This window comes from Streptomyces sp. NPDC026522 (assembly GCF_055567555.1).
Genome location: NZ_JBVHQF010000013.1, coordinates 56770 through 111946 on the forward strand (window position 1 = coordinate 56770; position 55177 = coordinate 111946).

A 55177-nucleotide genomic window follows, 5' to 3' on the forward strand; every position below is an offset into this window, starting at 1 on the left:
GATCGGGGCCAGCGAGTTCTCCACCGTCGTCGAGATCCGCGCCTTGGTGAATCCGGCCGCCCGCCCGAGGGTGAACATGCCCACCAGCACCGCCGTGAGCAGGGCGATCAGCGGCGATCCCGCGACGTCCGTGACCCGCTGCAGCCCGCTCTCCGGATCATCGACAACGATGTCAACCAGCGCCTTGACCAGCATCAGCGCCACCGGCAGCAGCACCGTGAACACCGTCGCCCCGAACCGCGGGCGGTGCTCCAGCTCCGCCGAGGGTCGCTGCGGGGTCATGCGCTCGGGCGACGGAATGTCCACCCAGCGGGCCGCGTACCGGGAGAACAGCGGCCCGGCGATGATCACGGTCGGGATCGCCACCACCACGCCGAGCGCGAGCGTCACGCCGAGGTTCGCGTGCAGCGCGTCGATGGCGACGAGCGGGCCGGGGTGCGGGGGGATCAGGCCGTGCATCACGGACAGGCCGGCCAGGGCCGGGATGCCGATCCGCATGAGCGAGTAGTTGCCCCGCTTGGCCACCAGCAGCACCACCGGGATCAGCAGGACGATGCCGACCTCGAAGAAGAGCGGCAGCCCGATCACCGAGGCGATCAGCACCATGGCCCAGGGCATGGCCCGCCCCTTGGCCTTGGCGAGGATGGTGTCGACGATCTCGTCGGCACCACCGGAGTCGGCGAGCAGCCGGCCGAGGATCGCACCGAGCGCGATCAGTACGCCGACCCCGGCGACCGTGGCGCCGAGCCCGGCCGTGAAGCTGGCGATGGTCTTGTCCAGCGGGGCGCCCGCGAACACCCCGAGGGCGAGCGAGCCGACCGTCAGCGCCAGGAAGGCGTGCAGCTTGAGGCGGGTGATGAGCAGGACGATGACGGCGATGCCCGCGAGGACGGCCACGCCCAGCTGGGCGTCCCCGGCCGAGGTGATCGGTGCGGGCGCGGCCGCCGCCAGTATCTCGACGCTGAGACCTGTCACGGTGGGTTCCTTATCTTTCTCGGGAGGGAGCGGCCGGCCGGTCGGCACCGGGCAGCGCGGACAGCGCGGCCAGGGCCCGTTCGGTGATCTCCTCGGGTGATCCGGACACGTCGACGACGACGCCGAGTTCGTCCCGCTGGAGCGGTTCCAGCGTGGCGAACTGCGAGTCCAGCAGCGCGGGCGGCATGAAGTGGCCCGTACGCGCCGCCATGCGCCGCTCGATCAGCGGGCGCTCGCCGGTCAGGTGCACGAACACGGCATCGGGCGCGGCGGCGCGCAGTCGGTCGCGGTAGGCGCGCTTGAGGGCCGAGGAGGCCACCACCGCGCCCTGCCCCGGCGGCCGGGCGCCGATCCACGCGCCGATGGCGTCGAGCCAGGGCCGCCGGTCGGCGTCGTCCAGCGGGATGCCGGCGGACATCTTGGCGACATTGGCCGCCGGGTGGAACGCGTCGCCCTCCACGTACGGGAGGCCGAGCGCGTCCGCGAGCAGCCTGCCCACTGTCGTCTTGCCCGTGCCGGCCACGCCCATCACCACCATCACGCGCTGGGTGCCGCTCATGTCGTGCCTCGCTGTCTTCGTCGACATCGGTTCGTGCGCCCTCACTGAAACCTATTAAGTAGTACTTATTCAAGAGTCTGACGGCAAAAAATCACATCTTTTGTTGGGCAAGGGGCCACCGTACGCTTACGCCATGACCACCGAAGGCCAGGGACTCCACTCCCACGTGCTGGACACCCTCGGCCTCGCGATCACCGCCGGCGAGCACCCGCCAGGCAGCGTCCTTCGCACCGACGAGATCGCGGAGCGCTTCGACGCCTCGCGCACCGTGGTCCGTGAGGTCGTCCGCGTCCTGGAGTCCATGCAGCTGGTCGAGTCCCGCCGCCGCGTCGGCGTCACCGTACGCCCCGCCGAGGAGTGGAACGTCTACGACCCGCGCGTCATCCGCTGGCGCCTCGCCGGCGCCGACCGCCCCCGCCAGCTGCGCTCCCTGACCGTGCTGCGCTCCGCGATCGAGCCGGTCGCGGCCGGCCTCGCCGCCGCCCGCGCCACCCCCGGTCAGTGCGCCGCGCTCACCGAGGCCGCCCTCGGCATGGTCAGCACCTCGCGCGGCCACCAGCTGGAGGCGTACCTGCGCCACGACATCGACTTCCATCGGATCGTGCTCAACGCCTCCGGCAACGAGATGTTCGCCCGGCTGGGCGACGTCGTCGCCGAGGTCCTGACCGGCCGTACGCAGCACGCCGTGATGTTCCCGGACCCCGACCCGGCCGCCGTCACCCTCCACGTCCAGGTCGCCGAGGCCGTACGGGAGGGCGACGCGGCCCGCGCCGAGTCCCTGACGCGGCAGATCGCGGTGGGCGCCCTGGAGGAACTCGACGTCCTCGCCCCGGCGCCCATCTCCCCCACGACCAGCCCCTGAAGCGCGTTCGACCCGGCGTTTTCACGGCCGGTTGCCCACCTGAGCCGTCTCGAAGCCCGTGCGGTTTGCGGCGGCCCGGTGTCCTCGGCGCCGTACCCCGCCCGGCATTACCGCCGTGATCGACTCGCGCTACCGCCCCACGCGACTGCGCCCGCCTCGGCCAGGTCCTCGACGTAGCACTCCCAGCCGCCCGGGGAGGAGATCTGCAGGACGCGCGGGGGCGGGTCGGAGGCGCGCCGCAAGGCGTGCGGGACGCCCCGGGGCAGCAGGGCGAAGGTCCCTTGCGGCGCGGAGTGGGTGCGGTCGTCGAACTCGATGGCGAGGACTCCCTCGAGGACGTAGACGCACTCGTCGGCCCGGCGGTGGACGTGGCGCGGAATGTCCTTCGCCGGCGTCACTTCGAGGAGTGACAGCCGCCCCTCCGTGCCGGCCGTGGCGGCCTTGACGGCGAAGGCGGGTGGCAGCGGTACGCGGCCCGGCCGGACGGCACCGGGTTTCAGCAGGACGAAACGGTCCTCGTCCTGCGTCGCTCCGGCCTTGCGCGGCAACGCGGTGGTCACCCCCGGGTCCGGTGTCCGGGGGCTCGGGGAGCCGGCCATGGTCAGGAGGTGATCCGTGGGGCTGTAGTCGATCTCCCAGTCGATATAGACATCGCAGAATCCGTCCGCGATGTACCTAAGGCCGACGGCCACCCAACGGACCCGATCCATCCTCGCCGAGGGAGAAGGCAACTGCGGCCTCAATCTTGTCCCTTCCGCACGGACAGTAAGCCGGGCCGGACCTCTCGGTCTCCCAGTAGTCCTCCTCCCAGTAATCCTCGCTGTCTGCGACGAACGCACGGCTGCCGCAGCCAGAGCACTCCCGCTCCGCTCCACAGTCGTTCACCAGCACGAAGAACACCCGGCCGCCGCAACCTCCACAGCGGGAAGAAGCGATTCTCACCGGACGGTCATCGACAGCGCCCCGGAGAAACACCGCGAGCTCAGCAGGGACGCCCTCCCCAACCTGGTCATCAGCATGCACAAGCACATCGTCCCAGACGCCTAGAAACACCCTCCGATCGTCTAGGTATGCGGAGCGGCCGCCCGAACAGGCTGTGTTCGTTGAAGGTTCCGTCCCGGAGCATCGCGAAGAGGACGTCGGCTTCCACCGGGCACTGATCACCACGGCCTCCCTGCGGGTCATCCCGTTCCGGACGCGTTCTCGGACCGCGGCCCGCGCGGCCGAAGCACCCGGACCACCCCCTCAGCGGTAGCATGCCCGGCCCCCCGCCGCGGCCACCGTCAGTGGGACGGTCAGGAGCGCCGCCAGCCAGAACAGGGGGCGGTAGTCGTGCGCCTGGGCGGTGGAGGCCGCCAGCCCGGTGGCCACGGCGCTGCCCACGTAGAGGGCAAGGCCGAACATGGCCACGCCCGTTGCGCGGGCCGCCGGGGACAGGGCCGTCGCCCACGACTGGATCGTGGAGTGCATGAAGGACCAGCCGCCCCCGAGGAGCAGCCCGACCAGGACGAGCGCCCCGGTGGACTGGCTGTAGCCGGCGAGCAGGTACGCCGCAGCCATCTGCACGCCGCCGGCCACGATCAGGCCCACCGCCGACCACTGTCCGACGAGCCGCTTGACCACCTGCGCCGCCGCCATGGAACCGACCCCGTACACGGCCGCGACCGCGCCGGCCAGAGGGGTGGGAACTCCACGCGCCTCCAGGGCCGGGGCCAGGTAGGTCAGGAAGCCGAGGAGCACCGCCCCCTCCAGCATCGCCACCGCCATGACGTACCACTGCCACGGCGAGGACAGGACTACGCGGAAGGGCGCCAGCAGCGATCCGGAGGGGGCCCGTTCGGGCTCGGGCAGGCGGCGCAGGGCCACCGCCAGGTAGGCGGCGAGGAGGCCGGGCAGCGCGAACACCAGCCGCCACGTGAGGTAGTGCGCCAGCGCCCCGGCGACGACCGTGGCCACGGCGGTGCCCAGCGCGAACGCGGTCATCAGCTCGCTGAGGGGGCGCTGCCGTGTCGCGGCGGGCACCGTGTCGCCCACGTAAGTCAAGGAGGCGGCGATGGAGGCGGCGAAGAATGCGCCGGCCAGCGCGCGGGCCCCGATCAGCACGGGAGCGTTGGGAGCGAGGGCCGAGGCCAGGGCCGCCAATGCCGCGCCGGTGAGCGACACCCGCATCACCCACACTCGGCCCCATCGGTCGCTGGCCACCCCCCACACCGGCTGCATCAGCCCGTAGGCGAGGTAATAGCCGCTCGCGGCCAGCACCACGGTGGGAAGCGGGGCCCCGAGCCGGGGGCCGATGAGGACCAGCATGGGCGCGATGCAGAAGCGGTCGAAGTTGCTGACGAATCCAGCGGTGCGCAACAGCCGCAGGGAGGACGCGGGCAAGGTCGCCACCGGTGTCGACGCGGTGGTGGTCATGGGGGGACGCTCCCTTCCGAGAGGGTTCGACGAGAACCGGTGACAGGGACGGACCGATCCTGGGCGGATGCGGTCCGCCACCAGTTCAGCACCGGGCCCTTCGGGACGGAGACCGCCGACTATTACCATGACTCACAGCCTGCCGGTTCGGCATCGCGCCTGTTGACGGCAGCATCACCAGAGGGCGCCCGCGTTCGGGCGGACGCCCGCTGTCCGGAGAAGAGGCACCATGACGCGCGGCAGGCTGTCGCCCCTGGACACCTGCACCTCGCCTATTGCGGACCGCGGTTCCTCGCCAGCCGGGGCCGGCCGCCGGCGCGGTGGTCGGTGAGCGCCGTACCCGCGCCCTCGGGCGAGTCCCCCCGCCGGGAACTGGGGGCCTTCCTGCGGTCCCGCCGTGAACGGCTGACGCCGAGAGACGTGGGCCTGCCGGAGGCCCCGGGCCGCCGGACCCCGGGGCTGCGGCGGGCCGAGGTCGCGGAACTCGCCGGGATCAGCGTCTCCTGGTACACGTGGCTGGAGCAGGGCCGGGTGCGTACCTCGGAGCAGGTGCTGCGCGCGGTGTCGCGAGTGCTGCGACTGGACGCCGCTGAAACCGCGCACGTCCTGTCGTTCGTGGAGGAGAGCAGGTCACCTGCCGACGCTCCCACCTGGGTGTCACGCAACCTGCTCAGTCTGGTGCAGGCCATGACACCACACCCGGCCGTGGTCCTCGACCCGCACTGGGACCTGCTGGCGTGGAACGCCGGGTACGCCGCGCTGCTGACCGATCCGGCGCGGCTGCACCCCAAGCAGCGCAACCTCCTCTGGCTGGTGTTCCGCTGGCCGCCGGCGCGCACCCTGCTCGCCGACTGGGAACACGAGGCCCGCACCCTGCTCGGCCAGTTCCGGTCCCGGGCGGCTCGCCGGCCGGACGATCCGCGGTTCGCCGAACTCATCGGCGAGCTGCTGTCGGACGGTGACGCGGCCCGCTGGTACGAGCGCCGGGAGACAGCCGGGTTCCAGCCCTCGGTCCGTCGTTTCCGGCATGCGGCCGTGGGCGAACTTCGCCTGCGGTACGTGAAGCTGGCCGCCGTGGACGAGCCCGGTCACCACTTCCTGGCCTACCTGCCCGACGACCGGGACTCCGAGGATGCCCTGCGCCGTCTGCAGGCGGGCGGATGAGCCACGGGGGTCCGGTCGTTCCGGGGCGCGCGGGTTGGGTGTGAGCAGACCGATGAAGGCTGTAGGACAGGCTCGGATCGGCGTCCCGGAGGGTGTCGGTGGCACCGGGCACCGGTTGTTGGACGATGTGTGGGGCGACTACAGCGCGACACCGCTCCGATGTGACGCGTACCCCTTCGCCCGCTCGCATGAGGGGCGAAGGGGTGTGCTCCTGGCCGACGGCACGGCTCCGAAGCCGCTGTATTTCGACGCGAACTCGGGCAGCGGTGGCTGGGACGTTCGGCGCTGGAGCGTCTACGACGGCCAAGAACACCACCGCCGACCGCGCGCAGCGCCCCCGCGGGCCGAGTGCACCTGCGGCTGGAGGGGTCAGGCCCGCACCGTGGACTGGACGGCCAAGACCCGACCGCCCAAGCAGAAGACCCGGCCGCTCGCGCAGCTGCGCGTCTGGTGGAAGACGAGCGCGATCCTCACCTGCGGGGTGGCCCATCACCTTCCGCCTCGAGTGCGCCCGTCCGGCGGCTGCCTCGATCCAGCCCGGGTCGACGCCGTGGTCGACGTTGCCCTGGCGGCCGTCGACGTCGCCGCGACCGTGTTCGTGATGAGCGACGGCGGCCGCCTCCACCGCAGGCACCTGCTCGCCGAAGCCCGACGCCACCTCGCCCTCGTCCTGCGCGGCCACCGCCGCGACCCCGGCCTGGACGACCAGATCGTGGCCGCCGCCATCTCCACCCACTGCCTGGACATCAGCGAGCCGAAGACCGTGCGCGGTCTGGAGGCCGGCTACCGCCTCTACACCGTCCGGTGGGCGCTGTCCGGCCTCCCCGCCCGCCGCCGCCCACCAACTCCCGCGGCCGACCGGACCGGCAGCCCCGGCCGATCCCAGCGCGCCGACTGCGCCCCGGCCCCCGGACCAGGACATGGGGGAGTGGGAGGTACCCCGCCTCCCGTTGCAGTACGAGCGAGTTGTCCTCGCCGGCGCGGTGGTGCGGGAGAAGCTGCGCACCGCCACCACCGCCACCGCTGTTCGGGGCCGGGCGTGGGGCGTCGTCGCGCACCAGCAGGCGGCGATGCCCGAGCTGCTGCTAGCGCCTGCGGCCGCCGAAGCCGAGCACGACAACCAGGAGCCGGAGGCCGGGCGCGGGGAGGCGATCGACCTGACGGCGCTGCGGGCCTTGAGGGAGTCCCGCACGGACGTGGAAGCCCTCGATCTCACGGCCGATAGGCTGTGCCACCCCCAGGACGCGTTCTCCAAGGCGGCCGACGCCTCCCGCACCCGCGCGGACCGCTGTGCCGAACAGGACGATGCCGATGGAGCGCAGCCGGTGCGCCAGGACGATCAGCGGGCGCACCACCCGCAGGAGCCCGGACCGCACCGCGGCCGGGAGGCCGGCCACTGAGCGCACCCGATGCCGCGCACCCGATGCCGTGGTGCACACCGACAATGCCCGGCTCCACTCCACCGAGTGGAGTCCACCGCCCATGGGGTGGACGACACCGACAGGGGCGATGGGGTGCGTCCACCCGGTGCACGCCGTCCGTGTGCCGCTTATAGGGCCGGGGCGGTGGTGGGTGGCACGGTGAGGGCGCGGATGGCGGTCTCTTGGGAGTAGGCGAGGAGGCCGATGGTGGTGGTGGCCATGATGAGGGCGAAGAGGAGGTGGCCGGGTATGGAGGTGATGGCCAGGCCCGCGGCGTTGAGGGCGAAGTGGCTGCCGATGCGCAGGGCGATCAGAGCGAGGGCGATCTTGCGGGTTTCCTTGCCGTGCCAGAGTGCCTTGGCGAGCCTGATGCGCTTGCGCATGAGGGTCAGGGAGATGGTGATGTTGGCGGCCAGGAGGATGAGCAGGACGGGCCAGGCCGACGGGAAGGCTCTGAGGATGTCGAAGGCGGCGGCGAGTACGCCTTCGAAGGCGAAGAACCAGACCGGGAGCCGGTAGTCGGCCGGGATCAGATCGCTGGTGTCGGCCAGTGTGGCCGGTGGGGTCTTCTTGCTCAGGATGTTCATGTTGCCCCCGTGGTCGGTGTGTTGACCACCAGTCTGGTCGGGACTGCACCTCCGCGGCAGGGCCGCGGATCATAGATGCTGCATGACAGGTGTCATGCCGGATAAGCGGGCGCGACAGCCCACCGGGGGAGTAGAACCTCAGCGGTGGTCGCCGGGCTGGCCCGGATCCGTGACGGTCCGTGGGCTGCGCGCACGGACCGGGGCCCCGTGTGCGGGTGCCGTGCCGGTGGAGGGGGGATACGGCCATCGGCCATGCGTGCGCCGAGCGTACGAGTCCGGGCACGACGAGGTCCGGTCTTCAGAGGGGACTGGCCGGTTGCTCCCCTTCCGTGCGACGGGTCCCCTCCCCGGCGCCGCCTGCGCCCGTAAGCCCGGCGGACCGTCGAGGGGGTGGCAGTCCCGCTCCTGAGCCCGTCGCCCACGATGGTGCTGGCGAACCGGGTGAACGAGCTGACCACCCAGCGCGCCGACGTGACGGTCGGCGCCGCGCACGAGTACGGCGCATTGCTGCCCTGTTCGCTACGGCCGGGCAAGGAGCAGCGCCGTCCCCGGGCCGGCCCCGGTTCCGCGGGACCGGCCCCGTCACGGCTGGGCGGTGAAGATCTTCCCCGGGTTGAGGATGCCCGCCGGGTCCCAGACCCGCTTGATGCCCCGGTGCAGGTCCAGCACGGCCGGACCGAGCTCGGACACCAGCCCGCGCATCTTGAGCAGCCCCACACCGTGCTCGCCGGTGACGGTGCCGCCGAGCGCGACCGCCTCTTCGACGATGGTCTCGAACACCTCCCGCCCCCGCGCCAGCTCACGGTCGTCGCCGCGCGGCACCACGATCATCGGGTGCAGGTTGCCGTCGCCCGCGTGGGCCAGGCCGGCGATCCGTACGCCCTGCGCGCGGCCGGTGGCCTCCAGCCGGGCGAGCATCTCGGGAACGAGGGTGCGCGGGACGCAGATGTCCTCGCTGAGTACCAGGCCCTGGCGCTCCAGCGCCGGGTACACCAGGCGCCGTGCCGCGAACAGGGCGTCGGCCTCGGTCTGGTCCTCCGAGCGCGCGCTCCAGGTGGCGCCTGCGGCCCGGAAGCAGGCCAGCACGGTGTCGGCCTCCTGCACCCCGGCCTCACCGGGCGCGTCGCAGCGGGCCAGCAGCAGCACGTTGCCGGTGTCACCCAGTCCGGTGTTCTTCCACTCGTCCACGGCGCGCAGGCAGTAGCGGTCGACGAGCTCCAGCGCACTGGGGACGACTCCGGAGGCCACCACCCGGGCAACGGCCCCGCCAGCGGCCGGCAGGTCTTCGAAGGAGCCGACCACCGTGTGTTCGGGTGCGCGTTCCCCGCGCAGCCGCACGGTGACCTCGGTCACCAGGCCGAGCGTGCCCTCCGAACCGACCAGCAGTCCGGCCAGTGCGAAGCCCGCGCTGCTCTTCGCCGTCCGACGGCCGAGCCGCACCACCTCGCCGCGGCCGGTGACCGCCTCCAGGCCGAGCACGTAGTCGCGCGTCACGCCGTACTTCACGCAGCACAGCCCGCCCGCGTTGGTGGCGACGTTCCCACCGATGGTCGACCAGGGCGCGCTCGCCGGGTCCGGCGGGTACCACAGGCCTTCGGCGGCGCAGGCGGCGCGCAGGTCGTCGTTGACGACGCCCGGCTGCACCACCGCCAGCCGCTCGTCCGCGTCGATCCGCAGGATCCGGTCCATGCCCTTGAACGAAACCACCACGCAGCCCTCCACGGCGTTGGCCCCGCCGGACAGGCCGGTCCCGGCGCCGCGGGCGACGACGGGCACGCCGCGCTCGTGGCAGTACGCGACGACGGCGGCGACCTCGGCGGTGTCGCGCGGTTCCACCGCCGCCGCGGGCAGGACGTACGGGGCGCCGACGGCCTCGTCGTGTGCGAACGAAGCCAGCCGCACCGGGTCGGTGACCACCCGTCCGGCGGGGAGGAGCTCGGCGAGATCAGAGGTTGTCGTGCTCATAGCCGGGAGGCTCGCACCGGTCCGAACGGGGGGTCAATTGGCCCTTGGTACACGCCTGACAGGGTGTGTACCAAGGGCCAATTGCCTGGTCACAGCCCTGTGGGCAAGTCTGTTGACGCCAGGTCAGGCCGTGGACGCGGCCGATACGAGGGGGTGGGTCAATGGCGGCAGTGGTCACCGGGATCGGGGGGTACCTCCCGCCCAGGACGGTCACGAACGACGACCTTTCGCACACGCTGGACACGACTGACGAGTGGATCCGCACCAGGACCGGTATCCGGGAACGGCGGGTGGTCTCCGAAGGTCTGTCGACGGGCGAACTCGCGGTGCGGGCCGGTGCCCGGGCGCTGAGCTCGGCCGGGCTGAGCGGCGTCGACGCGCTCGTGGTGGCGACCACCTCGCCCGAGCGGCTCTGCCCGGCCGTCGCGCCGGAGGTCGCCTCTCGGCTGGGGCTGGGCACGATCGCCGCGTTCGACCTGACGTCGGCGTGCAGCGGGTTCCTCTACGGGCTCGCCACCGCGGTCGGGCTGATCGAGTCGGGCACCGCCGACACCGTGCTGTTCGTCGGGTCCGAGGCGTTCACCACCTTGGTGAACCCCGCAGACCGGGCCACGGCGCCGATCTTCGGCGACGGGGCGGGCGCGGTGGTGCTGCGCCGCGGGGAGCCCGACGAGCCCGGCGCGCTGGGCCCGTTCGACCTCGGCAGCGACGGCGCCCTCGCGGACCTGCTGGCCATCCCGGCCGGCGGATCCCGCCAGCGGTCCGCCGCCGGCGGCCTCGGTCACGCCTCCGTACCTGCGGAGGACTGGTACCTGCGGATGGAGGGCCGGGCCCTCTACACCCAGGCCGTCGAACGGATGACGCAGTCGGCGCAGACGGCCCTCAAGCGGGCCGACTGGTCCGTCGGGGACGTCGATTGGTTCGTCGGCCACCAGGCCAACATCCGCATCGTGGCGGCCGTGGCGGAGGAACTGGAGGTCCCCGAGGAGCGGGTCGCGGTGAACATCGACAGGGTGGGCAACACCCTCTCGGCGTCCGTGCCGCTCCTGCTCAACGACTACGCCGCCCGCGGCGACCTCAAGGCGGGCCAGCGGGTGCTGCTCTCCGCCTTCGGCGCCGGCCTGTCGTGGGGCTCGACCGTCCTGGTCTGGCCCGACATTCGCGCCGAGCCCGTCGACTGATCCACCCGTCGACTGATCCATCGGCGCAACCGACTTCCGGCCGGACCACCGGCCGGACAGCCCGCCGGCGGCCGACCCGCCGGGGCCGGGCATCCCGTTCACTTCCAGGAGGAAACACCATGAGTTCCGTCCACGACTCCGTCGTCGAGGTCTTCGTCGCCCGCTTCGACCTCGACCCCGAGACGGTCGTTGCCGACGCGACCTTCGACGACCTCGGCCTCGACTCGCTCTCCCAGATCGAGCTGGCCACCGCCCTGAAGAAGCGCCTGGGCGTCGCCATCACCGATGAGGAACTGTCCGAGGTCTCCGTCGTTGCGGACATCGTCGCCCTCGTCGAGCAGAAGGGCGCCGCGGTCTGATGACCGGATTCGCCGCCGCCATCACCGGCATCGGGCTCGTCACGCCCGCCGGCATCGGCGTCAAGGAGAGCTGGGACCGGGTGGTCGACGGCCGGCCGACGGCCGCGCACCACCCCGACCTTGCCGGCCTGCCGGTGACGATGGCGTGCCGGGTGCCCGGCTTCGACCCGGCCGGACAGGGCCTGCGCGCTGCGTGGCAGTGGGACCGCTACTCCCAGTTCGCCGTCGTCGCCGTCCGCGAAGCCCTGGCGCAGGCCGGGCTCATCCCGGGCGAGTGGGCGGACAGCTCGCGGGTGGCCGTCATCCTCGGTTCCGGGGCGGGCGGCACCGCGACGCTGGAGGAGCAGCACCGGGTGCTGATCGAGGAGGGCCCCTCCGAGGTGTCCCCGATGACCCTGCCCATGGGCCTGCTGAACATGGCTGCGGGGCAGGTCGCCATCGACATCGGTGCCAACGGTCCCTGCATGGCCCCGTGCACGGCGTGTGCCGCGGGCGCCAGCGCGATCGGCCTCGGCCGCGAGCTGATCCGTTCGGGACTCGCCGACATCGTGGTGGCGGGTGGCGCCGAAGCCCCCATCACCCCGCTGTACGTCTCCTCCTTCGCCCGGATGCGGGCCTTGTCCAGGCGCCTGGACGACCCGCAGACCGCGTCGCGCCCCTTCGACGTCGACCGTGACGGCTTCGTCCTCGGCGAGGGCGCCGGCGTGGTCGTACTGGAGTCCGAGGAGCACGCGCGGGCGCGCGGCGTGCGGCCCGTGGCCCGGGTGATCGGGTACGGCGCTTCCGCGGATGCGCATCACGTGACGTCCCCGCACCCCGAGGGCAAAGGGGCCGAACTGGCGGTCCGGGCGGCGCTCGCCGACGCCGGGCTGACCGGGAGCGACATCGGCTACATCAACGCCCACGGCACGTCCACGCCGCTGAACGACGTGATCGAGGCGGGCGTCATCCGCCGGGTGGCCGGGACGGACGTCCAGGTCAGCTCCACCAAGGGGGTCACCGGGCACCCGCTGGGCGCTGCCGGCTCCATCGAGGCCGCCTTCGCGGCGCTCACGGTGCACCACGGCGTCATCCCGCCGTCGGCGGGGACCACCCGGATCGACCCGAGGGTGGAGGTGGACGTCGTCCACGGCGCCGCGCGCCACCGCCGGGTGGAGGTGGCCCTGAGCAACTCCTTCGGCTTCGGCGGCCAGAACGCCGCCCTGCTGATCGCATCCGCCTGACGGTACCGACCGCACGGGCCGCGCGGGGGAGGAGGTGGGCCGGCGTACCCACCTCCCACCTCCCCCGCCCGCGCGGACGGGCCGCCCCACCGGCGGACCGCCCCGGGCGGCCCGTCCCCCCGACCCGGCAACGGCCGGCCGACCGCACGATCCGAACCGCTGGAAAGGACCCTCAGATGACCTCGTCGGCCTCCGCCGACCTCACCCGGCTGCTCTTCGACGGCAGGTACGAGCAGACCCACAAGGATCTCCACGACCTCCTGCTGGACCCCGTGTTCGACCCGCGCGAGGGTCTGGACATGACCGGGGCCGGTAAGCTGGCCTACGAGCGGTCGCGCGCCGTGCACGGCGCCCTGGAGAGCCCGCGGGAGATCCTGGCCGACCCGTGGCGGCTCTTCGCCCTGGCCGAGTGGCCTTCGCTGGTGGACGTATCGACGTTCTCGCTGCTGATGGTCCATTACAACCTGGCCTTCGGCACCGTCGTGGAGCACGGCGACCGTGAGGACCTCAAGGACCTGGTCGACGAGCTGGACCGGCTGGACTCCTTCAGCCCGTACATGGCCACCGAGCTCGGCTACGGCAACAACGTGGCCGCGCTGCGCACCGAGGCCGTCTACGACCCCGAGACCGAGACGTTCGTCCTGAACACCCCGGACGCGCTCGCGCAGAAGTACATGTCCTACAGCGGGTTCCAGGACGTCCCCAAGCTGGCCGTGGTGATGGCGCGCCTGAAGGCGGACGGCAAGGACCACGGCGTGTTCCCGTTCCTGGTGCGCATCAGCGACGGAACGAAGCTGTGCGAGGGCGTCCACGCGGCCCCCTGCCCGGAGAAGCCGGTGCAGGGCCTGGACAACGGCCTCACCTGGTTCGACCACGTACGGGTCCCCCGCCGCAACCTGCTCCACGGCGACATGGGCGGCTTCGGCGAGGACGGCGTGTTCCGCCCCGCCTCCGGCAACCAGCGCAAGCGCTTCCTGCGGGCCATGAGCCGCATCCTGCCCGGACGGCTGTGCGTCTCCAGCGCGGCGACCGGCGCCGGCCGCGCGAGCGTCTACATCGCCCTGCGCTACGCGGTGCAGCGGCTCACCAACGCCCCCGGTCGCAACGACCTGCCCGTCATCGAGTACCGCAGCCACCAGCTGGCGCTGTTCACCGCACTGGCACGGACGTACGCGATGACGCTGCTGCTCAACCACGCGAAGCGGGAGTTCACCGCGGCCCCCCAGAACGCCGCGCCGGCCGAGCTGGGCCACCTGGTGTCGATCACCAAGGCGCTGTCCACCTGGGAGATGACCGACGTCATCGCCGTATGCCGGGAACGCTGCGGCGCCCAGGGCATCTTCAGCGTCAACCGGATCGCGGACTACGGCTCCCTGCTCCAGGGCCTGGTCACCGCGGAGGGCGACAACCAGGTGCTGCTGGCCACCACCGCCGGGCAGATCATCGCCGCGGGTGACGCGGACGCAGAGCCGTCCGCCGCGCCCGACCCCCACGGCCGCGACCTGCGCGACGCGGGGTTCTTGATCGCCGCGCTGCGCCACCGGGAACAGGAACTGCTGCGCCGGGCCCGCACGGCCATGGCCGACGACTCCGCGGACCGGACGTACTTCGAGGCGTGGAACGCCACCATCAACACCGGCCTGGAGATGGCCCGCACGCGCGGCGTGCGCACCGCGCTCGAGTGCCTGTCCGAGGCGGCCGCCGCCGCGCGCACCGAGGAGTCCCGCGCCGCACTCGGCCTGCTGACCGCGCTGTACGGGCTGACCGAGGTCGGCCGGGACGCAGGCTGGTACCTGGCGCGCGGTGTGCTCACCGCCGACCAGGTCGAGGAAATCGCCGACCGGACGGACGCGCTGTGCGCAGACCTGCTGCCGCACGTACAGACCCTCACCGACGGGTTCGGCCTGACCCCGGAGCTGCTCCGCGCGCCGATCGCCGCCGACGACTACGTGACGGCCTTCCAGCAGAGCACCGGCGCACACGGGCCCGCTGCCGCCCGGTCCGTCGCGGAAGGAGACCGGTCCTGATGGCACGGCACAGCTACCCCTGCCCGATCCGCTGGTCGGACATGGACGTCTACGGCATCGTCAACAACGTCTCCTACCTGCGCTACCTCGAGGAGGCCCGGGTCGACTTCGTCTTCCGGATGGCACCGACCGACGGCGACGCCTTCTTCCGGGACGGCTCGGTGGTGGTGGAGCACTCCATCCGCTACCGCAAGCAACTGGTCCACCGGCACGCCCCGGTGGAGATCGAGATGTGGGTCTCCGACCTCCAGTCGGCGACCGTGACCGTCGACTACGTGGTCCGGGACGGGGACACCGTCTACGCCACCGCCTCCACGGTGATGGCGCCGTTCGACTACGAGGCCGGACGCCCCCGGCGGCTGACCGAGGCGGAGACCGGCTTCTTCGAGAAGTACCTCGAACAGAGCCCGGCGGCCGGCTGACATGCGGCTGCTGAGGATCGGGCCGCCGGGGCGAGAGCGGCCCTGTGCCGTCGGCCCCGGCGGCACCGTCCGGGACCTTTCCCCGTGGGTGCCGGACTGGACGGGCGCCCACCTGGACCCGGACGCGCTGCGTGACCTGGCGGCGAGGCTGGAGCGGGAGGGCCGGAGGCTGCCGGAGGTCGATCCGGCCGCCGAGCGGATCGGGCCGCCCATCCGCCCCGGCGGAAACCTGCTGTCGATCGGGCTCAACTACCGCGCGCACGCCGCCGAGGCGGGACTGCCCCTGCCCGGAGAGCCGATCGTCGCCAGCAAGGCGCCCTCCACCATGGTCGGCCCACATGACGACCTCTTGCTGCCCCCGGGCGGGGAGAAGACCGACTGGGAGGTCGAACTCGCGGTGGTGATCGGGCGGGTCGCCCGCTACCTGCCGGACCGGGCGGCCGCCGCCTCGCACATCGCCGGCTACGCCACCGCCAACGACGTCTCCGAGCGCAGCTGGCTGCTGGAGCGCGGCGGGCAGTGGGTGAAGGGCAAGTCCTTCGAGACCTTCGGCCCGCTGGGTCCGTACCTGGTGACGCCCGACGAGGCCGGGGACCCGCAGGCGCTGCGGCTGACCTGCAAGGTCAACGGCCTTCTCGTGCAGGACGGTTCCACCGCGGACATGGTCTTCGACGTGGCCCACCTCGTCTGGTACCTGAGCCGCTTCATGGTGCTGCACCCCGGCGACGTGGTGCTGACCGGCACCCCCGGCGGCGTCGCCCTCGGTCGGCCGGACCAGCCGTACCTGCGGGCCGGAGACCTGGTCGAGGCGGAGGTGGCGGGCCTGGGCGCGCACCGGCAGCGCTGCCGCCCCGCCGTGGTACCGGCCGTCGCTCCCAAGCCCGCGCCCGCAGCCGGCCTCCCGACGGCACCGGTCCGGCCGGCAGACCCGGTGGAGGCACGGTGGTGATCACAGGTCTGCTGCCCCCACAGGCGGCCGCCTGGGAGACCTTTCAGGACCACCCGGAGTTCGCGCCCCACCGGGCCGAGGCCGCCTCGCTGCGCAGCTCCGCGCGCGGGCGGCGCCGGGAGTTCGCCAACGGGCGGTACTGCGCGCACCGCGCCCTGGAACGGCTCGGCACGCCCGCCGCCTCGATCCCTGCGGGGGAGCGCGGCGCGCCCGGCTGGCCCCGATCGGTGGTCGGCAGCATCACACACTGCCGCGGCTACACGGCCGCCGCCGTGGCCCGGCGCGGCGAGATCGCCGCGCTCGGCATCGACGCCGAGCCGCACCTGCCGCTGGACGCCGAAGTGCTGGAGTTCGTCGCAGGCCTCGAGGAACGCGCGCTCGTGGCGGAGCTGCTCGTCCGCCGGCCCGAAGTGCGCTGGGACCGGCTGCTGTTCAGCGCGAAGGAGAGCGTCTACAAGGCGTGGTTCCCGGCCACCGGACTCTTCCTGGGCTTCCTTCAGGCCTGCGTCCGCTTCGACCCGTCGGCGGGGACCTTCCGTGCCGACGTGCCCGACGCCGTGCGGGCCGGCGCACGGCTCCCCGGCGGGACGCGGCTGCCCGCCCGGTTCACGGGCCGCTGGCGGGTCTCGGGCGACGTGCTCGTCACCGCCGTCGCCGTGCCAGCCACCGAAGCCGAGACCACCCCCGCCGCCGTCCTGGCCGTGCCGGCCTCCCCGGAAGGAGAACGAGAGTAGATGACCGTCCAGCAGGAATCCCCAGGCCGGGCGCCGCAGCCGCGCACCGACGCCCGTGGGCGGGTGGCGGAGCTGCACGCGACCCGGGAGGCGGCTGTGCGGGGCCCGAGCGACCGGGCGACCGAAGCCCAGCACGCCAAGGGCAAGCTGACCGCCCGAGAGCGCATCGAACTGCTGCTGGACGCAGGGTCGTTCAACGAGGTCGAGCAGCTGCGCCGGCATCGGGCCGTCGGGTTCGGCATCGAGGAGCGCCGGCCCCATACCGACGGTGTGATCACCGGCTGGGGCACGGTCGAGGGCCGGACCGTGTTCGTCTACGCCCACGACTTCCGGATCTTCGGCGGCGCGCTCGGCGAGGCTCACGCGGAGAAGATCCACAAGATCATGGACATGGCCATCGCGGCAGGTGCCCCGCTGGTCTCGCTCAACGACGGGGCCGGCGCCCGCATCCAGGAGGGCGTTTCCGCCCTGGCCGGCTACGGCGGCATCTTCCGCCGCAACGTCCGGGCCTCCGGGGTGATCCCGCAGATCTCGGTGATCCTCGGACCGTGTGCCGGCGGGTCCGCCTACTCTCCCGCGCTGACCGACTTCGTCTTCATGGTGCGCGGCACCTCGCAGATGTTCATCACCGGTCCGGACGTGGTCCGGGCGGTGACCGGCGAGGACGTCACCCAGGAGCGGCTCGGCGGCGCCGACGTGCACGCGGAGCTGTCCGGGGTGTGCCACTTCGCCTACGAGGACGAGTGGACCTGCCTCGGCGAGGTGCGCTACCTCCTCTCCCTGCTGCCGTCGAACAACCAGCAGGACCCGCCTGCCCCGGCTGCCACCGACCCGGACGACCGGTACTGCGACGCCCTGCTGGGCCTGGTGCCGGCCGAGGGCAAGCTGCCCTACGACATGCGCAAGGTCATCGAAGAGATCGTCGACCACGGCGACTTCCTGGAGGTCCACGAGCGCTGGGCCCCCAATATCCTGTGCGGGCTGGCCCGGCTCGGCGGCCAGGTCGTCGGCATCGTCGCCAACCAGCCGGTGTCGCTGGCGGGCGTCCTGGACATCCGTGCCAGCGAGAAGGCCGCCCGCTTCGTGCGGATGTGCGACGCCTTCAACATCCCGTTGCTGTCCCTGGTGGACGTCCCCGGGTTCCTGCCGGGGGTGGACCAGGAGCACGGCGGGGTCATCCGGCACGGCGCGAAGCTGCTGTACGCGTACTGCGAGGCCACCGTCCCGCGCATCTCCCTGGTCCTGCGCAAGGCGTACGGCGGCGCGTACATCGTGATGGACTCCCGCTCCATCGGCGCCGACCTGTCCTACGCCTGGCCGACGAACGAGATCGCGGTGATGGGCGCCGAGGGCGCGGCCAACGTCATCTTCCGCCGGGAGATCGCCGCGGCGGACGACCCGCAGGCGACGCGGGACCGGATGGTCAAGGACTACCGCTCGGAGCTGATGCACCCCTACTACGCGGCCGAGCGCGGCCTGGTCGACGACGTGATCGACCCCGCCGAGACCCGGTCGCAGCTGATCCGCGCCTTCCGGATGCTGCGGACCAAGCACGCGGACCAGCCCGACCGCAAGCACGCCAACACACCGCTGTGAAGCGGCTGCACCGGCCCTCGAGATCCGCGGCCGGTGCCGCCGCGTCCCGGCCACGGAGGCCGGGACCCAGACCTGAGAACCGAACCGGTATCCCTGCGACGCCTCGGAGCGAGCCATGACCATCACCTTCACCCACGAGCCGGCCGACCCGCTGCCCGCTGCCGAGCGGGCCGCGCTCCTTGAGGCACCCGCCTTCGGCGAGGTGTTCTCCGACCACATGATCAGCATCGACTGGGACCGGGAACGGGGCTGGCACGACGCGCGGCTGCACCCCTACGGCCCGCTGGTGCTCGACCCCTCGGCCCAGGTCTTCCACTACGGCCAGGAGGTCTTCGAGGGCATGAAGGCCTACCGCCGTCCGGACGGGACCGTGGCCACCTTCCGCCCTTACGCCAACGCCGCGCGGTTCAACCTCTCCTGTGCACGGATGGCGATGCCGGCCCTGCCGGAGGAGACGTTCGTTGAGGCGCTGGAACTGCTGGTGGCCGCCGACCGCGACTGGGTCCCGGAGCAGCAGGGGCACAGCCTCTACCTGCGCCCCTTCATGATCGCGACGCAGCACACCATCGGCTTCTACGGGCCGTCCGCCGCCTACCGCTTCATGGTGATCGCCTCGCCCGCGGCCTCGTACTTCACAGCGGGAGCGAAGCCGCTCAGCGTCTGGCTGTCACAGGACTACACGCGGGCCGCGCCCGGCGGGACCGGTGAGGCCAAGTGCGGCGGCAACTACGCGGGCACGCTGGTCGCCCAGGCGCAGGCCCGGGAGCAGGGCTGCGACCAGGTGGTGTGGCTGGACTCGACGGAGCGCCGCTGGGTGGACGAGATGGGCACCAGCAACCTGTTCTTCGTCTACGGGTCGCGGTTGGTCACTCCGGAGCTGTCGGGCACCCTGCTGGCGGGCGTCACGCGGGACTCGGTGCTGGCCCTGGCGGCCGAACTCGGCTACGAGGCCGAGGAGGGCCGGATCAGCGTGGAGCAGTGGCGCGCCGACGCGGAGTCGGGGGCGCTGACCGAGGTGTTCTCCTGCGGGACGTCCTCCATGGTCACCTCGGTCGGCTTCGTGCGCAGCGTGGACGGTGACTGGACGATCGGCGGTGGGAAGCCCGGCCCGGTCACCACGCGTCTGCACGCCGAACTGACGGGGATCCAGACCGGGCTCCGGCCGGACCCGTTCGGCTGGGTGCACAAGATCGCCTGATCCGGGGCCGCGGCCGCGGCCCCGGGACGACACAGAGGTACGCAGGGTCCGGAGCCCGTCCGTGGGGCGGCCCGGGCCCGGGGAAAGGGTGCGTGAGAGATGAGCCGTTCGGTCCTGGTCACCGGCGGGAACCGGGGCATCGGCCTCGCGGTGGCGCGTGCGTTCGCCGAGGCGGGCGACAGGGTCGCGGTGACGTACCGCACCGGTGAGCCGCCCGCGGAGCTGAAGGAACTGGGGTGCCTCGCGGTCACCTGCGATGTCACGGACGCCGACGCAGTGGAGCGGGCGTTCGGGGAAGTCCAGGAGGCCCACGGGCCGGTGGAGGTGCTGGTGGCGAACGCCGGCATCACGCGTGACCGGCTGCTGATGCGGATGTCCGAGGAGGACTTCACCGACGTCCTCGACACCAACCTGACCGGTGTCTTCCGGGTGGTGCGGCAGGCCGCGGGGGAGATGCTGCTGGCCCGGAGGGGCCGGATCGTGCTCGTGTCCTCGGTGGTGGGCCTGCTCGGCTCGGCGGGCCAGGCCAACTACGCGGCGTCCAAGGCCGGCCTGGTCGGCTTCGCCCGGTCGGTGGCGCGCGAGCTCGGCTCCCGCGGCGTCACCTGCAACGTGGTGGCGCCGGGCTTCGTCGAGACGGACATGACCCGGGGCCTGAGCGAGCGGCAGCGGGCCGCCATGCTGGACCGGGTACCGCTGGCCCGCGCGGCCCACGCGGACGAGGTGGCCGCGGTCGTGCACTTCCTGGCCTCCGAGGGCGCCGCGTACGTCACCGGAGCCGTCCTGCCGGTCGACGGCGGGCTGGGCATGGGGCACTGAGTCGCCGGGGGCTCGCGCGGGACCGGACCCCCTTCCGGTCCGGTCCCGCGTTCACTGGTGTTCGGAGACGAGCACGGCCCGGGTTCCGGGGTCCAGCGCCTGGAAGACGTGCGCCACGTCCGCCGGGTAGCAGATGTAGTCACCCGGGTGCAGTTCCACCGGTTCGTCGGCGGTGCCGACCATGGCCCGGCCGGAGCTGATGACCACGTGCTCCACCACGCCGCGCAGGTGTGCGGCGGAGGAGCGCCGAGGCCCGGGCTCGGCCGCGATGCTGTACACGTCGCGCCGGGCACCCGGAGGGGACGCGGTGAGGAGGGTCGCACGGTAGGGGCTCTGCGCGGAGTCCACCGTCGGCCCTTCGCCCGCCCGGATCACCTGGACCTGTTGCCGGGGGGCGGCGAGCAGCCGGGAGAACGGGATCTCCAGGGCCACGCACAAGGCCCACAGCGTCTCCAGGCTGGGGTTTCCGGCGCCGGATTCCAGTTGCGAGAGCGTCGACTTGGCGAGTCCGGCCCGGCGGGCCACCTCGGTGAGGGAGAGCCCCGCCCGTACGCGCTCCGCCCGCAGGGAGGCGGCGATCACTTCGAGTGGGGGCTTGAGGGCGGGATCGGCGTCGGACACGGCGTTCGCTCCAGTGGTCGATTGTTCGTCTTGACGAACGTGACAGTGTTGTTCATTATAAAGACCATGCGTTCGATATGGAGAACATTGGGCCGGGGCCCGTTACGCGACATCGCCCTCGTCTGCCTGGCCGTCGGCGTCATTGGCGTCTCGTACGGCGCCGTCTCGGTCACCGCCGGATTCCCCTGGTGGTTCCCCGTCCTGATGGGCGCTCTCGTCCTCGCCGCCTCCTCGGAGTTCCTGTTCGTCGGGATCATCGCGGCCGGTGGCAGCCCGATCGCCGCCCTCCTGGCCGGCCTCCTGGTCAACGCCCGCCACCTGCCGTTCGGCCTGGCGGTCCCCGACGTGCTGGGGCGCGGCTGGCGCCGCCTGGTCGGCACCCACCTGATGAACGACGAGACGGTGGTCTTCGCCATCGCCCAGGACGGCCTCCCGCGCAAGCGCGCCGCGTACTGGGCCTGCGGCCTCGGCATCCTGGTCATCTGGCCGGTCGGCGCCGCCCTCGGGGCGCTGCTCGGAACCGTGGTCCAGGACACCGGGGCCCTGGGGCTGGACGCCATGTTCCCTGCCGTGATCGTGGCGCTGATCCTGCCCGCCCTCAAGGAGCGGGCCCTGCGGCGGACCGCGCTGGCGGGCTGCGCCCTGGCCCTGGCGGCGGTCGCGTTCCTGCCCGCCGGCCTGCCCGTCCTGGTCGCGCTCGGCGCGCTGCCGCTGTTCGTTCTCCTCTCGGCGCGGCAGGGCGGGTCGGCTCCGTCGGCCGGGTCGGACGATCCTGCCGCGGTATCTGATCCGTCAGGTCCATCAGATCCGTCCGAGCCGTCAGCTCCGTCCGAGTCATCCGAGTCTTCCGAGTCGTCCGAAGGAGCGGTCCGTTGAGCGACGCCGTACCCGTGATGCCGACCCTGGCCGCGATGCTGGCCCTGGCGGGCGGCACCTTCCTGCTCCGCCTCTCCGGCCCGGCGCTGCGCGCCAGGGTCACCTTTCCGCAGCGGGCGGAGAAGCTGCTGGAGGTCTCCGCGGTCGTCCTGCTCGCCGCCCTCGCCGCCACGTCGGCACTCGCCGAGGGCGCCGGCTTCGCCGGTGTGGCCCGGCCCGCCGGCGTCGTCGTCGGCGGCGTGCTCGCCTGGCGCAAGGCGCCGTTCCTGGTGGTGGTGCTCGCGGCCGCGGGTACGGCGGCGCTGCTGCGCCTGGCCGGAATCCCGTAGGCCCGCCCTTCAGCCCCCTCCGGTCGCCCCCGGCCGGACCTACCCGCTGCGCCCGCCGGCACCCCCGGCGGGCGCTTCGGCGTCCGGTCCTGCGGGCCGGCCCGCCGCGCGGTACGTCGGCCCCTTGCGGCTGCGTCCGAGGCCCTTTGTCCGGGCCTCCGGGTGTCCACGGACCGGACCGGATTATTTCTGGTTTATTTCGCAACGAGAAAAGCGAGATATCCGGACCGGCGGCGGACGATTTTCAGCCGGATGGTGTCTCAGATATTGGATCACTCATTGCCTGTACCGGAATGCGTCGGTAGCGTGACATGCGCGGTGACCAGGGAGTAACCCCTTTCGTCGCCGAGAACGCGTTGACCGCTTGCGTCCGAGCCACCCATTCCTTCAAGACACCCGAGGGAGTTGTCATGGGCGAGGGGCGTGCACCCTGTGACCTGGGGGACCTTGAGTATGGTCGTCTCGTGGTCGAGCAGGGGGAACCGCTTCTGCAGGAACCGGCCTTCGGTGCCTGCGGGTGCATGTCTGCGGGGAGTCTGTCACCCGGTTTCCGGACCCTTCGGGTTCACCGGCCCGGGCGGTACCCGTCTCCCTCGGTGCCATTCCCGTACGGCGGCCTCTGTGGTGTCCCGAATCACATTCCCGCGTGGCCAGAAAGAAGGTGGCCGATAATCGCCGTGCAGCTGACTGAAAAAATAGGGAGGAACGACGGGGGCCCAGCGGCCGAGTTACGCCTGAGGGCTGCCGGAGATATCCGGCGTCGGGTCGCCGCAATATCCCGTGACTTCGCTTCGGCAGTACCCAGAGGAACCCGACTTCCCTGTTGCCTGAGGGAGGCCGGGCGGCACCACACCCACGTCATCCCCCCGTTCACTCCCTGCGGTGCGCCGACACCCGGCGCCCTCGGACGGCGGGAACCAGCCAACGCCCGCGCCGCCTCCCAAAACCCGCCCCCGAACGGGGCGCAGCGCGCACCCACCCGGACCGCGTGGCTGCGGCCACCCGGCTCCGCCGGCCCCTGCCGGTTCCCGGCAGCGGCAAGCACCCGTCGCCGGGCCGTAGCCCTCTGCGGCACGCATCCGGACTGATACCTGCGGTCCCGCCGGGTCGGTCGGCCCGGGTTTGCGGTGGCGTCCGCCCTCCCCAGACGTCACTGCCGCGCGCCCGGACGCCGAGACGGACGCCCGGAGCGCACCGCCATCACCGTCCATCCTCCACAGTGAGCCCGCCGCATCCCAACTCGAACCGGTTGGGCCCGCAGGCGGCGCCCCTTCGTCCTGCCGGACTTCGGGCCGGACCGCGCCGCCCCCGACAACGCCGCCCACGCCTCCGGCGCCGGCCGCCGCTGGCCACGACGCCGGAACGCGACACCGCACGGAGGGCTGGGTCACCCAGCCTCCGCACTCCGGGCTTCCCAGCGCGCCTTCGATGTTTCCCCAACCCTGGACGGGCCTGGGGGCTGTGCCCGGACCGGGCGGAACTCGGCGCGCCCCTGCACGTGCCGCCACTCGCGCGCGGTGCCCGTCCGGCGGGACGTTCCCCCGCTCCGCCTTCCTCCCTCCCCCCACCGAAGACCAGGGCGACCGGCCACGAGCCCGCCCTCCGCCGGCCGACCCTACGCCGGCAAGTAATGAATGAAGGAGCGTCACATGACCACGCCCAGGCCCCGCACGGCCTGCTTCGAACCGTCGGTACTGCCGACGACCCACCCCACGGTCTAGAACTCAGGAGTCGGTCAACACCATGAACACCGCAGAGACCAGGAGCCCTCACGCCTGGGGCTCCTACCTCGTTACCGACCGGGGGGCCGCACCCCACGACCGCGCCTGGGACGCCGTCCTGGCCCGCGTGCCGCTGCTGTCGGAACGCGAGTTCGACGTCTTCCAGCTCCTGGCGAAGGGGGCTTCCAACCGGACCATTGCAGTCCGTCTCGCCATCACCGAGCGCACCGCCAAGGCCCACGTGGCACAGATCCTCGCAAAGCTGGAAGTGGAGTCACGGCTCCAGGCCGGCATCGTCGGATTCGCCTGGGGGACCCTCAGCCGAGGAGGCGGCGAACCGCCCAGAGCGCTCGCCCCCTCCCGGACTTCCCTCTTCGGCAGCCCGCCTGACCGGAAGCCGACCCCTGACCGGCATCCCCGTCCCAACTCGCACCCTCCGCTGGCCTCGCTGTAGAGGGACGCTGGACGGGGCGGCACCGGCGGAGCGACGGGCGGCGAGCGACGCACCGAGCAGTGACCGGCCCTCGCCCACGACCTCGTCAAGGCTCGACGAGCACACCACTTGACCTGGTGCTGGGAGGGAGCGCAAGTGCTACGGACCGACCAGCAGTGCGGCCAATTCGCCTTGGCTGCTCGACTGGTGCAGATCACTGACTTGGCCGTCACCGACTTCGACGACCCGCCACGCCCCGTCCGAGCGAAGGGCCATGTCGGTCGTGACGAACCGGCATGCCAGGCGCCGCACTGCGGGCGCGACGTGATCGAGGTCGGGTACCAGCCCGCGCCCGAACGGGCTATCCGGATGGGGAGTCAGCAGCCTGGGTACCCCGTCCAGCCACCAGACGCGCACTTCAGCCGCGACGGACTCAAGCCGCGAGAACGTCTCGAAGGCGCGGAGAACGATCCCACCGGTCAAGTACTCCTCCTGCAACTCGACAAAGCGCTGCACGACCCGTGTCAGCTGCACGGCGTCGGCGAGGTCGGGAATGAAGCAGGCCTGTTCCCAATCGTGCTTGCGGGACTTGACGTAGTCCTTCACGATTCCCGCCCCCGGCAGCAGGGGCTCGGCGAGAGCAGCCAGGTCGTCGGAGGTCGGCATCTCACCGGGTTCGGTGGGGCGCCACACGCTCGCAGGCGTGATGTCGGCGAAGGCCGCATGCCAGCCCGGCAGTTCGTGAGCGGTGCGGTATTGCTCCGGTGTGACGATCAGCTCGGCGCCACGTCGGCGCAGGGCCTCAGCCAGCGCGGCGTATCGATCGCTGGGAATCATCCAGCCTCGGTACCAGACGTTTCCCAGCCCAGCCGGAACGTGTGCAACAGCCAGTTGTGCTTCGCCCCGCAACAGCGCGGCGTGGTCGATCAGCCCTACTGCCCCGCCCAAGGCGCGGACCTCCCGTGCTTCCAGCGCGAAGTGTTCGTCCACGCGTCGAGGGTTCAACGCATCACGGCAGTACAGGAAGGGTGTCGGCATGACTGGCACGCTACGGAACCTCCAGCTTCCGGGCCACTGGTTTCGTGCTGCCAGGAGCGGCGCCTCGCCATGTGCAGAGAGCGGAGCCCCCATGGCATTTTGCGTGCTCAGCCTCGCCTGTGTGCCACCCAATTCCCGGGTGACCGAACGGCCTTACGATGGCCGCCATGACCTCCGCACTGATCCTCATCGACCTGATGCCGCGCATCATCGCCCTCCCGCTGGCACCTCACTCCGGTGACGAAGTGCTCGCGCGCTGCCGTGCACTGGCCCGTTCGTTCCGGGCGAGCGGACAGCCGGTGGTGCTGGTCCGGGTGGAGCGCCCGAACGTCGCGGAGCAGCCGCCGGGCAGCGATTTCGCCGATGGCCTGGTACAGCGCGGGGACATCGTGGTCGTCAAGCGCACCATCGGAGCGTTCTACGGCACCGACCTGGACGAACAGCTGCGCAAGCTCGGCGTGGACACCGTGGTGCTCGCCGGGCTGGTCACCACGATGGGCGTCGAATCCACCGCAAGGGCTGCGGCCGACCACGGCTACGAGGTGGAGTTCGTCGCCGACGCGATGTCCGGACTGGCCGCGGACGAGCACGAGTTCACCGTAGCGCGGAGCTTCCCGCGCTTCGGCGAGGTACGGAACACCGCCGACTACAGCTGACGCCGGCCCAGTCCGGTACGCCCCGCAGACTGGGCGGCGCCCGCGTCTGGACCGCTGCGCGGGCGGCCGACCGGATTGATCACGACTGCTGCACCCTCCGCCAGCCCCGCGCCCGCGTCGCAGTCCGCAGGCGGCGGCAGCGGTAGGCGGCTCTGCTCCTCGGCCGGCGTCGCTTCCAAGGCGGCGATGGTGCGTTGACCTGGTGCTGCTGCCAGGTCAGCCACGCCTGCACGGCACGCCACCGCTCCAAACGCTCCCGGGTCCCGCTCACGACGGCCTCGGCGGCCCGTCCCAGCTCACCCGCCGCACCGCGCTGTACCCGCCGGCCGGCCAGAACGGATGCCCTCTGATCTGGCAGGAGGGCTGGATCAGCTCCCGCCGCAGCTCCGCACCACCCCGTTCCGGCCGGACCGCGAGCAGGTTTTAGGTGCGGGACCACTTCTGCTGGAGGTGGATCAGGTCGTCGGGGAAGGGGAGTGGTGCCATCCATTCAGTGAAACATGCGATGAGTACCCCCGTCCGCGCCCCGCGCCCCGCGGCCGTGACCTGGTGGCGTGATGAGGCCGGCCCGTGCCGGCGATGTCAGACCTCCACCCATGGGTACGGGTGGGTGGGAACCCGCTGTGGACGGCGGGCGGAGAACGCCTGAGGCAGGCGCCGCACCGCCCCGTGTGAGGCCATCCCGGTGCGCTCCACCGGACCACCGATCTCGCGTTGCGGTGGCTGACGCCGCTCGTGGGGACCGTGCGCGTGTGGAGGCGGGCCCGGGTGGTGTTGTGGCCGCCGGTGGAGCCGATGCTGGCGCAAGCTGTGGAGCCGGTGCCGGGTCCTGGCGTGCTGGGCGAGTTACGTTCGGGCAGAAGTTACGTGCAGGTATTGGTGTCTGTCCGTTGTCCGGCGTCCGGGGCGGTGTGGCCGTCGGCGGTGAAAATGCGGTCGAGGTGATGGTGGAGTACGGCGATGGCTGATTCGGAACCGCGCTGACCGACGAGGATGCTCGTCCCCATGGTCGCGGTCATGGCGAGCAGGCTGATGGCCTCGGTGCGTGCGTCGGCGCCGGGATCGGCCAGGCCTGCCGCCTGGGCTCCTTCGATCAGGCCGGTGAGCGCGTTCTCGGCCGCGTCGGGGTTGTCGATGAAGGGCTGGGCGGCGAGCGCCTCGTCGGTCACGGAAAGGATCGAGTAGGAGCTGTACAGGAGGTGGAAGGTCCGGCCCTCCTGGTCGGTCGGCAGGGATGCCAGCAGCAGCGCCTCGATCGTTGCGCGCGGGCCCGGGTCCGGGCCGGCGGCCGCGAGACGGGCGCCCATCCGGGTGGTGAAGCGGTCGGTCAGATGCTGGAGCCCGTAGAAGACCAGTTTCTCCTTGGTCTCGAAGTAGTACTGCACGAGCCGGAGGGATACGCCGGCCTCGGCCGCCACGTCCCGCATGCCGACCGCGTGCAGCCCTCGCCGGCCGGCGACCTGGATGAGGGCCTCGGCGATCTGGGTGCGCCGTTCCTCGTGGTCCACGCGCTTTGGCATCAGTGCTTTCTCCGGCCGTGGGTGGGGTGGGTGGTTCGGGGGGTTCGCAGTCCGGCTCGGTCCGAACATTTTCATGGTACCGCCGTATCAACGGTGTGGTACGTTCGTATCACGAAGAACGGATCTTCCCGGAGGTGCCCCGTGCCCGAGAACACGACCCGAGTGCGACGAGACATCGGCCGCTACGTGAGCGACGAGTTGCGCGACCGCTACTTCGCCACCTGCGACGTCCTCTATGCGAAGGGGGCGCCCGTCCGGTCCGAGACGGACGTCGAGACGCGCTTCGGCACCACTCACGTCTACCGGTACGGCCCCGCCGACCCGGCAGCCGAGTCACGCACGCCCGTGGTCCTGATACACGGTTCGGGCGGCTGCTCCGCCATGTGGTACCCCAACACCGCCGCGCTGAGCGCCGACCGGCCCGTCTACGCCCTCGACACTCCCGGCGACCCCGGCCGCAGCGTCCACCGCGAGCCCATGTGGCAGCCCGAGCGCGCGGCCCAGTGGATGGACGAGGCCCTCGACGCGCTGGGCCTCGACAAGGTCCACCTCGTCGGCTCCTCCTACGGCGGCTGGCTGGTCATCAACCAGGCCCACCGCCGGCCCGAGCGGCTCGCCTCGGTGACCGCCCTCGACCCGGGCGGCCTGGAAAAGGTCGGCCTGCGCTTCTTCGTCTGGATCTTCGCCAGCCTCTTCGCCACCTACGCTCCCAAGGCGTGGCGCCCCCGCCTCGCCGCATGGCTGGAACAGCCGGTGATCATCGTTCCCGAGCTGCGTACGTGGATCCAGGCCGGCGTCCGCGCCTTCCGGATCCGCCGCCCCGCCCCGCTGCCGCTGTCCGACGCCGAGCTGGGCTCCATCCGGACGCCGTTCTACCTGGTCATGGGCAAGCGCAGCCTGCTCGTGCACCCGAAGCGGCAGCTGGAACGCGTACCGCGGCTGATCCCCGGCGCCCGCGCCGAGATCGTCGCCGCGACCGGGCACGGACCGCAGATCGACCACCCCGACCTCGTCAACGCCCGGATGCTGAGCTTCATGGAGGACGTCGACTCCCTCGACCCGGCAGCGAACCGAGACGCCACGAACACGCAGTCGTGAGGAAGAATCCCTCCCGGACCGTCCAACAGTGCACAACAGAAGTTCGACTGGTACCGGGCGTTGCTGTTCACCCTGACCGGGGCGGGCGACGAGTGGCTGCTGGTGCAGACCCGGCGCGGGACGCTGCTCCAGGACCGGTTCCCTGACCTGGTCGTCGCCGCCGACCGGCGGCCGGACGGCCTGGTGCTTGATGGGGAACTGGTCGTCTGGGACACGGCAGCGGGCCGGTTGTCGTTCGAGGGGCTGCAACGCCGTACCGCTGCCCGCGGGGCACCGCGCGCGAGCTCGCTGCGTCCCTGCCTGCGTTCTTCATCGCCTTCGACGTCCTCCAGGAGGACGGGGTCGAGTTGCTGCGCCATCCGACTCTGATCCGGCTCACCTCCGATGACGAGGCGCACGTGCGCGAGCAGGCCACCTTCGCACACGGGGGCAGCTCGCCGAGGTGGACGGGCCGGAGATCAGGGCGGCCCCGCGGCGGCGCGTCGGTGACGAAGACCCAGAGACGCACGAGGAAGCCGCACGAGGTCTGGCAGTGCGCCGGGATCCGGGTGCCGTTGCGCTTGCGGCGCTGCTCGCCGAGCGGACCGCGTACGTACAGACGTTCACCGCGGCGGCGGTACTGGGCGATCCTGGGCTGCTGCCCGCGCTGAAGAAGTACGACCCGGCGGATCCAGGTGTCGGCGAGGCCCTCCAGACCTGTGACCCGACCGCCAGGGAAGGCCGCGGTGTTGCCGCTTGCGCGCTGCGGGAAGCGGTTTACACCCTGCTGCCGGCAGCGGACACGCCTCTGTACACGTCGCGCTTGGATGCGCAACTGACGCTGCTGCTCGTCATCCCCGGTCGCGGCGAGGTGATGTGGAACGCGGATCCCCTGCTCAGCCGCGCTGGCGGGGGATCCGCAGCGGGCGGCGGTGCTGGTCGCCGGAGATCTCTGAAAAGGCGCTGCGCAAGTCCACCCCTGCCGACCGCGCAGCGACCCTGCGGGCCGAGTGCACCTGCGGCTGGACGGGGCAAGGCCCGCACCGTGGACTGGACTGCCGCAGGCGACCTGCCGTTCCACGAGAGCGGGTCCAAGGACGCGGACCGCTGCCGAGAAGACCGGGACCGCCACATCGTCCACGTCCGCGATAGCACGATCCCGCTGGCCGCCGAGCTGGGAGCCGTGCCTGGAAAGCGTCACCGCCGCGATCGAAAACTCGGCCAGGACTTACCGACCGCCGCCCTCAAGGCAGCCCGCACCAGGGAGATCCTCGCCCAGCGCACCGCGCACTGGCCCGCACAGCACGCCCGTTCGCAGGATCCCGGCGCCCTGGGCTGCCGCGCTCGGCCTGAACACCGATGAAGCCCGCCAGCTCCTGGCCCGGTTCGGTGGCTGGAGCCCCTACCGCTGACCGAAAGGAGAGACCGCTCGGCCGACCCTCGGCGCAGGTGCCGCCCTGTTCCTCCGTACCCACGGCTTTGACCGGAGCCGCAAGGGCGCGTACTGGTACGTCAAGGACCACCACAGTCTGGCGCCGGGCCGATCGCCGCTCACACCGCCGTCCGGGCCCTGCCGTTAGGCGGTCGGCGGGGGCAGGTCGCGGTTGATGACGCCGGCGGCGCCTTCAATGATGGCGATGCCTTCTTTCAGCGAGCGGTTGTCGTGAGAGAGCACGACGATTCCGTAGTCGTGACCGCCGCCCGTGAAGGCGCCGATGCTGTGGACCCGCCAACCGTTGGTCGCGCGCGGCAGCCACCCGTTCTTCACATGGACCGTCGCTGTGCCGGATGCCCCGGCTGGCACCCCCCACCGCTGGTCGGGGATTACTCGGTTCATCAGGCTGAGTACGTAGGAACGTGCGTTCCGGTCGAGGACGGAGTTGTCCGAGGTGAGCATCCGCAGCAACTGCAGTTGGTCGTCGGCGGTGATCTGGGTGTGCCCCCACAGTCCCTCTGGTCCCGGAACGGTGTGCCGCATTCCCGCCAGGGTGAGGAAGCGCTGGATGTCCTTGTGCCCGACCTCTCGCCACAGAGCGGATGTCGCGTCATTGTCCGACTTGGTGATCATGGCCGTGGTCAGGTCCACCTCGGCCGGTGTGAGGATTCGGTGCTCAGCGGTGGCCTTGTGCAGCAGAGCTCCGAGCACCGTGACCTTCACCACGCTTGCCGAGTCGAAGGTCGCGTCGCCCCGGAACGAGCACGAGGTCTCCGTGGGGCGGTCGTAGACCGCGAGAGCTGACGACCCCTGGTGTCCGCGGAGTGCGTCGGCGATGTCCTGCGACAGTCGGGCCGCCAGTTTCGGCTGCCGTGAAGTGCACGTGACCTGTGAGCCGCCGACGGGGGCACTGGCGGAGTCGGAGGCGGCCGCGGACGGCGCGGGGAGTGCTGCGAGAGCTGCCCCGGCGGCCGTGAGCGCAGCCAGACGTCGCAGTGCGCGGCGCGATATGCGCGGTCCGGGCATGAAAGTTCCGTCCTGTCCTGTTGCTGGGGGCACGACCGGGCCCGGCGCAATCAGCGACGCGAGCCCGAGGCCCCGCAAGATGTGGGCGGCTGTGGCCCGTCGGCGTGCTTGTGGGGCGGATGCCCCGCGTGCCCGGCGAAGACCGGCCCGGCTGAGCGGGCGGCGGCGCAGGGCCCCGGGCCTTGGTCACCGGCAGCAGCCTGACGAACTTCCCGGCCCAGGGAATCACGGCGACGATAACAGGGGCCTCGGAGGGCGGCACGGCACGGGTGGCGATATGACCCTATTGCGCGCTTTTGCGATGTGTGATGTTTGTCAACCCATTCGTCGTCCGAGTCGGTGGGTCTTCGTGTCCTTGCGGTCAGGGCGGCGGTGGCGGATCCGGGCGGCCAGTACGGCGACACCGTCCTCGGCGTGGCGCGCGTGAAGGCGTCCACCACGATGCCGACCTTCTCCATCTCGGAGTGGCTGCCTTCCTTGATCTTGTGAGCCAGACGCCTAGCCCGTCTCAGACGCCGCCTCATTAGCGACTTCCGCGGCGCCAGCCGGGGGCACCCTCTGTTGCGGTGTGGTTCGGCAGCCCCGCGCAGAACGTGAGGATCGGACCCCTGAGTTTCCCCAAGTGGTGAAGAGAAGGGTCCTGATGTCTCTGGCGTCGTGCACTGAGCGATCCGGCCTGCGGCCGCGGCCGGAATTTCACCAGTTCGTCATCTCCAGGCCGCCGTTGATGCCATGTCGCGCTCCTGAGGATCAGTTCACTGGAGCGCCCCCCCTCAAACCGGACCTGAAAGAGGGACCCATGCTAAGACGCGGGCTTATCACGCTCGTTGCCGTCGCCCTGGCCATTTCCGTGGGGTCGGTGGGGTCGGTCGCCACGGCATCGGCAGCCCACAGCCCAGTGACACTCGCCGTGTTCGGCGACTCGCCGTACGGCAGATCGGCCTACCCGCCCGCGGGCCAGAACGCCGACACCTCGCAGTTCCAGAAGACCCCGGCGTTCATCGGCACCATCAACAGTGACCCGACGATCAGCGACGTCATCCACGTGGGCGACATCCACTCGGGCAAAGAGTTCTGCACCGAGGACCACGACGCCTCGATCGCGTCCGTGTGGCAGACCTTCACCAAGCCGCTCGTCTACACGCCGGGCGACAACGAGTGGGCCGACTGCCACAAGGCGTCGAGTCTCACCTCGCCCGGTCAGGGCGGCGGCTTCTACGACTCGGCCTCGGGCGCGACCAACTACATCGGCACGAGCGGCCTGTCGGCCAACGCGGCGGACTGCGTCAGCTACCACTGTGGCAACCCGCTCGACAACCTGGCCAAAGTCCGGCAGGACTTTTTCGCGCAGCCCGGCCGAACCCTCGGCAGCGGGACACTGAAGGTGCTGTCCCAGGCCACCGCCTATGACCCGCGCCACCCGGGCGACGCACAATACGCCGAGAACGTGAGGTGGGCACAGAACGGCATCGTCTTCGTGACCATCAACGTGCCCGGCAGCTCGAACAACGACGCCGACCCCTGGTACAAGGTGCCGACCGCCACTCAGGCACAGACCGACGAGCGGACCAACCGGACCGCGGCCGACGTCCGCTGGCTCGATGCCGCCTTCGCCCACGCTGCGGCCCAGCACGCCAAGGCTGTGGTCATCACGGCACAGGCCGACATGTGGGACCTCGACGGCAAGACCAAGGACCACCTGACGAACTACGAGCCGATCATCAGCGAGGTCGCGGCGAAGGCGACCGAATTCCGCCGTCCGGTGCTGATGCTCAACGGTGACTCGCACCTGTACCGCTCGGACAACCCGCTGTCGCCGACGGCGACGTGCACCGGCGAGACGGACCCGGCCACCGGGGCTGGAGTATGTGCCCACGACCCGGGTGCCAACGCATGGAACGAGCACCCGTACTACAACGTCTCGAACTTCCACCGGATCGTCGTGCACGGCAGCACCATTCCGCTGGAATGGCTGAAACTGACGGCCGACCCGAAAGCCCACTACGCCGTCACCGACACAACCTACGGCCCGTTCAGCTGGCAGCGGATGCCGCAGCCGCAGCTGTAAGACCCGCTGATCGCACACGACCGGCCAGGTGTCCGAGGTGGGCCCCTGGCCCGTCGCATTACCACAGCCGACGATCACCGCCTCAGGCCCGCGGCGCATGCCCTGCGCAGCCGCCGCCGCAGCGTGCCGAGGAGCGTCTCATGCCCGGGACCGCGGGCGGATCGTTGATCCGGTGTGACCGCCCACCATCATCTCGGCGACCGGCCATGGGCGGCTGTCCGGGCCTGCCCCCGCGGTCCGCGCCGGCCGGCCCGGACTACCGGGGCATCATCAACGGCGTCCTCGGCTGCAGACCGGTGGCCGCCGCCGGCGCGACCTCCCCACGCGCTACGGACCCCGGCACCGCTGCGCGGAACGCCTGCGCTGTGGAGTACCAACGGGACCTGGCAGAACGTCCTCACCACCCTCACAGGCAGCGGACATCGTGCCGAAGCAACTGCACGTGACCGAGAAGCGGGACCGGGACCGGCGGCAACCACCGACGCCCCGCCGACGTCGCCCTCCCGGGCGACTCTCCTGGTGACCTGCCCTCTGTTCCGGCTCCTGCTCCGCTTCCTGTTACGCCTCCTGCCGACCGAGCCCCTCGGCGGCGAACAGCTCGCGCACCCGGGCCCAGGAGTCCTCGGCGGCGGCCTTGTCGTAGGGTTCGCGTCCCGGGATGAAGAACGCGTGCAGCGCGCCCGGGTAGACGACCTGCTCGTGCCGCACCCCGGCGGCGCTGAGCACCTCGTCGATCCGCGCCCGCTGCTCCGCGTCGATGACGTGGTCGAGTTCCGCGAACAGCGCGGCCCGCAGCTCCGCTTCCATCCCTTCCCTGGTCAGGCGGCCGAGCAGGTCGCAGTTGCGCTCCCGGTTGCGGCGCTCTCGGGCAGCCCCGCGGCGGTCTCCAGGCCGGACCGGTGGTAGAGGTTCGGGGCGATCGCGACGTAGCCGAGCGCCGCACAGTCGTCGCCTCCGGCCGCGAAGCCCGACAGCCGGTCGGCCAGCGCGTCGTGGGCGGTGAGGAAGAGCACAGCATCGAAGCCCGCCGCGCGCATGGCGTGGCAGACGTCACGCCCGGCGGAGTCCGGCAGACCGACGTCCATGACCACGGCGTCCACCCCCGTCGTGGACGGTGCGCAGCGCGCCCGCGCCGTCGGAGGCCGTGAGCACCTCGAAGTGCTCCTCGCGCAAGCCGCGAGCGAGCATGTCACGAAGCCCCTGGTCGCCCTCGACGACCAGCAGCCGGTGGGCAGTCACGCAAGCCGGTATTGCCCGGCGGGGGCGTCTCCCCGAACCGGTGCTCAGGTTGTGTTCAGGTTCGGGATGCAAGCCTCGCCCCCATGGCTACCACCACTGAACCAGCCGCGGCCAGGCATGGCGCCCGGCAGCTGCTGAACAAGGTTCCCGAGGTCACGATCTGGTTCTGGATCATCAAGATCCTCTGCACCACGGTCGGCGAGAGCTTCGCCGACTGGATCAGCACGACACTCGGTGTCGGTCTGATCAACACCTCCCTGATCTTCACCGCCGTGCTGGCCGGCGTCCTGGGCTGGCAGCTCAGCACCAAGCGCTACGTCCCGTTTGTGTACTGGCTCACGGTCGTGGTGCTCAGCGTGACCGGCACCCTCTACACCGACATCCTCACCGACAGCCAGGGCGTCCCCCTCGCGCTGAGCAGCAGCGCGTTCGCCGGCCTCCTCGCCCTCGTCTTCGGGATCTGGTACGCCCGCGAGCGGACCCTGTCGATCCACAGCATCGTTACCCGCCCCCGGGAGCTCTTCTACTGGCTCGCGGTCCTGGTCACCTTCGCCCTCGGCACAGCGACCGGCGACTGGACCCTGGAGCTGACGGGCTGGGCCCCGGGCGTCTCCGTACTCCTTCCGCTCGCCTTGATCGCGGCCATCGTGCTCGCGTGGCGCCTGGGCGCCAGTTCGGTGCTCTCGTTCTGGCTGGCCTACATCCTCACCCGCCCGTTGGGCGCCAACCTCGGTGACTGGCTCGCCTCGCCCAGCAGCGACGGCGGCTTGGGCCTGGGGACCGCAGTGACCAGTGTGGTCTTTCTCGCCGCGATCCTCGCGACGGTCGGCTATCTCACCCGCAGCCGCGGCGACGTCATCGAGACCCACAGCCAGACCCGGTCCGCACGGGCGGCGGACCCGGTGCGCGAGCGGATCATGCTCGGCTACTACGCCGTCATGGCGCTCGCCACCGCCGCGCTCCTCGTCTGGGCACATCAGCAGCCGCACGCGGCCGTAGCCGGAGAGGGTGACACTCCCGCACCCGCGTCCACCCCCCTCACTCCGAAGCAGGCGACGTCCTCGTTCCCGCCTGGCGAGATCGCGAAGTTCCGCACGATTGCCGCTGACACCTTGGCCAAGCTCAACTCGGGCAACCAGGCGGCCGCGACCACCCGGGTCACGGACCTGGAGAAGGCATGGGACGACGACCAGCCCACCCTCCAGCCCAAGAATCAGCAGGCATGGACCTTCCTCGACGGCGAAATCGACCGCGTGCTGAAGGCGCTGCGTGCCCCGAGCCCGGACAGGGCCACCGAGGGCGACGCGCTCAACACCCTCCTCACCTCACTCAGCTGAGCGACGCGCTCCCGGACACACCGTGAGCGCACGGTGCCCGTCGGTGCCGACCGGCGGGCACTCTGGCTGCGGCTGGCGGTAGCCCGTGGCAGCCGGACGCTTCACGGTGATCTGGGTGGCCCTGGTGCCCGGTGTCCGTGCCGGACAGCCAGGCGTCGGCGAGGGGCGCCATGTGGTTGATGTCGACCTAGTCGGGTGACGAGTGGTCCGGGCGCCGAGGCGGGTAGGGCGCGGGGGCCGGGCTCCTCCGAAGCAAGCTTCCACAAAATGTTGACCGACATCTATCGGAGGGCTTCGCCAGGGCGCACCATCCAGGTATCCGCCGGGCACCTGACGCATCGTCGGCCCGAGCGGATGTGACCCTGCCTGTCCTGTGCCGTCGGGAGGTATCACGACATGGACCAGCCGAGCGACCGCCCCGCCACACCGGCAACCCGGCCCCCCACCCCCGCACCGCCGCCCGGCGCGCCCAGCCGGCGCGGCGTCTTGACCGGCCTGGGCCTGGCCGCGGCCGGTTCCTTCGCCCTCGGCGCCCGCCAGGGCAGGCCGAGCACCGTCGACGTCCGGGGCAGCCGTACGGACGACCGGGCGCCCGTCGCCCGGCCGACCGTGCTCCACAACGCCTCCCTCGCGCTCACCATGGACCCCGCGCTGGGGGAGGGCCCGCTGGGTCTCGTCGAACACGCGGACGTCCTCCTCGGCGACGGCGTCATCAAGGCCGTCGGTACCGACCTCCCCAGACCGCCCGGCGCCAAGGTGATCGAGGCCTCCGGCAAGCTGCTGCTGCCGGGGTTCGTGGACGTCCACACCCACCTGTGGCAGTCCTCGATGCGCGGCGGCTGCGCGAACAGCGACCTTTTCGAATGGCTGGCCGACTGCAACCGGGCGACGTTCCCCCGCATCACCCCGGCGGACATGTACCGGTTCGTCCGCCTGGCCGCCCTCGACACCGTCCAATCCGGCGTGACGACACTCGTGGACTGGGTGGACGCCATCCCGTACGACACCACCGTCCAGTACGTACGGGCCCTGACCGACACCGGAGTGCGCTTCGCCTACGCCATGTTCCAGGCCGAGGGACAGGCCGAACTCCTGACGCGGGCGAAGAGGGAACTCATCGACCCGGCCCCGCTGGCCTCGGCGCAGATCGCCACGCATGCCGCGCGGGCCATCGAAGGCCTCAACCGGGTCCACTGGGAGATCGCCCAGGACCTGGGCGTCATGCTCAACAGCCATGTACTCGAACGCGTCGAACAGCGCGCGGACGACCCTATCGGGGTACTGAACGACATCGGCGCGCTGGGTCCGCGTCTGCTGATGAACCACGCGATCCACCTGAGCGACGACGAGATCCACGTCGTCGCCGCGCACGACGTACGCGCCGCGCACTGCCCCCTGAGCAACATGCGGCTCGCCTCCGGGGTCATGCGGCTGCCGGACCTCGGCCGGCGGGGCGTGAAGGTGGGACTCGGCCAGGACGGCGGCACCAACGACACCTCGGACTTCTTCGCCCTGATGAAGACCGCCATCGGCCTCCAACGGGCACGCTCGCTGCACGCCGACGTCTTCCCGGAGGTCCAAGACGCGCTGCGCTCCGCGACGCTCGGCGGCGCCGAGGCGATCGGCATGGCCGACAGGATCGGCTCGCTGACCCCCGGCAAGAGGGCCGACCTCATCATGATCGACCCCGCCACACTGAACTTCGCACCGCGCTTCGACTGGGTCAGCCAGATCGTCTTCAACGGCCGCCCCCAGAACGTGGACGCCGTCTTCGTCGACGGCCGCCCGCTCAAGCTCGACGGCCGCCTGGTCGGCGTCGACACCGAACGCGTCGTACGAGAGGCTGAAGCAGCCGCAGGCCGCCTGCGGCACGCCGCATGACGTGCGACAACCCGTACATCGCCATCCCGGGCCGTGCCACGCGGGGCCCCGCACCGCCGCCCCGGCGCGAGTCCGACATCGGGATCGCGACCGAATGAGGCCCAGGCCCAGGTACCCGGCGGCGAAGGAGACCAGGTCCGCAGCGAACACCAGCGCGCCTGGCAGGCGGTCGGAAAGAGCCCCGGCGCAGTAGCTCAGCGCGGCGTAGGTAAGGTCGTAGGCGGCGTATGCGGAGATCACCGCGGCCGTCGAGAGGTCCAGGTCATGCGCGCGCAGCGACAGCAGCGCGTCGGGGAAGTTGAGAAGGCCGAAGGCCGTCAGCGCCGCCAGGACGCGCCAGTATGACCGGGGCAGGGCTCGCCACGGAGTGCGGTCCGGTCTGGCCCGAGGCGTGCGTGCCGTCGAGACGCGGGGGTCTTCGACGGCGGCGGCCAAGGCCACGGAGGCGAGCGCGGGCAGGACGGCGCCCCAGAGCAGCGGGCGTAGGCGCTGGTCGAGCGCCTCGTTCAGGGCCAGGCCGATCAGTGGGCCGACCACCGCGCGGGCGGTGTCGGCGGCGCGGTGCAGGCCGAACACCTTGCCGCGCACCGTGGGGGGCACCCCGCTGACCAAGAGGGCGTCGCGGGGCGCGCCGCGCATCTTCTCGCCGGACCCTTGGACGTCGTCTCATTTGGCGGATCGGGTTGGCTGTGGGCCGTGGTGGGGATCGTTGAGCGGCTGGTGCCGGATGAGTTGTGGGTGCTGTTCCAGCGGGTGGTGCCGGAGGCGCCGTCACGGCCTCAGGGGGGTGGCCGGCGTCGGCATGGTGACCGGGAGGTGCTGGCCGCGATTGTGTTCGTCGCCACCTCGGGCTGTACCTGGCAGCAGCTGCCTGCGGCATCGTTCGGGCCGTCGGGGGCGACAGCCCACCGGCGCTTCGCCGAGTGGAGCAAGGCCCGGGTGTGGGCCGAGCTCCACGGCCTGGTCCTCGACGAGCCTGGCGCAAGAGGCGAGCGGGACTGGTCCCGCTGCGCGATCGACTCCGTCGACATGCGGGCCCTGAAAAGGGGGACCTGACGGGTCCGAATCCTGTCGACAGGGCAAGTTCGGATCGAGGATCCATTTGATCACCGAGCGGACCGGGTCTGCCCCTGTCCGTCGGAATCTCAGGGGCGAACCTCCACGACAGCCAGGCCCTCGAGCCCCTCGTCCGCGGCATACCGCCCATCCGCTCGCGCCGCGGACGCCGGAGGCGCAAGCCCGGCAAACTCCACGCCGACGCCGCCACCGCTGGACCATCGAACGGACCATGGCCTGGCTCGCCGGCTGCCGCCGTCTCCACCGCCGCTGCGAACACAAGGCCGAACACTTCCTCGCCTTCACCAGCATCACCTGCACCCTCATCTACTACCGCAGACTCGCCGAATGAGATGACTTCATAGAGGGTGGGCACCACCACGGTCTCACCGTCGACGCACACGTCGGGGTGGCAGAGTTCTGCAGGCGGCAGAGTGGCCGACCATTCGATGTGCTCGATGTGCCCCATGGGGGCTCCGACGCCCTGCCGACGGCATCTCCCGGTTCAGCACGGTGGTCGGAAGGCGCCCGCTCCAGGCGGCGCAGTTGTCATATCCCTGGCCGCGGTGAGGAGCGCGGCTTCGGTGCGCGGCATAGGGGTGCCGTCGGGCAACAGGGGGAGCAGGGGGTCTACGACGGTTCCAGGGTCGGCGGTGGCCGCTGTCGGGTGCTTCACGGTGACACGGTCTGTCGGTTGGGGTGAGAGGGACTGCCGGTCGCGGATGAATGCGATGAAGCTCTCATAGTCGCGTTGGTGGCGGTAGGGCTCGTGGAAGGCGGAAATTGCCGGATAGCCGTCGGAGGCGAGGAACGTGTAGGAGGGCGCCGCCAGCCGGTACTTCCGGGCGGGGTCGAGCCGGCGGCCGTCGATCAGGACGTCTGAGGGCGCAACTCGGTCGCCCGGGGCGCCGAGCGCGTCGAAGCTGTAGCGCACGTTGTGGGAGACGGCGAGCGGCGCGAAGCGCAGTTCTCCTGCGGGGGTGAGGGTCCACTGCTCTTCCAGGGCGTCGTGGATCTGCTGCCCGCTGACCCACGCCGCGACGATCGGGTCGCCGAACCCTACGGCCCGCCATGCCTGGCCGAAGGTCATCACACCGTCGGAGGCGGCGTCGTACACCAGATCGCCGGCGATGATCGCCACGCCGACGCTGGGTGCGACGGCGACGACGGCGAGCTCGGCCGGAACATTCGGGTGGATGTTGGCGTCGTTGGCGGGGTCGGTCGGCCTGCGGCCCGCCCACAGCGTCCAGTCGGCGACCAGGTCGCCCATGGTGCTCTCACCCGTCGCGTTCCGGGTGCGCAGGAAGGAACCCGTCTGCCGCCCGATCCGGCTGCGATCGCGTTCGGATGCCTGCCCTGCCCAGAAGCGGGTGAGGTCGATGAGCCCCCGGTGCGGGGTGATGTCATGGGTGTTGGGGTGGTTGGTGGAGGTGGTGAGCTGGCGGATCACCTCGCCGGTGCTCGGGTCGAGCCGCAGGTTGATCTCGTTGATGACCTGTCCGTAGCACCCCGCCTCGACGAAAGGCCGCGGGACACCGTCCGGGTCGGGGACCATCATGTTGAAGCGCGTGTGCCAGTGGCCGGCGACGATCGCGTCGATGTCCGGGGAGACACGGAGCGCGAGGTCGAACGCCGGGCCGGAGGGGTCGACGCCGCTGTTGAAGTCACCGCCCGCCACGGCACCGTCGTGCACGCTGAGGACGATCGCGTTGACCCCCACCTTCTTGAGCTCCGCGGCGTAGCGGTTGGCGGTGGCGATCTCGTCCAGTGTGGAGATGCCCGGCTGGAAGGACCCGGGGAACGACTCGGTGCCGAGGGCGGTGAGGTGGATGAACCCGATGGGGAGCTTCCCGCCGCCGGGGGTTCGCACCCACTCGATGTTGTACGGCGGCAGGACGTTCAACCCCGAGGCTGTCCACGTGGTGTTCGCGCTGTAATAGGAGAAGGCGGCGCCGCGGAAGACCCGGCCCGAGGAGTCGGGGAAGGAGGTGTCCCGGCCCGCCACAGGGAACGGAACGCCTTGCTCCATGTGCAGTCGGATCATGCCGGGCGACTTGTCGAACTCGTGGTTCCCCGCTGTGGCGAAGGCCAGGCCCATGCGGTTGAGGGCCTCGATCGTCGGCTCGTCGGCGAAGGCACAGGCATCGAACTCCCAGCCTGAGAAGAGATCTCCGGGCGCGAAGAAGATGGAATTAAGGCGCCCGTCGCGGAGCCGCTCGAGGTGGGCGGCCATGTATGCGACGCCACCGACCAGATAGCTCTTACCGCCGTTGCCGTGGATGACGGAGTACCCGGCGGGCGCGCCCTGAAGATACCCGTGCAGGTCCGTGATGCTGAGCAGCTGTACGTCGACGTACCCGGCAGCGGTTCCGCCGTCACGCGCAGCGCCCGTAGCGTACGCGGGAACACCCATGGCCACGGTGGTGGCGGCAGCGCCCATTGCTGTGAGGAATCTACGACGCCCCGTCCCACCCTCGTTTGCACTCCAGTCCCAGGCCCGTGTCTGCGTCTCCCGTCGCTTCTTCACGGGCCCACCCTCCCACCTGCCGGGAGCCGTCCGCGATACCCCTGACGGGTGGCGCCGGTTCCCCACCGCAACGTACCGCCGCCCCACTTGGTCGGAGTCCTCACAGTTGAAGCAGGCTCACACGAACGTAGTCCTGAACGACGTGTCGGTGGGCGAAGGATCGGGACCTCTGCGCGCCACCGGAATCGAGCAACTGTTCAGTCCGGGTGCGTGCGACGCTCCGGAGGGGCCGGCCGTCGTAGAACCCGTTGACGCCGGCCTGCTGCGGATCACGTCAGGGCAGCTGGTGGTCTCGGACCCCGGCTGGATCGGAGAGACCCTGCGGACCGTCGCTGTGCCACCGGGCGCGTTCCCGGTCACGCTGTCGCTTTTGCGCACGACACACGGAGCCGGTGTCGCCGCGGCCAGGGTGACGTTCCTGGACATCCCGCCCCGCGAGTGGGAAATGGCCCTCAGATCCGACGAGGACCTAGGGCTGCTCGGCGAGGGCCAGTTCTACGGGGTTGGCGTGGATACCGGCACAGTGGCTTTCATGGATGCGACTCGGACGGTGAGCGAAGACCAGCTGGACGAGGACCTGTTCGTACCCCTCGACAGCCATTTCACCGTCGAACTGCCCAGCACGGAGCCCGAGCCGAACCTCATCGCCTTCCGTGCCGGCCAGGGCGACGGGTCCTACCCCGTCTGGATCGGCCGCACCGATGACGGACAAGTTGGTTGCGTCGTCGTCGACTTCCAGCTCCATTCCGCTGACGGGGGAGAGTAAGGAGCCGCCGACCACCGGCGCGAGGCCGCACTGCCCGAGACCACGGCGAATCTCCAGAATGCACAAGGCGATTGCGGAGCTCGGCAACTCGATCACCGACTTCGGCCTGGTGGACGCCTTCCCGGAAGACGTCAAGGAAGCTCGCCAGCGGTACTACGTGTCGATGCACATGGGCGATAGGGCCACCGACGTGATGCGCTGGCATGGTGGGCCAGCAAGTCCAGAAGGGCTGGCCCGATCATCCCCCACCGCTCTGACACCAGTCGAAGAGCGACCACGTCACGCCCGCTCCCGCTCCCCACGTTCCCCAGTTGGTTCACGTGAGTGAACGCAAGCCGTGTCCGAGTGACTTGTCGGACGAGCAGGGGTGAGCGCGCGTAGAGGTCGCCGAAGTAGGACGGGGCGATGGTGAACAGCTCGTCCCCACCGAATCCGCCGATGTGGACGTCGGAGCCGGTGGCGGCGAAGATCCCGGACATCGTGGTCTTCCGCGCCCGGTTGCGGATGAGGGTGTACGGCTCGCCCAGCCCGTACGGGACGTCCTGGACGAGCCCGCGGCACGGGTTCCCAGATGCCGTCGTACGGGCCCGGGACGTCCTCGGGACCGAGGACGGTCAGGGGCCGGTCGATCTCCCGGGCCGCGATCGCCGCCCAGTGGGCGTCGTCGTAGTTGGGGTCGACGGTCTGCTCGACGAACGACTGGAAGCGGGCTCCCTGGCCGGCGAGGAGGAAGCAGAGGGAGGTCGAGTCCATGTCGCCCGACAGGTCCGCGGAGAGGCCGCCGGCCGTGGCGATCCGGACGCCTACCGCCTCCTCCAGGGCGGCCCGCACCTTCGGGGCGCGAGTCCACGAGGTGGTGGACTCGACCCGGTCGGCGGTCATGCACAGCCTCTGGTCGGCGGGGAGCCGGTGGACTCCGTGCCAGTAGGAGCCGGGTCGGCCCGTAGTCGAATCCGGGGTGCAGCATCCCCCAGGCGACCATCTCGATGCGCGGGGTGGCGCCGCTGAGCCGGGCCAGTGGTTCGACCGCTTCGGACGCGGCGTAGGAGCCGTCCCGGCGCCGGGCGTAGAACACCTGACGCAGTCCCGACGCGCTCCCCTGGACGTAGGTGGAGCGGCCGTCGGTGTAGAGGATGTGGAAGCTGCCGGGGATCTCGTGCGCGGCGGCCATCAGGCCGGGCGCTTCGTCGTGCCGCGCCAGCAGGAGGGCCAGACGCCCCGGGTCGATGCTCGTCCCTCCGAACAGCGCGAGGCGTCTGGCGCCGGCTTCCGCCGCGGTCACACCCCGGCTGACCTGCCCGAACGACGGCAGTCCGGCAGACTGGGAAAAGCGGGCTCCGCCGCGCCGATGAGTTTGCGGGCACCTGCGGGTCCAAGTCCTGACGGAGAAGACCGACTCATCGGGAGCAAGCCATGGGCCTCATCCACATCGAGCTGTTCACGACCCTCGACCTCGTCGGGCAGGCGCCCGGCGGCCCCGACGAGGACCCGACCGGGTTCCCGTTCGGCGGCTGGCAGGCGCCCCTGCTGGACGAGACGACCGGCGCGCAGATCGCAGCCGCGTACGAGGGCACGGACGCCCTCCTGCTCGGCAGGCGCACGTACGACATCTTTGCCGCCTACTGGCCGCACCAGAAGGGCGGCGAGGACGGCGACATCGCCGCGCTCTTCAACGGCGTCCCGAAGTACGTGGCCTCCCGCGGCAGGCCCGACCTCCCGTGGGCCGGTTCCACGCAGCTCGGCCCGGACATCGCAACCGCGGTGCGCGAGATCCGTGACCGGCACGAGCACGTGAAGGTGGTCGGGAGCCTGGACCTGGTGCAGACCCTGCTCCGCGAGAAGCTCTTCGACCGCATCGACCTCTGGGTGCACCCGATCGTGCTCGGCGTCGGGAAGAAGATGTTCGACGGCGGCGGGGTGCCCACGAACCTGACCCTCCTCGAACCGCCGGCAACCAGCGGAAAGGGCACCGTGTACCTGCGCTACGGGCTCGCCCCCGGCATCCCCGCGACGGGCGACATGAGCGCCCCCGACCGCGGCGTCGGGCCCGCCGACGGCTAGTATTGCAACGGCGCTTGGTATGACTGGTGGCCAGCAGTACGCCGCCGCCCGTCCGGACTGTCCGGTCTGCCTGGACGAACGCCAGTACGTGGGCCGGACCGACTGCAGGTCGTCGCGCAGCTGGCGTTCGGCCCAGGTCAGGCGCACGGCGGCTGGTGCGCTCGAACAGCGCGGCGCCGGCGTGCCGTTCCTGTCTTCTGATGACCTGGCTGACCGAGTCTGACCAGCCGGACGGCAAAACGCCGCTGAGTACTAGTCGGCACGGCCCCGGCTGAGCTCCCCCGGCTCGGCGGTCTCGCCGCGTGCGGGCGGCACTGCCCCGACCACCGTGGTGTACACCGCCGCGGCCGGCAGTCGCCGCTCCAGGGCGAGCAGCATGACGGCCCCCGCCGTCGAGCTCGCCGCCAGCACCAGCCAGGGCAGCCGGCCGTCGACCGCCAGCAGCCCGGTGAACAGTGACGGCGCCAGGGTCTGGGACAGCGCCCAGGACAGCTGGTAGGTGGCCAGGTAGCGGCCGCGCGCCTCGGCGGGAGCAGCGCCCACCGAGAGTGCGCCCGCGCTCGGGCTGTGCACCAGTTCGCCGATCGTGTACAGGACCAGAAGCCCGACCAGGCCGGCCATCACGCCCTGGCGGGGCATACCGCCCAGCAGGGCGTAGCCGAGGAACGCGGTGGCGAAGACCAGGGCGCCGACCGCGGCCACCCGGGTACGCCGGGCAAAGCGCCGGCCGAGCCTGCCGACCGGCACGCCGGCGAAGGCGCACAGCGCGGTGTTGACTGCGAACAGCGGACCGGCCACCGAGGCGGGCAGGTCGAACTGGCTCACGGCGTACACCGGCAGCAGCACGCTGAGCGCCGAATAGCCCAGGGCGATCAGGAAGTTGGCCAGGGTGAGCCCGGCGTACGGGCGATCGCGCAGCACCGCGCGATAGCCGGCCCGCTGCCGGCCGGTCGCGGGACGGACCGGGTGGGGGGTCCTGATCCGCAGCGCGAACAGTGCCGCGACGAAGAAGGTGGCCGCGTTCAGCCAGGCGACCGCCAGGAAGCCGCGGTCACCGCCGAGTTGGACCAATCCGGCGGCGAGCAGGCCGCCGGCGCCGAGGCCGGCGTTGTTCACGCTCCGGGCGAGTGCCATCAGCCGGTCCCGGTGCTCCCCCTGGGCGAGCTCGCCGATCAGGGCCTGCTGGGTCGCGGGGAACGCCTGGGCGCCGGCCGCGGTGAGGGTGGCGACCAGGGCGAAGACCGGCAGGGTGGTACCGAGCGGGAAGGCCAGGAAGCCGAGGCCGCGGACCAGATACAGGGCCAGCCGCACCCGCCGGGCACCGAACCGGTCGACGGCCCAGCCGCCGACCGGCATGGCACCCATCGCCAGCAGCCCGGCAGCGGTCAGGACGGTGCCGATCGTCGGCAGTGGCAGTCCGGTGATCCGCTGGAAGAAGACCAGGCTGAACGGCACGTACATACCCGTGCCCACCGCGTCCACCAGCATCCCGGCGATCAGGTTCCGCTCGCCGGGCACCCGGCGGTCCTTCACCTTCATACCCTCTCCTCGAGTGCGGGGTGAGGCACGGACCCGGGCGGCCTCTCCCAGCCGACCGTGTCGAGCAGCAGCTTCGCGGCCGCCGCCGCCCCGTCGGTGCGGATCGTGGCGGCCACGGCGGCCGCTCGTGTGCGGGTGCCGGGGGTCAGGGCCGTCTCGAGTGCGGCCGACAGGGACTCGTAGGTCAGGGTCGGACCGTCGTGCGCCGCGCCGATGCCCAGCTCGGCCACCCGGCCGGCCCAGTACGGCTGGTCCGCCATCTGGGCTGCCACCACCTGGGGCGCGCCGGCCCGGGCAGCCGTCGTCGTGGTGCCCGCGCCGCCGTGGTGCACGACGGCGGCCACCCGGGTGAACAGCACCTGCTGGTTGACCTCGCCGACGGCGAAGCAGTCGTCCCGGTCGTCGGTCAGGGCCAGGTCGGCCCAGCCGCGGGAGAGGAGGAAGCGGCGGCCCTGCGCGCGGACCGCCTCGACGGCCGCCCGGGCGACGCTCTGCGCGTCGCGGACGGGCATGCTGCCGAAGCCCACGTACACCGGGGGTTCGCCGGCGTCCAGGAACGCCTCCAGAGCGGCCGGGAGCGGGCTTTCGTCCGGCCGGATCCACGCGCCGGTCTGCACCACGTCGAGGTCGGCCGGCTGCGGCCACGGGCTCAGGGCCGGGTCGGCCGCCAGCCATGGGCGGTCGGTGAAGACGTGGTCGCGGACGTTCTCCACCGGGGGCAGACCGATCGCGGCCCGGTGGGTGTTGACCGCCTCGCCGAACAGTGCGTTCATGTGCTCGGTGTTCAGGTCCCAGAGCACCCGGTTGTCGGTCACCTCCGGCGGGAGCGGCCGGCCCGGCCACGCGAGCGGCGGGTGGTGCGGCGACGGCAGGTAGGTCGGGAAGTAGGCGACGAACACGTAGGGGACGCCCAGTTCATCGGCGACCGCCCGCGCGGCGGCCGCGGCCGGGATCAAGCCGGTCGCCACCACGACGTCGCATCCCTCGGCCACCGCGGCGACCGAGTCGTACGTCGCGGCGAGCATCCGGGCCGCACGCTCGGACAGGCTCTCCGCCGGCAGCGGCTTCCCCGTCCCGGTCACCGCCCTGGTCGCCAGCGCGCGCAACGACTGGCCGAGCGGCACCAGTGGGATGCCGGCCCGGTCCAGCAGCTCCGCGAAGTCCGGCGGGGCGCACATCTGCACCTCCGCGCCGAGTGCCCGCAGTTCCGCCCCGAGCCCGAGCATCGGCTCGACGTCCCCGCGCGACCCGTACGCCACCAACAACACACGCATTTCAGGATTCCCTTTGCTTTCCGTGGATTCCGGTCTTGGCCGGCGGGGCGTCGCCCGTGGTCTTGCTGTAGCCGAGGGACTCGACGATCAACCCGTCCCGTACCAGCGTGAGGCTCACGCCGCGGACCGAGTCGGTGGGTCCGTCGCCGAAGTGGTACCGCCAGCGGACCGTTGCCCGTTCACCGGTGATGACGACGGCCTCCGGCTCGAACTGGATCGTGCGGTCCTCGGCGAGTGCCCGGCAGAACTCCAGGCATTCGGCGCGGCCTTCATGGCGGGCCCCGTCGGGGGCCGGCTCCTTCGCCTCCATCACGCAGTCGTCGGCGATCAGGTCGGCGAGCGTGGAGGCGTCATGGTCGATGAAGGCGCGGTTGAAGCAGTGGATGACCTCGGCCGTGGTACGGAACGACATACCGCAATCCCTCGGGAGTGGAACGATCGGTCTACTATTTCCGGTCCGGGCCCAGCCGGGTGGCCGGCCTTCCCCGACGGTGCACATGCCGTCCCGTGCCGACGGCCGGGCGCCCTGGGTGGCCCGCAAGGCCCGGTTCGGCCGGGGCCTCCGGGCGGCGGCGATGTGCCATCGGCCGTCGTCCTTGGCGAGGACGTACAGCGGGGCGCCGGGGGCGGCTTCGGGGTTCGCGGCCACCGCGGACGCCCATCGGCGCTCGGCCGCGCCGGGTCTGGCGCACCTGCTCCGCGGGCCTGACCCTCGTGAGTAGGAGATCGTCCAGAAGGCGTCCTGGCGGAACAGCTCCGTGAACGCGTCCGGCAGGCCGTTTCCCTGGGCGTGCTCAACCTGTGCAACGAGGGTGACGACCGCGCGCACCTGCTCCTGCAAAACGGTGACGCCGGCGACGAGGGGCTTCATGAGGGTGTCCTTCCTGGGTGTGCTGGCGCCCCGGGACACCAGCTGGGCTCCCGTCCGGCACGCTGTCGGCGGCCGCAGGCGGGCCGCCGGGCGGTGCGGTGTCACCGGCACGGACGCCGCACCGCCCACGGACGACCACGGCGGTTCCGGCCGCTGTCGATGTTCCAACTCCTCACCGCGCCCATCAACATCCAAGATCAGTAAGATCCGATAACCGAGACTTATGACGGGGGTCGGCACAGGTGGACGTACGCGACATCGAGATCTTTCTGACGCTGGCCGAGGAACTGCACTTCGGCAGGGCGGCCGCCCGGTTGCACCTCACGCAGGCTCGCGTCAGCCAGGTGATTGGACGCCAGGAGCGAAGACTGGGCGGCTTGTTGTTCGACCGTTCCAACCGCCGCCAGATCCGCCTGACCCCGCTCGGCCAGCAGCTTCGCAGCGACCTGCGGCCGGTCTTCGCGAACCTGCGCGACAGCCTCGAACGCGCCCGGATGGCGGCCCGCGGCAAGACCGCACGCCTGCGCGTCGGCATGCTGCCGTTCAACGTGCCCGACATGTACCCCTACTGGGAGACCTTCCGCTCCCGTCATCCCCAGTGGGAACTGCAGCTGCGCCGGGCGCCGTACCTCGACCCGTTCGCCAGGCTGCGCGAGGGCGACATGGACGTCTTCCTCACCTGGCTGCCGGTCGACGAGCCCGATCTCACCGTCGGCCCCGTCCTCTTCCGCGATCCCCGCGTCCTGGCCGTCGCCGCAGGCCACGAGCTGGCCGAACGGCACACCGTCCCGTTCGAGGCCCTGGCCGATTTCGCCCATGCCATGCCACCCGACATGCCCGACTACTGGGAAGACGCCTACCTGTCGTTCCACACGGCCCGGGGAAAGCCGATCGAGCGCGTCGAACAGGTCACCAACGCCGACGAACTGATCCACCTCGTCAGCACCGGCGAGATCGTCCACCCCTTCCCCTCCCACGTCACCCGCTACTGGTCCATGTCCAACGTCCGCTTCATCCCCGTCCCCGACATGGGGACGATTCCCTACGCCCTGGTGTGGCGCAGGGACGGAGAGAACGACCTCGTCCGGGCCCTCGCCCAGACCGTCCGCGACATCGGCGTCCTGCACTTCTGACGACGCCCGCGTACAACCGTCGCCACTCGTACCCGGCTTCGACCTGCCGAAGTGTCGAGCTGGTGCGCCAGCAGGTGTCCACCAGCAGCTCCCGTTCCTGCAGGCGCAGCCGCCCATGGCCGGTCAGGCGAGCACCTGCTGCGCGTGGTGGGGTCTCCCGTTGACCGTGCACAGCGAGCACCCACATCACATGCGCGCGGTCACCCGGTAGTGGGAGGGTCCGGCCAAGGCCCCCACCCTCCTCCGCACCGCTACACTCCCCACTCCCAGAGCGTTGACCAGTAGGAGAGGCGAAGCGCGGCTGGAGTATTAGCGCGGAGTGGTGTCGTCGCCCTTGAACGGGCCGCCGTGGCCGGGCACGATCAGGTCCGCCGTGGCCAGTACCCGCTGCCGGGATGCGCGCAACACCTCGCGGTCGGGGGCCACCGGGTCGTCCGCCGGGCCGTTCGCGTGCCACCACAGGTCGCCGGCGAAGGCCACGACGCCCGAGTCGGTGCCTGCCAGCAGCGTGATGTCCTCCGGGCTGTGGCCCGGGGTACGGATCAGCCGTAGCGACGGGGTCAGTTCGTAGCCCTCCGCGTCCCGGCTCGTCCAACTGTCGCCCTGGTACTCCACCTTGTGGTCGTGCACCCGGGCACGACCGAAGAGGCCCACGTTCATGGTGTTGTCCGGGTGGTGGTGGCTGAGCACCACATCGGTGATGTCGTCGGGGCCCAGTCCCAGTTCTGCGAGGGGGGCGAGGATGTGGTCGTGGCTCGCCACCATGCCCGGGTCGAAGATCACATGCCGTCCCGCGTCGGAGATGTAGGAGACCGTGGCGGCGACCCCGGGGCCGGTGGAACCCACGTAGCCGGTGGTCAGGATCTTGTATGCGGCGCTGCGGCCGGCCGGTGCGTCTGTCATGGCCTCCATCTTTCCGAGTACGACCGTGAGCGACGAGTGGCACTGATGCCTCTGATCGCAGGATTCGTGCCAACCGTGTGCCACACTGCGCCCATGCCACCCTTCACGACCGTCGCCGCGTACGTCCCTCCCGGCGTCGGCCTGCTCGCCGTCGGGATCGTCACCGAGGTGTTCGGTCCCCACGGCGCGGCGCTGCCCGGTTTCGACTTCGCCCTGTGCGCCGACCGGCCGGGACCGGTGCCCACGGACCATGGCGTGCCGCTGTCCGTCGCGCACGGACTGGACCGGTTCGCCGACGCCGATCTGCTGATCGCCCTGCCCGGGGCCGGATTCCGCACACCGCCCGGCCCCGCGGTACTTGACGCGCTGAGGACCGCACACCGACGCGGCTCCGTGGTCGCGGCCCACTGCGTCGGCACGTTCGCGCTCGCAGCCGCAGGACTGCTCGACGGCCTACGGGCAACCACGCACTGGCGGTTCGCCGAACTCCTCGCCGACCGCCACCCGGAGGTCACCGTGGAACCCGACGCGCTCTACATCGACGAGGGGAGCATCGTCACGGGCGCGGGAGCCGCCGCGGGCTTCGACCTCTGCCTCCACCTGCTGAGGCGGGAGTACGGCGCCGCAATGGCCAACGCCGTCGCCCGGGACATGGTGCTGCCCTCCCACCGCGACGGGGGACAGGCCCAGTACCTGGCCGCGCCCGTCCCCGAGGACGGCGAGGACGAGCGGCTCGCCGAGGTCCTCGGCTGGGCCCGCGAGCACCTCCACGAGCCCCTGCCCGTAGCGGAGCTGGCCGACCGCGCCCTGATGAGCAAACGTTCCTTCGCCCGCCGCTTCACCGCCGCGACCGGCACCACCCCGCACGCCTGGCTGCGCAGCCTGCGACTGAGCAGAGCCGAGGAACTCCTGGAAACCACGGACCTACCCGTCGAGGAGATCGCCCACCGGGTCGGCTACGCGAGCGCCGCCGTGCTGCGCGAACAGTTCGTACGGCGCCGGGGAGTTCCACCCCGCTCCTACCGCCGGGCCTTCACCAGTACGCCCTAGTACTCCAGCCGTACATCGTGACCTTCAGCCTGATGTGACTCAACGCTTCTGTTGGCGGGTGAGCGCTCGAGTTGGCGAGCTGTGCCTTCCGAAGGGCAGGGCAGGTCCTGCAGGCAGGCACTTGCAGGGCCGCATCGACACTTGACCTCAACCAAACTTGAGCTTTTAGGTTCCTTCCAGAGCCACAGGAACCGACCAGCGTGCCTTTCCAAGGAGGTTCGCCGGGACCGAGCGCACAGCCCACATCGAGATCCCCTACCGCTACCGCTACCGCTACCGCTACCGCTATGCCGTGATCCCGCACATCATGGTCGACGACGCCGCCGCGGCGATCGCTTTCTACCAGCGGGCATTCGGCGCCCGTGAGGACTTCAGGATCGACGCTCCGAGCGGCGGGATTCTGCACGCCGAGATCACCATCGGACCGTCATCCTCAAGGACCCTTCGGGGCACATGGGGGTGTTTCTGACCCACGTAGAAGACGTCTCGCAGGAAGAGCTTCGGCGCCGCCTGGCCGCCGCTGGGGTGACTGGACCCCGTGCGCGCTGTGATCCGGACCGAATACCGAGCGCCGTACCTTATGGAACTTGCCAGCTGAACCGCTCGATCATGTCTGGGCTGCTTGCCGCCGGTAGTGGCCGGCCTGGGATCGGGCCTGGTGGCGACGTCGCCAGTTCGACCAACCGAGCCGGTGGGCGGCATGGCGGACAGGTCGGACGACGAGGGTGATGAACAGGTGCTGGATCTCGTTGCAGGTGAGCGGGATCAGCTCACCTGGCCCGGGGCGGTGGGCGTAGAGGGTGCGTTCGGGTGAGGATGACCGTCGCGCTATCTTCACGATCATGAACAGAGTACGAGCCACCAGGCTCATCGGGTCGAGCTTCGGGCTCTTCTTCGTCCAGGCCAATGCCGGTGCCCTTCCGAACGCCGTCGGCATCCCCCTCCGAGTCCTCGCCGTCGTCGCGCTCCTGCTCCTCGGGGTCTTCAACCGCCGGCCCGTACCCGAGACCACCACCGCCTCCCCGCCGCGCTTCGGCCGGTCCTACTGGTTCGTCGTCGCAGCCGAAGTCGTCGGCATAGCCGCCGGCCTCGCCATCATCAACAAAGTCCTCAACACGCCCGCTGCTACCGCCGGCTGGATCGCCTTCGTCGTCGGCGTCCACTTCTTCGGCCTCGCGACCGCATGGAGCCGACCCCCACTCCGCGTCCTCGGCGGCTCGATGGCGGCCTGCGGTGCACTCGGCATGACCCTCGCCTTCCTCGGCGCTCCCGCCTCCGCCGTCTCCACCGTCTCCGGCATCCTCCCCGGCGCGCTCCTCTTCGGCTCGGTCTGGTGGTCGAGCCGCTCCATCGCCTAGGAGTGCTGTCCGTCCGGCTCCGGCACCCGGATCGGCTCAACGGCCCGACGCCGGCCGGCTGTGTAAGCGACTCCAATTCGTTCGGTACCGCCGGGGCCTGCGTCTCCGGATAGGGGCGCCCGCGAGGGTGGACGTCATGGACGTGCCGGGATACGTCGCCCATGCGTGTGACAGGGCCAGGCCGCGGTCGCCGATTCTCCCCCGGCCGCGGCGTCGGGGTTTGGGAGGGAGTCGAGCGGTCACACGAGGCCGTGTAAAGCTTTTTCTATCGTCGGGAGTGATCAGCTGTGTCGGACGAGCAGAAGACCGAGGCGAAGGCAGAGCAGGCCAAGGGCAAGGTCAAGGAGACGGCTGGCCGCCTAACGGGCAACGAGGGGATGACCGCCGAGGGCCGCGCCGACCAGGCCAAGGGCGATGCGCGCGAGGCCAAGGAGAAGGTCAAGGACATCTTCAAGCACTGACCGTGACGTGCAGGGGTCGGTACCGCAGCGGCGGTACCGACCCCGTCCTTGTTCAACACCCCCGGCACTCAGCCTGGCCCCGCAGACGTCCAACCCGTCCGGGTACATGGTCGTCGATGTCGTCCTTCTCGAAGAGGAACTCCGTCTTCGTGGCGGCGACGCGCCTGGCCACGCCGGCGGCTTCCTCGTCGAACCGTGACCGGGACAGGAACGGGCCGACCGTCTGGGGCCCGGGGTCGGGCTTGCTGAGCGGGCTCAGGGTGCGAGGTGAAGGCGCAGGGTGAGGCCGGTACCGGTGGCGCGGATTTCGACGAGGTCGCACAGCTGGTGGATCATCCGCAGGCCCCGGCCGCCGTTACCGGAGGTGAGGGCAGGGTGCCGGCGTCCGGTGAGGGGGGTTGCCAGGTGGCCCTTGTCGCGGATCTCGGCCACGGCGGTGCCGTGTTCGGTGGTCCACAGTCGAAGGGTGCCGCCCCGCGGCATAGGGAAGGGGCAGGGCATGCACTGGTTCGGGTAGGGGTTCGTCGCAGTCGGCGCAGACGGCGGCGCGGTCGACGTAGGCCGCACTGGCCAGGTCACGGCCGTTCTCGAGGAGTGTGGGGTGGGTGCGCCGGGCGTCGGCGGCCACTGCTTCGGGTGGGGCGGTAACGTCGTAGGGGCACAGGATCGTGGCGGCGCGGCCGGCGAAGGCGGTGTTGATGAGCGCCTCGTGCCGGGTGGCTTCCAGCGTCTCTGGGCGCGAGCGGCTCGGCCAGATCGGCTCTCCCACGATGCGAGCGGCCCGGCCGGGGTGCCGGTCGGCGAAGTCCTGCAGGGCCGCCAGGATCCTCCCGGGGTTTCGGCCCAGCACCGCCATGTCCGCGAAGTCGACACCCGCGGCGTCGCCCCCCAACCACCCGCGCAGAGCGTCCAGATGTGCTTCGGGCACCGCCACGAACGTGGGCTCCTCTGCCCTGAGCGCGGCACGCACAAAGCCGCCCACTCCTCTGACGTACTCCTCCTGGGTGCGGTAGAACAACGCGGGATGCACGAAGGGCCCAGCATCCGGAACGGTGGTCACGCTGTCGGTCATGCCGCCATTTCCAGGACACTGCACTCGTCGGGGAACATCTGCACTGCCCGCAGCAGCGACGGTGGAGGTTGATGCAAAACCAGCCGCCGGCCCTCACTCCTCAAAACATCTGCTGCGCAAACCAGTTGGGAAACGGCATCGACGTCGAAAAAATCGACCCCGCTCAGATCAAGGTTCACGACGGCGCCGGGCACGCGGACCAGCGCGCTCAGGGACGCCGCCAGCTCCGGGCGCGAGTCCAGATCCGCATGACCGACCAGTCGCGCCCCCGGCCCATCGAGGAGCGGCGTCACATGTAGCGCCGGCGCCGGCTGCGCGATGTGGGAGTATGCACCGTGGCGGCCTGCAGCCACGTGCGTGCGATGCGCGGCAATCGGCAGGGCCGCGGCGCCAGCGACGTCCAGGCGCCGATCGAATCACAGGCACAGCCCGGTCACTGGAAGATCGGCGAACACCTCCGCTTCCAGGCGCAGTTCGTACTCCAGGAATCGCTCCGCGCCCGGCACCTCCCGCGTGCACCAGTCCATCTCGCTTCTCGTGTCGCCGCGGACTGCCCGGCACCATCTTCTACGAGCCTGCGCCGGAGCCGCCCACGGGGCGCGTACCGGCATCGGGAGCGAACCTGAGCGCTGGCCGCGCCTCCTGCTGAATGCAGGCGCATTCCCTTGCCTGCCTTCCCGGTTAAGAAACACATAAGGATCGAGCGCATGGGTGGAGGGCGGCGGGGCACAAGGAGCCTCGGAGGTTGATAACTATGGTTCCCCTGCTTCTTGTTCTCCTGCTCGCTCTGATCCTTTTCGGTGCCGGTTTTGCGGTGAAGATCCTTTGGTGGGTCGCGATCGCGGTTCTGGTCCTGTGGCTGATCGGTTTCGTTGCCCGTCCCAAGGGCGGCAGTGGCCGCTGGTATCGCTGGTAGCCGCACGAGACCAGCCCGGTTCTGATTGCATGACAGCGGCCTGCCCCTTTCCCAAGGGCGCGGGCCGCCGCCATGTCGCCATATCGGGCGAGACATGGCTGGTGCTGGGTGAAGCGGAGATTCTGGGTTATCACGGCCATAGCCGGGGCGGTCGCCGTGGCACGCAGGGAACTGCTCACCCCCAACGATCGACGGCCGTCCCGGCCCCCGAAGCCGGGGGCGACGCCAGCCGCTAGGAGCATTGAATCCGCAGGACTCAGAGCGTAGGGGTTGCTGTTGCACGGCCCAGGTCGGCACGGTTTCAGCTGATGGCCATGCAGGTACAGGCGAGGCTTGTCGCCAGATATGTTTCTTCATCCATTTTCGGGTAGTAGTCATGTGGGACGGCGTCGATCTCGGCGTGGACCCCGACGCGTGGAGTGCACTACGTGATCCCATGCAACGGATGGGACTCCATGACCACTGCAAATTTCTCTG

General features: G+C 71.0%; 51 protein-coding genes and 4 pseudogenes (1 of these 55 cut by a window edge). 32 read left to right on the plus strand and 23 right to left on the minus strand.

Annotated features, from left to right (window positions below):
* Both ACZ4M3_RS29290 and ACZ4M3_RS29295 read right to left on the minus strand, forming a co-directional pair.
* Positions 1-975, minus strand: partial view of a GntT/GntP/DsdX family permease gene (locus ACZ4M3_RS29290; RefSeq protein ID WP_467737669.1) — the 5' portion only. It extends 423 nt beyond the left edge of the window; the window shows 975 of its 1398 coding nt (coding positions 1-975); its start codon is at positions 973-975; the stop codon falls past the left edge of the window.
* Between the two features lie 10 nt (positions 976-985).
* Positions 986-1534, minus strand: a complete 549-nt coding sequence (locus tag ACZ4M3_RS29295) for a gluconokinase (protein WP_467737671.1) — start codon at positions 1532-1534, stop codon at positions 986-988.
* A gap of 133 nt (positions 1535-1667) precedes the next feature.
* Here ACZ4M3_RS29295 and ACZ4M3_RS29300 point away from each other — a divergent pair, with 133 nt between their 5' ends.
* Positions 1668-2396: a FadR/GntR family transcriptional regulator gene (locus tag ACZ4M3_RS29300; RefSeq protein ID WP_467737673.1), complete on the plus strand. Its 729-nt coding sequence runs from the start codon at positions 1668-1670 to the stop codon at positions 2394-2396.
* 107 nt (positions 2397-2503) lie between these two features.
* Here the strand turns inward: ACZ4M3_RS29300 and ACZ4M3_RS29305 are convergent, their stop codons facing one another.
* Positions 2504-3088 (minus strand): cupin domain-containing protein, encoded by a 585-nt coding sequence (locus tag ACZ4M3_RS29305; RefSeq protein ID WP_467737675.1) that lies wholly within the window; start codon positions 3086-3088, stop codon positions 2504-2506.
* A gap of 553 nt (positions 3089-3641) precedes the next feature.
* Entirely contained in the window at positions 3642-4811 is a 1170-nt protein-coding gene (locus ACZ4M3_RS29310) for an MFS transporter (RefSeq protein WP_467737677.1), read from the minus strand.
* 327 nt (positions 4812-5138) lie between these two features.
* On the opposite strand from ACZ4M3_RS29310, the gene ACZ4M3_RS29315 reads away from it, so the two are divergent.
* Positions 5139-5975, plus strand: a complete 837-nt coding sequence (locus ACZ4M3_RS29315) for a helix-turn-helix domain-containing protein (RefSeq protein WP_467737679.1) — start codon at positions 5139-5141, stop codon at positions 5973-5975.
* A 920-nt stretch (positions 5976-6895) separates the two neighbouring features.
* Positions 6896-7375: a hypothetical protein gene (locus ACZ4M3_RS29320; protein ID WP_467737681.1), complete on the plus strand. Its 480-nt coding sequence runs from the start codon at positions 6896-6898 to the stop codon at positions 7373-7375.
* Positions 7376-7524: 149 nt separating this feature from the next.
* Here ACZ4M3_RS29320 and ACZ4M3_RS29325 read toward each other — a convergent pair whose 3' ends face one another.
* Positions 7525-7983, minus strand: coding sequence for a hypothetical protein (locus ACZ4M3_RS29325; protein ID WP_467737683.1), 459 nt, complete (start codon positions 7981-7983; stop codon positions 7525-7527).
* Between the two features lie 582 nt (positions 7984-8565).
* Positions 8566-9948 carry an FAD-binding oxidoreductase gene (locus ACZ4M3_RS29330; RefSeq protein WP_467737685.1) on the minus strand — a complete coding sequence of 461 codons (1383 nt, stop codon included), beginning with the start codon at positions 9946-9948 and terminating at the stop codon, positions 8566-8568.
* A gap of 161 nt (positions 9949-10109) precedes the next feature.
* On the opposite strand from ACZ4M3_RS29330, the gene ACZ4M3_RS29335 reads away from it, so the two are divergent.
* The 10 genes from ACZ4M3_RS29335 (at position 10110) to fabG (ending at position 20456) form a co-directional block, all read left to right on the plus strand.
* Positions 10110-11129 (plus strand): beta-ketoacyl-ACP synthase III, encoded by a 1020-nt coding sequence (locus ACZ4M3_RS29335; RefSeq protein ID WP_467737687.1) that lies wholly within the window; start codon positions 10110-10112, stop codon positions 11127-11129.
* A gap of 119 nt (positions 11130-11248) precedes the next feature.
* A complete protein-coding gene (locus ACZ4M3_RS29340) occupies positions 11249-11488 on the plus strand; it encodes an acyl carrier protein (RefSeq protein ID WP_383512478.1) in 240 nt (79 codons plus the stop codon).
* Positions 11488-12711 (plus strand): beta-ketoacyl-[acyl-carrier-protein] synthase family protein, encoded by a 1224-nt coding sequence (locus ACZ4M3_RS29345; protein WP_467737689.1) that lies wholly within the window; start codon positions 11488-11490, stop codon positions 12709-12711. The genes ACZ4M3_RS29340 and ACZ4M3_RS29345 overlap by 1 nt, the downstream gene beginning before the upstream one ends.
* 176 nt (positions 12712-12887) lie before the next feature.
* Positions 12888-14738, plus strand: coding sequence for an acyl-CoA dehydrogenase family protein (locus ACZ4M3_RS29350; protein WP_467737691.1), 1851 nt, complete (start codon positions 12888-12890; stop codon positions 14736-14738).
* On the plus strand, positions 14738-15160 hold the full coding sequence (locus tag ACZ4M3_RS29355) for an acyl-CoA thioesterase (RefSeq protein ID WP_467737693.1): 423 nt from the start codon (positions 14738-14740) through the stop codon (positions 15158-15160). Before ACZ4M3_RS29350 ends, ACZ4M3_RS29355 begins: the two co-directional genes overlap by 1 nt.
* Before the next feature lies 1 nt (position 15161).
* Positions 15162-16109, plus strand: a complete 948-nt coding sequence (locus tag ACZ4M3_RS29360) for a fumarylacetoacetate hydrolase family protein (RefSeq protein ID WP_467737695.1) — start codon at positions 15162-15164, stop codon at positions 16107-16109.
* Positions 16103-16843, plus strand: a complete 741-nt coding sequence (locus ACZ4M3_RS29365) for a 4'-phosphopantetheinyl transferase family protein (protein ID WP_467737697.1) — start codon at positions 16103-16105, stop codon at positions 16841-16843. Before ACZ4M3_RS29360 ends, ACZ4M3_RS29365 begins: the two co-directional genes overlap by 7 nt.
* Positions 16844-18439 (plus strand): acyl-CoA carboxylase subunit beta, encoded by a 1596-nt coding sequence (locus tag ACZ4M3_RS29370; protein WP_467737699.1) that lies wholly within the window; start codon positions 16844-16846, stop codon positions 18437-18439.
* Between the two features lie 115 nt (positions 18440-18554).
* Complete coding sequence (locus ACZ4M3_RS29375; protein WP_383512466.1) at positions 18555-19637, plus strand: branched-chain amino acid aminotransferase; 1083 nt, start codon at positions 18555-18557, stop codon at positions 19635-19637.
* Between the two features lie 99 nt (positions 19638-19736).
* Positions 19737-20456, plus strand: a complete 720-nt coding sequence (fabG, locus tag ACZ4M3_RS29380) for a 3-oxoacyl-[acyl-carrier-protein] reductase (protein WP_467737701.1) — start codon at positions 19737-19739, stop codon at positions 20454-20456.
* A 51-nt stretch (positions 20457-20507) separates the two neighbouring features.
* Here the strand turns inward: fabG and ACZ4M3_RS29385 are convergent, their stop codons facing one another.
* Positions 20508-21077, minus strand: coding sequence for a helix-turn-helix domain-containing protein (locus ACZ4M3_RS29385; RefSeq protein WP_467737703.1), 570 nt, complete (start codon positions 21075-21077; stop codon positions 20508-20510).
* Between the two features lie 66 nt (positions 21078-21143).
* Here ACZ4M3_RS29385 and ACZ4M3_RS29390 point away from each other — a divergent pair, with 66 nt between their 5' ends.
* The 3 genes from ACZ4M3_RS29390 (at position 21144) to ACZ4M3_RS29400 (ending at position 24457) form a co-directional block, all read left to right on the plus strand.
* A complete protein-coding gene (locus tag ACZ4M3_RS29390) occupies positions 21144-21953 on the plus strand; it encodes an AzlC family ABC transporter permease (RefSeq protein ID WP_467737705.1) in 810 nt (269 codons plus the stop codon).
* 17 nt (positions 21954-21970) lie between these two features.
* Positions 21971-22282 (plus strand): AzlD domain-containing protein, encoded by a 312-nt coding sequence (locus tag ACZ4M3_RS29395; protein ID WP_467738005.1) that lies wholly within the window; start codon positions 21971-21973, stop codon positions 22280-22282.
* Positions 22283-24025: 1743 nt separating this feature from the next.
* Entirely contained in the window at positions 24026-24457 is a 432-nt protein-coding gene (locus tag ACZ4M3_RS29400) for a LuxR C-terminal-related transcriptional regulator (protein WP_467737707.1), read from the plus strand.
* 138 nt (positions 24458-24595) lie between these two features.
* Here ACZ4M3_RS29400 and ACZ4M3_RS29405 read toward each other — a convergent pair whose 3' ends face one another.
* On the minus strand, positions 24596-25474 hold the full coding sequence (locus ACZ4M3_RS29405; RefSeq protein WP_467737709.1) for an ATP-grasp domain-containing protein: 879 nt from the start codon (positions 25472-25474) through the stop codon (positions 24596-24598).
* A 167-nt stretch (positions 25475-25641) separates the two neighbouring features.
* Here ACZ4M3_RS29405 and ACZ4M3_RS29410 point away from each other — a divergent pair, with 167 nt between their 5' ends.
* Complete coding sequence (locus tag ACZ4M3_RS29410) at positions 25642-26130, plus strand: isochorismatase family protein (protein WP_389666805.1); 489 nt, start codon at positions 25642-25644, stop codon at positions 26128-26130.
* 863 nt (positions 26131-26993) lie between these two features.
* Here ACZ4M3_RS29410 and ACZ4M3_RS29415 read toward each other — a convergent pair.
* Entirely contained in the window at positions 26994-27650 is a 657-nt protein-coding gene (locus ACZ4M3_RS29415) for a TetR/AcrR family transcriptional regulator (RefSeq protein WP_467737712.1), read from the minus strand.
* A gap of 141 nt (positions 27651-27791) precedes the next feature.
* Here ACZ4M3_RS29415 and ACZ4M3_RS29420 point away from each other — a divergent pair, with 141 nt between their 5' ends.
* From ACZ4M3_RS29420 to ACZ4M3_RS29430, 3 genes are all read left to right on the plus strand, one after another.
* Complete coding sequence (locus ACZ4M3_RS29420) at positions 27792-28748, plus strand: alpha/beta fold hydrolase (protein ID WP_467737714.1); 957 nt, start codon at positions 27792-27794, stop codon at positions 28746-28748.
* A gap of 60 nt (positions 28749-28808) precedes the next feature.
* Entirely contained in the window at positions 28809-29117 is a 309-nt protein-coding gene (locus tag ACZ4M3_RS29425; RefSeq protein WP_467737716.1) for a DNA ligase-like domain-containing protein, read from the plus strand.
* A gap of 73 nt (positions 29118-29190) precedes the next feature.
* The gene (locus ACZ4M3_RS29430) at positions 29191-30090 is read left to right on the plus strand and encodes a hypothetical protein (RefSeq protein ID WP_467737718.1); all 900 of its coding nucleotides are present in this window, start codon (positions 29191-29193) and stop codon (positions 30088-30090) included.
* A gap of 213 nt (positions 30091-30303) precedes the next feature.
* Here ACZ4M3_RS29430 and ACZ4M3_RS29435 read toward each other — a convergent pair whose 3' ends face one another.
* Positions 30304-30888, minus strand: a complete 585-nt coding sequence (locus ACZ4M3_RS29435; RefSeq protein WP_467737720.1) for a serine hydrolase — start codon at positions 30886-30888, stop codon at positions 30304-30306.
* A 1198-nt stretch (positions 30889-32086) separates the two neighbouring features.
* Between ACZ4M3_RS29435 and ACZ4M3_RS29440 the strand changes: the two genes are divergently transcribed.
* Positions 32087-33256, plus strand: coding sequence for a hypothetical protein (locus ACZ4M3_RS29440; protein ID WP_467737722.1), 1170 nt, complete (start codon positions 32087-32089; stop codon positions 33254-33256).
* A gap of 558 nt (positions 33257-33814) precedes the next feature.
* Here the strand turns inward: ACZ4M3_RS29440 and ACZ4M3_RS29445 are convergent.
* Together ACZ4M3_RS29445 and ACZ4M3_RS29450 are read right to left on the minus strand one after the other, a co-directional pair.
* Entirely contained in the window at positions 33815-34063 is a 249-nt protein-coding gene (locus tag ACZ4M3_RS29445; RefSeq protein WP_467737724.1) for a dienelactone hydrolase family protein, read from the minus strand.
* 11 nt (positions 34064-34074) lie between these two features.
* The gene (locus tag ACZ4M3_RS29450) at positions 34075-34341 is read right to left on the minus strand and encodes a response regulator (protein ID WP_467737726.1); all 267 of its coding nucleotides are present in this window, start codon (positions 34339-34341) and stop codon (positions 34075-34077) included.
* Positions 34342-34578: 237 nt separating this feature from the next.
* Between ACZ4M3_RS29450 and ACZ4M3_RS29455 the strand changes: the two genes are divergently transcribed.
* Both ACZ4M3_RS29455 and ACZ4M3_RS29460 read left to right on the plus strand, forming a co-directional pair.
* Entirely contained in the window at positions 34579-35832 is a 1254-nt protein-coding gene (locus ACZ4M3_RS29455) for a COG4705 family protein (RefSeq protein ID WP_467737728.1), read from the plus strand.
* Between the two features lie 396 nt (positions 35833-36228).
* Positions 36229-37713 carry an amidohydrolase family protein gene (locus ACZ4M3_RS29460; protein ID WP_467737730.1) on the plus strand — a complete coding sequence of 495 codons (1485 nt, stop codon included), beginning with the start codon at positions 36229-36231 and terminating at the stop codon, positions 37711-37713.
* Positions 37714-37815: 102 nt separating this feature from the next.
* On the opposite strand, the pseudogene ACZ4M3_RS29465 reads toward ACZ4M3_RS29460, so the two are convergent.
* Positions 37816-38358 (minus strand): annotated as a pseudogene (locus ACZ4M3_RS29465) (MFS transporter); the annotation flags it as partial.
* A 51-nt stretch (positions 38359-38409) separates the two neighbouring features.
* On the opposite strand from ACZ4M3_RS29465, the pseudogene ACZ4M3_RS29470 reads away from it, so the two are divergent.
* Positions 38410-39121 (plus strand): annotated as a pseudogene (locus tag ACZ4M3_RS29470) (IS5 family transposase).
* 153 nt (positions 39122-39274) lie between these two features.
* On the opposite strand, the gene ACZ4M3_RS29475 reads toward ACZ4M3_RS29470, so the two are convergent.
* Positions 39275-41209, minus strand: coding sequence for a bifunctional metallophosphatase/5'-nucleotidase (locus ACZ4M3_RS29475; protein WP_467737732.1), 1935 nt, complete (start codon positions 41207-41209; stop codon positions 39275-39277).
* 193 nt (positions 41210-41402) lie between these two features.
* Between ACZ4M3_RS29475 and ACZ4M3_RS29480 the strand changes: the two genes are divergently transcribed.
* Positions 41403-42062 carry a DUF4241 domain-containing protein gene (locus ACZ4M3_RS29480; protein WP_467737734.1) on the plus strand — a complete coding sequence of 220 codons (660 nt, stop codon included), beginning with the start codon at positions 41403-41405 and terminating at the stop codon, positions 42060-42062.
* 279 nt (positions 42063-42341) lie between these two features.
* Here ACZ4M3_RS29480 and ACZ4M3_RS29485 read toward each other — a convergent pair whose 3' ends face one another.
* Positions 42342-42944 carry an asparagine synthase-related protein gene (locus tag ACZ4M3_RS29485; RefSeq protein ID WP_467737736.1) on the minus strand — a complete coding sequence of 201 codons (603 nt, stop codon included), beginning with the start codon at positions 42942-42944 and terminating at the stop codon, positions 42342-42344.
* 531 nt (positions 42945-43475) lie between these two features.
* On the opposite strand from ACZ4M3_RS29485, the gene ACZ4M3_RS29490 reads away from it, so the two are divergent.
* The gene (locus ACZ4M3_RS29490; protein WP_467737738.1) at positions 43476-44123 is read left to right on the plus strand and encodes a dihydrofolate reductase family protein; all 648 of its coding nucleotides are present in this window, start codon (positions 43476-43478) and stop codon (positions 44121-44123) included.
* Between the two features lie 252 nt (positions 44124-44375).
* Here ACZ4M3_RS29490 and ACZ4M3_RS29495 read toward each other — a convergent pair whose 3' ends face one another.
* From ACZ4M3_RS29495 to ACZ4M3_RS29505, 3 genes are read right to left on the minus strand one after another with little or no spacing between them, the layout of a single operon-like run.
* A complete protein-coding gene (locus ACZ4M3_RS29495) occupies positions 44376-45662 on the minus strand; it encodes an MFS transporter (protein WP_467737740.1) in 1287 nt (428 codons plus the stop codon).
* Positions 45659-46936 carry a glycosyltransferase gene (locus tag ACZ4M3_RS29500; protein ID WP_467737742.1) on the minus strand — a complete coding sequence of 426 codons (1278 nt, stop codon included), beginning with the start codon at positions 46934-46936 and terminating at the stop codon, positions 45659-45661. The genes ACZ4M3_RS29495 and ACZ4M3_RS29500 overlap by 4 nt, the downstream gene beginning before the upstream one ends.
* Before the next feature lies 1 nt (position 46937).
* Positions 46938-47807 carry a nuclear transport factor 2 family protein gene (locus tag ACZ4M3_RS29505; protein ID WP_467737744.1) on the minus strand — a complete coding sequence of 290 codons (870 nt, stop codon included), beginning with the start codon at positions 47805-47807 and terminating at the stop codon, positions 46938-46940.
* 242 nt (positions 47808-48049) lie between these two features.
* Here ACZ4M3_RS29505 and ACZ4M3_RS29510 point away from each other — a divergent pair, with 242 nt between their 5' ends.
* On the plus strand, positions 48050-48940 hold the full coding sequence (locus ACZ4M3_RS29510; RefSeq protein ID WP_467737746.1) for a LysR family transcriptional regulator: 891 nt from the start codon (positions 48050-48052) through the stop codon (positions 48938-48940).
* A 309-nt stretch (positions 48941-49249) separates the two neighbouring features.
* Here the strand turns inward: ACZ4M3_RS29510 and ACZ4M3_RS29515 are convergent, their stop codons facing one another.
* The gene (locus tag ACZ4M3_RS29515) at positions 49250-49843 is read right to left on the minus strand and encodes an MBL fold metallo-hydrolase (RefSeq protein WP_467737748.1); all 594 of its coding nucleotides are present in this window, start codon (positions 49841-49843) and stop codon (positions 49250-49252) included.
* A 93-nt stretch (positions 49844-49936) separates the two neighbouring features.
* Between ACZ4M3_RS29515 and ACZ4M3_RS29520 the strand changes: the two genes are divergently transcribed.
* Together ACZ4M3_RS29520 and ACZ4M3_RS29525 are read left to right on the plus strand one after the other, a co-directional pair.
* Positions 49937-50893 carry a GlxA family transcriptional regulator gene (locus tag ACZ4M3_RS29520; protein WP_467737750.1) on the plus strand — a complete coding sequence of 319 codons (957 nt, stop codon included), beginning with the start codon at positions 49937-49939 and terminating at the stop codon, positions 50891-50893.
* Positions 50894-51185: 292 nt separating this feature from the next.
* Positions 51186-51362, plus strand: a complete 177-nt coding sequence (locus tag ACZ4M3_RS29525) for a VOC family protein (protein ID WP_467737752.1) — start codon at positions 51186-51188, stop codon at positions 51360-51362.
* Positions 51363-51500: 138 nt separating this feature from the next.
* Here ACZ4M3_RS29525 and ACZ4M3_RS29530 read toward each other — a convergent pair.
* Positions 51501-51677: pseudogene (locus tag ACZ4M3_RS29530) on the minus strand (IS701 family transposase); the annotation flags it as partial.
* A gap of 58 nt (positions 51678-51735) precedes the next feature.
* Here ACZ4M3_RS29530 and ACZ4M3_RS29535 point away from each other — a divergent pair.
* Together ACZ4M3_RS29535 and ACZ4M3_RS29540 are read left to right on the plus strand one after the other, a co-directional pair.
* Positions 51736-52251 (plus strand): hypothetical protein, encoded by a 516-nt coding sequence (locus ACZ4M3_RS29535; RefSeq protein ID WP_467737754.1) that lies wholly within the window; start codon positions 51736-51738, stop codon positions 52249-52251.
* 287 nt (positions 52252-52538) lie between these two features.
* Positions 52539-52712 carry a CsbD family protein gene (locus ACZ4M3_RS29540; protein ID WP_136217646.1) on the plus strand — a complete coding sequence of 58 codons (174 nt, stop codon included), beginning with the start codon at positions 52539-52541 and terminating at the stop codon, positions 52710-52712.
* 255 nt (positions 52713-52967) lie between these two features.
* Here ACZ4M3_RS29540 and ACZ4M3_RS29545 read toward each other — a convergent pair whose 3' ends face one another.
* The 3 genes and pseudogenes from ACZ4M3_RS29545 to ACZ4M3_RS29555 form a co-directional block, all read right to left on the minus strand.
* A complete protein-coding gene (locus tag ACZ4M3_RS29545; RefSeq protein WP_467737756.1) occupies positions 52968-53195 on the minus strand; it encodes an ATP-binding protein in 228 nt (75 codons plus the stop codon).
* Between the two features lie 175 nt (positions 53196-53370).
* Positions 53371-53784, minus strand: a pseudogene (locus ACZ4M3_RS29550) (MEDS domain-containing protein); the annotation flags it as partial.
* On the minus strand, positions 53781-54137 hold the full coding sequence (locus ACZ4M3_RS29555; protein ID WP_467737758.1) for an STAS domain-containing protein: 357 nt from the start codon (positions 54135-54137) through the stop codon (positions 53781-53783). The pseudogene ACZ4M3_RS29550 and the gene ACZ4M3_RS29555, both read right to left, overlap by 4 nt.
* 401 nt (positions 54138-54538) lie before the next feature.
* Here ACZ4M3_RS29555 and ACZ4M3_RS29560 point away from each other — a divergent pair, with 401 nt between their 5' ends.
* A complete protein-coding gene (locus ACZ4M3_RS29560; RefSeq protein ID WP_037792689.1) occupies positions 54539-54700 on the plus strand; it encodes a hypothetical protein in 162 nt (53 codons plus the stop codon).
* Positions 54701-55177 lie beyond the last annotated feature (477 nt).

What these genes read in the sequence shown, in the direction of transcription:
- ACZ4M3_RS29505 (WP_467737744.1), bottom strand. Translation starts at nt 47,807, where the DNA reads ATGAAGCCCCTCGTCGCCGGCGTCACCGTTTTGCAGGAGCAGGTGCGC.
- ACZ4M3_RS29515 (WP_467737748.1), bottom strand. Translation starts at nt 49,843, where the DNA reads ATGACAGACGCACCGGCCGGCCGCAGCGCCGCATACAAGATCCTGACC.
- ACZ4M3_RS29415 (WP_467737712.1), bottom strand. Translation starts at nt 27,650, where the DNA reads ATGCCAAAGCGCGTGGACCACGAGGAACGGCGCACCCAGATCGCCGAG.
- fabG (WP_467737701.1), top strand. Translation starts at nt 19,737, where the DNA reads ATGAGCCGTTCGGTCCTGGTCACCGGCGGGAACCGGGGCATCGGCCTC.
- ACZ4M3_RS29320 (WP_467737681.1), top strand. Translation starts at nt 6,896, where the DNA reads ATGGGGGAGTGGGAGGTACCCCGCCTCCCGTTGCAGTACGAGCGAGTT.
- ACZ4M3_RS29560 (WP_037792689.1), top strand. Translation starts at nt 54,539, where the DNA reads ATGGTTCCCCTGCTTCTTGTTCTCCTGCTCGCTCTGATCCTTTTCGGT.
- ACZ4M3_RS29350 (WP_467737691.1), top strand. Translation starts at nt 12,888, where the DNA reads ATGACCTCGTCGGCCTCCGCCGACCTCACCCGGCTGCTCTTCGACGGC.
- ACZ4M3_RS29390 (WP_467737705.1), top strand. Translation starts at nt 21,144, where the DNA reads ATGCGTTCGATATGGAGAACATTGGGCCGGGGCCCGTTACGCGACATC.
- ACZ4M3_RS29405 (WP_467737709.1), bottom strand. Translation starts at nt 25,474, where the DNA reads ATGCCGACACCCTTCCTGTACTGCCGTGATGCGTTGAACCCTCGACGC.
- ACZ4M3_RS29455 (WP_467737728.1), top strand. Translation starts at nt 34,579, where the DNA reads ATGGCTACCACCACTGAACCAGCCGCGGCCAGGCATGGCGCCCGGCAG.
- ACZ4M3_RS29340 (WP_383512478.1), top strand. Translation starts at nt 11,249, where the DNA reads ATGAGTTCCGTCCACGACTCCGTCGTCGAGGTCTTCGTCGCCCGCTTC.
- ACZ4M3_RS29360 (WP_467737695.1), top strand. Translation starts at nt 15,162, where the DNA reads ATGCGGCTGCTGAGGATCGGGCCGCCGGGGCGAGAGCGGCCCTGTGCC.
- ACZ4M3_RS29535 (WP_467737754.1), top strand. Translation starts at nt 51,736, where the DNA reads ATGAACAGAGTACGAGCCACCAGGCTCATCGGGTCGAGCTTCGGGCTC.
- ACZ4M3_RS29475 (WP_467737732.1), bottom strand. Translation starts at nt 41,209, where the DNA reads ATGGGCGCTGCCGCCACCACCGTGGCCATGGGTGTTCCCGCGTACGCT.
- ACZ4M3_RS29375 (WP_383512466.1), top strand. Translation starts at nt 18,555, where the DNA reads ATGACCATCACCTTCACCCACGAGCCGGCCGACCCGCTGCCCGCTGCC.
- ACZ4M3_RS29355 (WP_467737693.1), top strand. Translation starts at nt 14,738, where the DNA reads ATGGCACGGCACAGCTACCCCTGCCCGATCCGCTGGTCGGACATGGAC.
- ACZ4M3_RS29520 (WP_467737750.1), top strand. Translation starts at nt 49,937, where the DNA reads ATGCCACCCTTCACGACCGTCGCCGCGTACGTCCCTCCCGGCGTCGGC.
- ACZ4M3_RS29295 (WP_467737671.1), bottom strand. Translation starts at nt 1,534, where the DNA reads ATGAGCGGCACCCAGCGCGTGATGGTGGTGATGGGCGTGGCCGGCACG.
- ACZ4M3_RS29545 (WP_467737756.1), bottom strand. Translation starts at nt 53,195, where the DNA reads ATGCCGCGGGGCGGCACCCTTCGACTGTGGACCACCGAACACGGCACC.
- ACZ4M3_RS29335 (WP_467737687.1), top strand. Translation starts at nt 10,110, where the DNA reads ATGGCGGCAGTGGTCACCGGGATCGGGGGGTACCTCCCGCCCAGGACG.
- ACZ4M3_RS29410 (WP_389666805.1), top strand. Translation starts at nt 25,642, where the DNA reads ATGACCTCCGCACTGATCCTCATCGACCTGATGCCGCGCATCATCGCC.
- ACZ4M3_RS29460 (WP_467737730.1), top strand. Translation starts at nt 36,229, where the DNA reads ATGGACCAGCCGAGCGACCGCCCCGCCACACCGGCAACCCGGCCCCCC.
- ACZ4M3_RS29345 (WP_467737689.1), top strand. Translation starts at nt 11,488, where the DNA reads ATGACCGGATTCGCCGCCGCCATCACCGGCATCGGGCTCGTCACGCCC.
- ACZ4M3_RS29395 (WP_467738005.1), top strand. Translation starts at nt 21,971, where the DNA reads ATGCCGACCCTGGCCGCGATGCTGGCCCTGGCGGGCGGCACCTTCCTG.
- ACZ4M3_RS29370 (WP_467737699.1), top strand. Translation starts at nt 16,844, where the DNA reads ATGACCGTCCAGCAGGAATCCCCAGGCCGGGCGCCGCAGCCGCGCACC.
- ACZ4M3_RS29330 (WP_467737685.1), bottom strand. Translation starts at nt 9,948, where the DNA reads ATGAGCACGACAACCTCTGATCTCGCCGAGCTCCTCCCCGCCGGACGG.
- ACZ4M3_RS29490 (WP_467737738.1), top strand. Translation starts at nt 43,476, where the DNA reads ATGGGCCTCATCCACATCGAGCTGTTCACGACCCTCGACCTCGTCGGG.
- ACZ4M3_RS29400 (WP_467737707.1), top strand. Translation starts at nt 24,026, where the DNA reads ATGAACACCGCAGAGACCAGGAGCCCTCACGCCTGGGGCTCCTACCTC.
- ACZ4M3_RS29450 (WP_467737726.1), bottom strand. Translation starts at nt 34,341, where the DNA reads ATGGACGTCGGTCTGCCGGACTCCGCCGGGCGTGACGTCTGCCACGCC.
- ACZ4M3_RS29495 (WP_467737740.1), bottom strand. Translation starts at nt 45,662, where the DNA reads ATGAAGGTGAAGGACCGCCGGGTGCCCGGCGAGCGGAACCTGATCGCC.
- ACZ4M3_RS29500 (WP_467737742.1), bottom strand. Translation starts at nt 46,936, where the DNA reads ATGCGTGTGTTGTTGGTGGCGTACGGGTCGCGCGGGGACGTCGAGCCG.
- ACZ4M3_RS29325 (WP_467737683.1), bottom strand. Translation starts at nt 7,983, where the DNA reads ATGAACATCCTGAGCAAGAAGACCCCACCGGCCACACTGGCCGACACC.
- ACZ4M3_RS29310 (WP_467737677.1), bottom strand. Translation starts at nt 4,811, where the DNA reads ATGACCACCACCGCGTCGACACCGGTGGCGACCTTGCCCGCGTCCTCC.
- ACZ4M3_RS29445 (WP_467737724.1), bottom strand. Translation starts at nt 34,063, where the DNA reads ATGGAAGCGGAGCTGCGGGCCGCGCTGTTCGCGGAACTCGACCACGTC.
- ACZ4M3_RS29300 (WP_467737673.1), top strand. Translation starts at nt 1,668, where the DNA reads ATGACCACCGAAGGCCAGGGACTCCACTCCCACGTGCTGGACACCCTC.
- ACZ4M3_RS29485 (WP_467737736.1), bottom strand. Translation starts at nt 42,944, where the DNA reads ATGACCGCCGACCGGGTCGAGTCCACCACCTCGTGGACTCGCGCCCCG.